The organism is Vibrio barjaei (assembly GCF_001639065.2).
Classification (GTDB): Bacteria; Pseudomonadota; Gammaproteobacteria; order Enterobacterales; family Vibrionaceae; genus Vibrio; species Vibrio barjaei.
The window spans coordinates 173,014-214,711 of record NZ_LQXO02000003.1; the positions used below are offsets into that span (position 1 = coordinate 173,014).

At 44.7% G+C, this 41,698-nt stretch carries 35 protein-coding genes and 2 other annotated features (1 of these 37 cut by a window edge); of the genes, 20 read left to right on the forward strand and 15 right to left on the reverse strand.

Annotation, left to right across the window (positions count from 1 at the left end; genetic code table 11):
* A protein-coding gene (gene gltB, locus AWH66_RS00760; RefSeq protein ID WP_063606575.1) for a glutamate synthase large subunit crosses the window boundary here: on the reverse strand, nucleotides 1-1,111 show its 5' portion. The gene continues 3,437 nt to the left of window position 1, outside the view; the window shows 1,111 of its 4,548 coding nt (coding positions 1-1,111); it begins with the start codon at nucleotides 1,109-1,111; its stop codon lies off the left edge, out of view.
* Between the two features lie 526 nt (nucleotides 1,112-1,637).
* On the opposite strand from gltB, the gene mnmL reads away from it, so the two are divergent.
* The 3 genes from mnmL to AWH66_RS00775 all read left to right on the forward strand — a co-directional run bounded on the left by mnmL (nucleotide 1,638) and on the right by AWH66_RS00775 (nucleotide 5,463).
* A complete protein-coding gene (gene mnmL / locus AWH66_RS00765; protein ID WP_006072898.1) occupies nucleotides 1,638-2,576 on the forward strand; it encodes a tRNA modification radical SAM protein MnmL/YtqA in 939 nt (312 codons plus the stop codon).
* 68 nt (nucleotides 2,577-2,644) lie between these two features.
* Nucleotides 2,645-4,996, forward strand: a complete 2,352-nt coding sequence (gene arcB, locus AWH66_RS00770) for an aerobic respiration two-component sensor histidine kinase ArcB (protein WP_063606574.1) — start codon at nucleotides 2,645-2,647, stop codon at nucleotides 4,994-4,996.
* The gene (locus AWH66_RS00775) at nucleotides 4,993-5,463 is read left to right on the forward strand and encodes a hypothetical protein (protein ID WP_006072900.1); all 471 of its coding nucleotides are present in this window, start codon (nucleotides 4,993-4,995) and stop codon (nucleotides 5,461-5,463) included. The genes arcB and AWH66_RS00775 overlap by 4 nt, the downstream gene beginning before the upstream one ends.
* Nucleotides 5,464-5,534: 71 nt before the next feature.
* On the opposite strand, the gene arcA is transcribed toward AWH66_RS00775, so the two are convergent.
* A complete protein-coding gene (gene arcA / locus AWH66_RS00780) occupies nucleotides 5,535-6,251 on the reverse strand; it encodes a two-component system response regulator ArcA (protein WP_006072901.1) in 717 nt (238 codons plus the stop codon).
* A gap of 329 nt (nucleotides 6,252-6,580) precedes the next feature.
* Between arcA and AWH66_RS00785 the strand changes: the two genes are divergently transcribed.
* Both AWH66_RS00785 and AWH66_RS00790 read left to right on the forward strand, forming a co-directional pair.
* Nucleotides 6,581-6,970, forward strand: a complete 390-nt coding sequence (locus tag AWH66_RS00785; RefSeq protein ID WP_063606573.1) for a DUF3293 domain-containing protein — start codon at nucleotides 6,581-6,583, stop codon at nucleotides 6,968-6,970.
* Nucleotides 6,971-7,069: 99 nt separating this feature from the next.
* Complete coding sequence (locus AWH66_RS00790; protein WP_063606572.1) at nucleotides 7,070-7,552, forward strand: putative 4-hydroxy-4-methyl-2-oxoglutarate aldolase; 483 nt, start codon at nucleotides 7,070-7,072, stop codon at nucleotides 7,550-7,552.
* A gap of 29 nt (nucleotides 7,553-7,581) precedes the next feature.
* On the opposite strand, the gene AWH66_RS00795 is transcribed toward AWH66_RS00790, so the two are convergent.
* Nucleotides 7,582-8,055 carry a hypothetical protein gene (locus tag AWH66_RS00795; RefSeq protein WP_063606571.1) on the reverse strand — a complete coding sequence of 158 codons (474 nt, stop codon included), beginning with the start codon at nucleotides 8,053-8,055 and terminating at the stop codon, nucleotides 7,582-7,584.
* A 277-nt stretch (nucleotides 8,056-8,332) separates the two neighbouring features.
* Nucleotides 8,333-8,448: a sequence feature (Thr leader region), on the forward strand.
* 29 nt (nucleotides 8,449-8,477) lie between these two features.
* Between AWH66_RS00795 and thrA the strand changes: the two genes are divergently transcribed.
* The 5 genes from thrA (at nucleotide 8,478) to AWH66_RS00820 (ending at nucleotide 15,194) form a co-directional block, all read left to right on the forward strand.
* A complete protein-coding gene (gene thrA / locus AWH66_RS00800; RefSeq protein WP_063606570.1) occupies nucleotides 8,478-10,937 on the forward strand; it encodes a bifunctional aspartate kinase/homoserine dehydrogenase I in 2,460 nt (819 codons plus the stop codon).
* Nucleotide 10,938: 1 nt separating this feature from the next.
* Nucleotides 10,939-11,901, forward strand: coding sequence for a homoserine kinase (gene thrB, locus AWH66_RS00805; protein WP_062459838.1), 963 nt, complete (start codon nucleotides 10,939-10,941; stop codon nucleotides 11,899-11,901).
* On the forward strand, nucleotides 11,898-13,178 hold the full coding sequence (gene thrC, locus AWH66_RS00810) for a threonine synthase (protein WP_063606569.1): 1,281 nt from the start codon (nucleotides 11,898-11,900) through the stop codon (nucleotides 13,176-13,178). Before thrB ends, thrC begins: the two co-directional genes overlap by 4 nt.
* 139 nt (nucleotides 13,179-13,317) lie before the next feature.
* Nucleotides 13,318-14,118 (forward strand): arylamine N-acetyltransferase family protein, encoded by an 801-nt coding sequence (locus AWH66_RS00815; RefSeq protein WP_063606568.1) that lies wholly within the window; start codon nucleotides 13,318-13,320, stop codon nucleotides 14,116-14,118.
* 83 nt (nucleotides 14,119-14,201) lie between these two features.
* On the forward strand, nucleotides 14,202-15,194 hold the full coding sequence (locus AWH66_RS00820) for a Gfo/Idh/MocA family protein (protein WP_063606567.1): 993 nt from the start codon (nucleotides 14,202-14,204) through the stop codon (nucleotides 15,192-15,194).
* 75 nt (nucleotides 15,195-15,269) lie between these two features.
* Here AWH66_RS00820 and AWH66_RS00825 read toward each other — a convergent pair whose 3' ends face one another.
* Entirely contained in the window at nucleotides 15,270-16,754 is a 1,485-nt protein-coding gene (locus AWH66_RS00825) for a carbon starvation CstA family protein (protein ID WP_063606566.1), read from the reverse strand.
* Between the two features lie 276 nt (nucleotides 16,755-17,030).
* On the opposite strand from AWH66_RS00825, the gene AWH66_RS00830 reads away from it, so the two are divergent.
* Entirely contained in the window at nucleotides 17,031-17,372 is a 342-nt protein-coding gene (locus AWH66_RS00830) for a DUF2799 domain-containing protein (protein WP_031493145.1), read from the forward strand.
* 41 nt (nucleotides 17,373-17,413) lie between these two features.
* On the opposite strand, the gene murQ is transcribed toward AWH66_RS00830, so the two are convergent.
* Both murQ and AWH66_RS00840 read right to left on the reverse strand, forming a co-directional pair.
* Entirely contained in the window at nucleotides 17,414-18,346 is a 933-nt protein-coding gene (murQ, locus tag AWH66_RS00835) for an N-acetylmuramic acid 6-phosphate etherase (protein ID WP_063606565.1), read from the reverse strand.
* A complete protein-coding gene (locus AWH66_RS00840; protein ID WP_063606660.1) occupies nucleotides 18,343-19,473 on the reverse strand; it encodes an anhydro-N-acetylmuramic acid kinase in 1,131 nt (376 codons plus the stop codon). The genes murQ and AWH66_RS00840 overlap by 4 nt, the downstream gene beginning before the upstream one ends.
* A gap of 102 nt (nucleotides 19,474-19,575) precedes the next feature.
* On the opposite strand from AWH66_RS00840, the gene nagZ reads away from it, so the two are divergent.
* Nucleotides 19,576-20,559 carry a beta-N-acetylhexosaminidase gene (gene nagZ / locus AWH66_RS00845; RefSeq protein WP_063606564.1) on the forward strand — a complete coding sequence of 328 codons (984 nt, stop codon included), beginning with the start codon at nucleotides 19,576-19,578 and terminating at the stop codon, nucleotides 20,557-20,559.
* Between the two features lie 91 nt (nucleotides 20,560-20,650).
* On the opposite strand, the gene btsR is transcribed toward nagZ, so the two are convergent.
* Nucleotides 20,651-21,376, reverse strand: coding sequence for a two-component system response regulator BtsR (gene btsR, locus AWH66_RS00850; RefSeq protein ID WP_063606563.1), 726 nt, complete (start codon nucleotides 21,374-21,376; stop codon nucleotides 20,651-20,653).
* A complete protein-coding gene (locus tag AWH66_RS00855) occupies nucleotides 21,373-23,076 on the reverse strand; it encodes a sensor histidine kinase (RefSeq protein WP_063606562.1) in 1,704 nt (567 codons plus the stop codon). Before AWH66_RS00855 ends, btsR begins: the two co-directional genes overlap by 4 nt.
* Before the next feature lie 250 nt (nucleotides 23,077-23,326).
* On the opposite strand from AWH66_RS00855, the gene AWH66_RS00860 reads away from it, so the two are divergent.
* Both AWH66_RS00860 and tyrA read left to right on the forward strand, forming a co-directional pair.
* Nucleotides 23,327-24,400: a 3-deoxy-7-phosphoheptulonate synthase gene (locus AWH66_RS00860; RefSeq protein WP_063606561.1), complete on the forward strand. Its 1,074-nt coding sequence runs from the start codon at nucleotides 23,327-23,329 to the stop codon at nucleotides 24,398-24,400.
* Between the two features lie 8 nt (nucleotides 24,401-24,408).
* Entirely contained in the window at nucleotides 24,409-25,536 is a 1,128-nt protein-coding gene (gene tyrA, locus AWH66_RS00865; protein ID WP_063606560.1) for a bifunctional chorismate mutase/prephenate dehydrogenase, read from the forward strand.
* A gap of 53 nt (nucleotides 25,537-25,589) precedes the next feature.
* Here the strand turns inward: tyrA and AWH66_RS00870 are convergent, their stop codons facing one another.
* Both AWH66_RS00870 and ettA read right to left on the reverse strand, forming a co-directional pair.
* Nucleotides 25,590-26,597 carry a M23 family metallopeptidase gene (locus tag AWH66_RS00870; RefSeq protein WP_063606559.1) on the reverse strand — a complete coding sequence of 336 codons (1,008 nt, stop codon included), beginning with the start codon at nucleotides 26,595-26,597 and terminating at the stop codon, nucleotides 25,590-25,592.
* Nucleotides 26,598-26,743: 146 nt separating this feature from the next.
* Nucleotides 26,744-28,411, reverse strand: a complete 1,668-nt coding sequence (ettA, locus tag AWH66_RS00875; RefSeq protein ID WP_063606558.1) for an energy-dependent translational throttle protein EttA — start codon at nucleotides 28,409-28,411, stop codon at nucleotides 26,744-26,746.
* A gap of 303 nt (nucleotides 28,412-28,714) precedes the next feature.
* Between ettA and sltY the strand changes: the two genes are divergently transcribed.
* Nucleotides 28,715-30,658, forward strand: a complete 1,944-nt coding sequence (gene sltY / locus AWH66_RS00880; protein ID WP_063606557.1) for a murein transglycosylase — start codon at nucleotides 28,715-28,717, stop codon at nucleotides 30,656-30,658.
* 72 nt (nucleotides 30,659-30,730) lie between these two features.
* Nucleotides 30,731-31,018, forward strand: coding sequence for a trp operon repressor (gene trpR, locus AWH66_RS00885; RefSeq protein ID WP_006072922.1), 288 nt, complete (start codon nucleotides 30,731-30,733; stop codon nucleotides 31,016-31,018).
* 43 nt (nucleotides 31,019-31,061) lie between these two features.
* On the opposite strand, the gene yjjX is transcribed toward trpR, so the two are convergent.
* Entirely contained in the window at nucleotides 31,062-31,577 is a 516-nt protein-coding gene (yjjX, locus tag AWH66_RS00890) for an inosine/xanthosine triphosphatase (protein ID WP_063606556.1), read from the reverse strand.
* A gap of 190 nt (nucleotides 31,578-31,767) precedes the next feature.
* Here yjjX and AWH66_RS00895 point away from each other — a divergent pair, with 190 nt between their 5' ends.
* Nucleotides 31,768-32,427 (forward strand): YiaD family glycine zipper/OmpA-like lipoprotein, encoded by a 660-nt coding sequence (locus AWH66_RS00895; protein WP_038223932.1) that lies wholly within the window; start codon nucleotides 31,768-31,770, stop codon nucleotides 32,425-32,427.
* 69 nt (nucleotides 32,428-32,496) lie between these two features.
* On the opposite strand, the gene pheA is transcribed toward AWH66_RS00895, so the two are convergent.
* The 4 genes from pheA to bamD form a co-directional block, all read right to left on the reverse strand.
* On the reverse strand, nucleotides 32,497-33,678 hold the full coding sequence (pheA, locus tag AWH66_RS00900; protein WP_006072925.1) for a prephenate dehydratase: 1,182 nt from the start codon (nucleotides 33,676-33,678) through the stop codon (nucleotides 32,497-32,499).
* Between the two features lie 12 nt (nucleotides 33,679-33,690).
* Nucleotides 33,691-33,810, reverse strand: a sequence feature (Phe leader region).
* Nucleotides 33,811-33,932: 122 nt separating this feature from the next.
* Nucleotides 33,933-34,259, reverse strand: a complete 327-nt coding sequence (hpf, locus tag AWH66_RS00905) for a ribosome hibernation-promoting factor, HPF/YfiA family (RefSeq protein WP_006072926.1) — start codon at nucleotides 34,257-34,259, stop codon at nucleotides 33,933-33,935.
* Nucleotides 34,260-34,545: 286 nt separating this feature from the next.
* Nucleotides 34,546-35,967: an MltF family protein gene (locus AWH66_RS00910; protein WP_063606555.1), complete on the reverse strand. Its 1,422-nt coding sequence runs from the start codon at nucleotides 35,965-35,967 to the stop codon at nucleotides 34,546-34,548.
* Nucleotides 35,968-36,127: 160 nt separating this feature from the next.
* Nucleotides 36,128-36,853: an outer membrane protein assembly factor BamD gene (gene bamD / locus AWH66_RS00915; protein WP_006072929.1), complete on the reverse strand. Its 726-nt coding sequence runs from the start codon at nucleotides 36,851-36,853 to the stop codon at nucleotides 36,128-36,130.
* A gap of 130 nt (nucleotides 36,854-36,983) precedes the next feature.
* Between bamD and rluD the strand changes: the two genes are divergently transcribed.
* From rluD to clpB, 3 genes are all read left to right on the forward strand, one after another.
* Complete coding sequence (gene rluD / locus AWH66_RS00920; protein ID WP_006072930.1) at nucleotides 36,984-37,958, forward strand: 23S rRNA pseudouridine(1911/1915/1917) synthase RluD; 975 nt, start codon at nucleotides 36,984-36,986, stop codon at nucleotides 37,956-37,958.
* On the forward strand, nucleotides 37,958-38,686 hold the full coding sequence (pgeF, locus tag AWH66_RS00925; protein WP_063606554.1) for a peptidoglycan editing factor PgeF: 729 nt from the start codon (nucleotides 37,958-37,960) through the stop codon (nucleotides 38,684-38,686). The genes rluD and pgeF overlap by 1 nt, the downstream gene beginning before the upstream one ends.
* An 86-nt stretch (nucleotides 38,687-38,772) precedes the next feature.
* Complete coding sequence (clpB, locus tag AWH66_RS00930) at nucleotides 38,773-41,346, forward strand: ATP-dependent chaperone ClpB (protein WP_063606553.1); 2,574 nt, start codon at nucleotides 38,773-38,775, stop codon at nucleotides 41,344-41,346.
* The last annotated feature ends 352 nt before the right edge of the window (nucleotides 41,347-41,698 follow it).

The window sequence follows — 41,698 nt, forward strand, 5'->3', positions numbered from 1 at the left end:
GGTCAAGCGTTGCACCTACCTGAACACCGTCAGTAAAGCATACCGATGCGGGGCCATCCCATGGTTCCATTACGTTCGCGTGATACTGGTAGAATGCACGACGTGTTGGGTCCATGTTTTTGTTTTCTTGCCATGCTTCAGGGATCATCATCATCAACGCATGTGGCAGGCTACGACCAGACAGAACTAGGAGCTCAAGTGCCATATCGAAGTTTGATGAATCCGAACTGCCTTCTTGACAGATAGGGAGCAGCATGTCGATTTCTGCTTGTGTGAACAAGTCAGATTCGATGATCGCTTCACGCGCCTTCATCCAGTTCAAGTTACCGCGAACTGTGTTGATTTCACCGTTGTGGGCAATGTAACGGAAAGGCTGCGCTAGGCGCCATTTCGGGAAAGTATTGGTAGAAAAACGAGAGTGAACAAGTGCAAGTGCTGTCACCATCGTCGGATTTTGTAGATCTAGGAAGTACTGAGGAACTTGCTCAGTAGTGAGCTGACCCTTATAGACTAGTGTTTTGTACGACATTGAGTTGATGTAGAAGTCATCACCAATGTTAGACACACTTTCTAAGCAAACGCGTACTGTGTAGTTACGTAGTACGTAAAGTTTACGTTCTAGCTCTTCAGGTGTGCAGCCCGGACCACCAGAAACGAATACGTGTTCGAATTGTGGCTCAGTGCTCAACGGATCAGCACCAATCATTGAGTTGTCAGTTGGTAAGACACGATATCCAATCACTTCCAACTCTAAACGTTGTGCATTACGTTCAAGAATGTCACGACATTGTGCGCGTTTGTGCTCGTCTTTTGGGAAAAGAACAACGCCGACACCGTATTTTTCAAAAGAAGGCAGCTTAATACCAAGCTTAACGGCTTCTTCCAAAAGAAATTCATGGGGCTTCTGAAGTAGGATACCTGCGCCATCGCCACTGCAGGGATCGCAGCCTTGACCGCCACGGTGCTCCATGCGCGCTAGCATATCCAGGGCTTGGGTCACTACTTCGTGTGATTTACGGTTTTTTAGGTGAGCAACAAAACCGATACCACAAGCGTCATGCTCCAACTCTGGAGTATACAGACCTTGTGTATTCTGCTCTCTATCTACCATAGATACTTCCTTCCAGTTTAATCTAGGCACAACTTGAGTGTGTGATTGTGCCTTGTCCTTTGTAATTTTGATTCTTGACTGCCAGAGGGGGCAGTTTTCGAGTCCATTCTGCATCTCGCAGGAAAAGTGTTGCGAGAAAAACATTCCGTGGTGATATTCAATGTCATCTTTCCACAATCCAGTGGAATATGTTGGTGGGAGTAGAATATCAACCTTCAATCTACTAATTCATACTGTAATAAAAACGGCAAAAACAGCAGAATTGTGTAAGTATCCTACAATTTTGCGCTGTGTAATTCCAACGAAAGTTACGTCTGTTCCACATTTTTTTTATCTACTTTTGAATATATCTAATAACATACATGCAACATTTGCCGTTTTTCTGTTGTTTTTATGAATATTTATTGATTTTGGTTAAGCATGCTTTTCCCGCTCGTTGATACGATGCATGGTTTTCTTTTGCAGGGATGTAATTTAGTTTCACTAATTAGAGTGAGATTCATTCTTATTAATAGGTTTTTCGAACATGCAATTACATGAGTTGGTGAATACCATCGGCCAAGATCTCCAGCGTCGATACGGTGAAAAAGTTCACAAACTAACCCTGCACGGTGGTTTTAGCTGCCCTAACCGAGACGGTACGATAGGTCGTGGTGGTTGTACATTTTGTAATGTTGCCTCCTTTGCAAGTGAAGAGACACAGATTCAATCCATTCATGAACAGCTCACGGATCGTGCTGGTGAAGTGAAGCGTGCAAAGAAGTATCTCGCTTATTTTCAGGCTTATACCAGCACTTATGCAGAAGTACAGGTGTTGAAAAACATGTACGAAGAAGCACTTAAGTATGCTGACATCGTTGGATTATGTGTCGGAACGCGTCCTGATTGTGTTCCTGAATCCGTACTTGAACTTTTGGCTGGGTACGTTGAACAAGGATATGAAATTTGGTTGGAGTTAGGGCTGCAAACGGCTCACGATCACACACTTAAACGCATAAATCGAGGCCATGATTTTGCTGTGTACGATGAGATCACCCGACGCGCTCGTGCACTTGGAATCAAGGTATGTACACATCTTATCGTCGGTCTGCCAAATGAATCAAAGCAAGATAATCTTGTTACTCTGGACAAGGTGCTAGCCACTGGAACAGATGGCATTAAATTGCACGGTTTACATATTGTTGAAGGCAGTACGATGGCTAAGGCTTGGCGTGCTGGGAGATTAGAAGCGCCAACGCTAGAGTTTTACTTAGATGTGGCCAGTGAAATGATTCGTCGTACGCCAGCAGAGATCATTTTTCACCGCGTCTCCTCTTCCGCGAGAAGGCCGACCTTGTTGTCGCCACTTTGGTGTGAGAACCGTTGGTTAGCGATGACAGAACTGGGCCGAGTGTTAACCAAAGAAGGTCAACAGGGCTCATTGACTCTGAATCCGTTTATTTATCACAAACCTGTTCTCAAATAATTCTACTACCGTGTGAAGCTTCTGGCTTAATGATAGACTTAGGCCAGTTGTAACGCACGGAGTGCTGAATGAAACCTATCAAAAACCTCGCTCAATATTATGTCGACTTGTTAGTAAAGCTCGGCATTGTTCGTTTTTCTATTCTTCTTGCATTGGCTTTGGTGGCATTAGCCGTTGTGGTTCAGGTGGGTATAACCCTTGTTTTAAATGGGCGTGTAGATGACATCGATATTGTCCGTTCGGTATTTTTCGGTCTGCTTATTACTCCGTGGGCTGTGTATTTTCTCTCTGTTGTTGTCGACCAGTTGGAAGAATCACGTCAGCGTCTCTCTAAGATGGTTTCCAAGCTAAAAGACATGCGTTCGCGTGACCAAGATTTGAACCACAAGCTGCAACAAAATATCCGCAAACTCAATCAAGAGATTGAAGAGAGACAAAAAGCGGAGGAAGCGCGTGAAGAGGCGATGAAGGATCTAGAAAACGAGGTGTTTCAGCGTGAACGTACTCAACTAGAACTGGCTGAGCGAACCGCTTTACTGCGTTCATTTATTGATGCATCTCCAGACTTGATCTATTACCGCAATGCGGAAGGTGTCTTCTCTGGTTGTAACCGGGCGATGGAAGAGTTGACTGGCCGAAAAGAAAAAGAACTGGTGGGCTTGACACCATGGGACGTTTACTCTGAAGAGATCGCTAAACAAGTTGTTGAAACCGACCATAAAGTGATGGGTGATAACCAAGCACTGACGTATGAGCAGTGGCTAGAGTACCCAGATGGCAAGAAATGTTTCTATGAACTGCGTAAAGTGCCGTTCTATAGCAAAGATGGTAAGCACCTTGGGCTGGTTGGCTTTGGTCGTGATATCACCGAGCGTAAGCGTCATCAAGAGTCATTAGAGAAAGCGAGTCGAGACAAAACAACGTTTATTTCGACCATTAGTCATGAGCTGCGTACGCCGTTAAATGGCATCGTCGGTTTGAGCAGAATGTTGCTTGATAGCCATCTAAATACTGAACAGCGTAAGCACATGCAAACTATTAACGTTAGTGCCATCACGCTGGGCCATATTTTTAATGACATAATTGATATGGATAAGTTCGATAGACGTAAGCTCGAACTTTTTCCTGAACCACTGAACTTTGAAGACTTTGTCACTGAACTTGAGAGCATTTCGGCTCTTATGGCTGAGCAGAAAGGGTTACGATTTGATCTTGAGCGTTTAACGGATCTCCCAGAAGGTGTGGTAGTAGATGCGACGCGACTGCGTCAGGTGATTTGGAATCTGGTTAGCAACGCCATGAAATTCACCAAGCAGGGTGGCGTTGTGATGACCATCAGTGCTGATATTGAAGATAATTATGCTCATATCATTATTGAAGTTGAAGATACTGGGATAGGTATTCCTCAGCATGAACTTGATAAGATCTTCGCTATGTATTATCAGGTGAAGTCAGGGAAAGACAATTTACATGCTGTGGGCACCGGAATTGGCCTCGCGGTTTCTAAGCAGCTGATCAAGATGATGGATGGCGACATCACGGTAGATAGTGAAGAAGGGTTTGGAAGTACATTTACGGTATCTATCAATGTCCCTTGTGCTGATAAACAACAATTGGCTCCAGTAGAAGTGAAGCAACAAGGTAGCCTCAATATTTTCTTACTTGAAGATATTGAGTTGAACATTACGGTTGCACGTTCGCTGTTGGAAAGCTTGGGGCATACAGTCAGTGTTGCAATGACGGGCGAAGAAGCCATCGCGATGTTTAAGCCAGAAGAGTATGACCTTGCGTTGCTCGATATTCAGTTACCTGATATGACGGGCTTTGATGTTGCACAGAATTTTAGAGAGCACTACACGCAATTGCCTCCTTTGGTCGCTTTAACGGCGAATGTGCTAAAGGATAAGCAAGAGTACCTAACAAAAGGTATGGATGACGCTATCAGTAAGCCACTGAGTGTTAAAGCACTCACGGAAGTCATTAACAAGTTTGCTAGCGATGAAGAGTCTACTGACGTTGAAGAAGCAACCGTAGTTGAGAAAACAGATATCAATGACGAACTGTTTAATCGACTATTAGATTTCGATATGTTGGACTCTTATGTTGATATTGTCGGCACCAAACCTGTGTACGATAGCATCACTATGTTCGAGCAAATGATGCCAGACTATCTCGAGATACTGGATTCGAACATGACTGCGAAAGATCAATCCGGCATTGCCTCTGAAGCACATAAGATTAAAGGTGCTGCGGGGTCTATTGGCTTAAAACGCATTCAATCAGTTGCCCAGAAGGCTCAGTCTCCGGATATGCCAGCATGGTGGGAGAACATTGAAGATTGGGTTGAAGAGATTAAAAACGAATATCACAATGATATTCAAGTACTTAAAATGTGGTTGGAAAGTAAGGAATCAAAATGAAGAAAATACTCACAGCACTAGCACTTTCTGCAGCTTTAGCCGGTTGTGCAACCTCTCCAGCGACAGACTCAAAAGTATGGATGACGGGAAATACTGCTATGGTTGAGCAGCAGACTGTTCGTCTAGAGTCGAACCTTTGGATCGATATGATGCCAAAAATTGGTGAAACAACGGCACTGGTAAAAGAACAAACCCTTCACGGCGCATTAAATCTAGTGACAGACACGCAGCTACCGGCGGATATGGACGTAGCTATGGTGGTATTGAAACAAGGCGATGTGTCTTGGGAGTTTGAAGGTGACGACTTTGAACTGAGAAATCACTCAGAGAATCAGTGGGAAGTGGCGTTTAACTGGCAGTTAGAAGTCAACATTACTAAGCCAGTAGATGTTGCTGTGCAGCTGGTTGGTGGTGACAAACAAACTTGGGTCGTCAACAAACAAGTGAATGTGGATACGGTGTATTGATTGACGCCGAATCGATTACATTAAAAAAAGGGACGCATAGTGCGTCCCTTTTGCTATTCATTAGAAGATGGTTACTCTTCTAGATCGCCACAGAAGCGATAGCCTTCACCGTGGATAGTTGCGATGATTTCTGGAGTACCAGAAACCGACTCAAAGTGCTTACGGATACGACGAATCGTTACATCTACAGTGCGGTCGTGTGGCTTAAGCTCACGACCAGTCATCTTCTTAAGAAGATCGGCGCGAGTTTGAATCTTACCTGGGTTCTCACAGAAGTGCAGCAGAGCACGGAACTCTGAACGAGGTAGCTTGTAGCCATCGCCACTTGGGCTAACTAGTGAACGACTATTGATATCAAGAACCCAACCGTTGAACTCATATTTCTCAACGCTGCGTTTTTCTTCAGTAGCGGCACTTGTGCTCATTGAACGAGTTAACAGGTTACGTGCACGGATAGTCAATTCACGAGGGTTGAATGGCTTAGTGATGTAATCATCAGCGCCAATCTCTAAACCTAGAATTTTATCAACTTCGTTGTCACGACCAGTCAAGAACATTAATGCTACATTTGCTTGCTCACGAAGTTCACGAGCTAGTAGTAAACCGTTTTTACCAGGAAGATTGATATCCATGATAACAAGGTTTACAGAGTTCTCAGACATGACTTGGTGCATTTCCTGACCGTCGCTGGCCTCGAATACAGCATATCCTTCTGCTTCAAAAATGCTTTTAAGGGTGTTACGGGTTACTTGCTCATCTTCAACAATAAGAATCTGCGGGCTTTGCATCGGCGGTACCTAATTTAAACTTGTGATAATTCTGTCGCTAGTAGAATAAATTCTAGGCAAAAAGTTAACATATAGGTAATGTTTCTTAGATGTTTACTCAAAATCGTAGAAACAGTTACAGGTTAAGTCGCCTTCCGTGATGTTGCCAAAAAAACGAGAAATCCCTTAAATCTCTTATTATTCTGCTATGTCATTGAGGCGAATTCTATAATGTTAACAGCATGCTAACAATGGTCAAATGTTAATTCCATGCACTTTGTTGATTTAAATCAATAGCGCCTTTGTAACAAATATTAATAGTATTGGGCAAATACAACAATTTAGATAATATGAGTATTGATGCACACTTGTGGCGTGCCTATTCAGAAATTTGCATAGAATTTATCACTGAATGGGACAGCGAAAATTACGTGATCATAACGGCTTGGAACCCACAGAGCCGGAAACTGTCTAACGAACTAAATTGCATAAAAAACCTCAACTTAGAGCAAAGGCTCAAAACCTATAGCTACCAAAATGTTAAGGTGGGGAACCCGAGTTTCAGCTGGGTTGAAGACAGCTTTGCGGTAGAAATGACTTTAGCGCAAGGCTGTGAGTTAGCGCAAAAATACCAGCAAAATGCCATTTATTGGGTAGAAAATGGTGTACTGTTTTTGGTCTCCTGTGATGAGAGTCAAACGCAAAAAAAATTAGGCCGATTGGGTGATTTCTTACGTTAACAGAAAAAATTACCGGGTAGGCGATAAAGGGTTTTAATTTAATGCTCCCTAAAGACTTGCTGCTAGCATGGCTATTGAGCAAAAAATCACGGAGGAAAAATGAGAGATATCACACCTGATATTTGTGACCAACACGAAGATAAAGTTATGTTGCTGAATTTGCCACTGCAAAATTTCGGGCAACGTGCTGCGTTCTGGGGAGAGATTGTAACGGTACGCTGTTACCACGATAACTCAATGGTGCGCGAAGTGTTAGGGCAAAATGGTACAGGCAAAGTACTCTTTGTTGACGGTAATGGTTCCTGTGCCAAAGCACTGCTTGGAGACCAGCTCGCGATTATGGCAATAGAAAACGGATGGGAAGGCGTGATTGTGAATGGCGCAGTCCGTGACGTGGCGACTATGGCGGAAATGGATCTGGGAGTGAAAGCGCTAGCGGCATGTCCTTTCAAAACAGAAAAACGCGGAGCAGGTCAAATCAACGTCACATTGACGATGAACAACCAAATCGTTCAACCCGGGCATTACGTTTATTCTGATTGGAATGGGGTGTTGATCGCTAAAGAAGCATTAGAGTTTTAAAGCGTAATCATGCTTGAACTGATGCACAGTTAAAAACGGAAGCCTAGACCCACTTCAACGCCTTGTTGTATCTTCTCAAAATCGAAGGTGGCGTGAACGTCTAGGTTTTCGGTTAATCTCATCCTACTTGATATTTCCGCAGCCATTGCGCCTTGTCTTTCGTTATTCTCCTCATATTGGTAGCCACGAAGTGTACTTTTTACCGAGATACGGTCAGAAACATTGTAGCTAACACCACTCAAAAATCCTTGGTCTATCGACTCGTGCGAATTATTCAATCGAGCTCCGATGTAAACATCTAACGAGTCAAAGATGGAATAGGAATAGCCGCTATCAATATTCCAAGTATCGAAAGAGTCACTGCTACCCAGCTTAGTGCCTGAAGAAAGAAAGAAGTTATGAGGGGAGGCGTCATGCTGCGAAGGCAGCGCAGGTAAGTCTACCGCGAGGGACATTCCCGAGAACAATAGCAAGGGTAAAGCGTAAAAAGACACTGCTTTCATAGCACCACTCCTTGGTTATTGTTTTTATAGTTTATTGACTTCTAATTAAAGCACATAAACTAAGCAAAAAGTTGTAAATCTATATAGCAATTGGTTATTAATAAAGATCCTAACTGAATAAGTTATCTGCAATTATCAATTTCTATGCGTCTGAGAAAAAAACGCTGCTAAAGCAACAAAAGTACATTTTTTGATTGACTCAGCTACAACAAATGGGTTAAACGTATGGGTAAGCACATAAGAGATTTTTAAGAAGACCCTATGTTTAGTTGCCAGCACGTAGTAATGACCACCACGATTATTATTACCGACATTACCAATGTTGGGGCGGGCTGGTAGACGGAAGAAATTCAAAAACAAGGCCTGTATCCCCAAGATACGGGCCTTTTTTTTACCTGTTTTGAGTATTTCGGGAGGAAAGGATGCGAGTACTAAAATTTGGAGGTTCATCATTAGCTGATGCAGACCGCTTTTTAAGAGCAGCGGACATCATCGCTAATAATGCCCAGCAAGAAGATTTGGCAGTGGTGCTATCGGCACCGGGTAAAACGACAAACAAACTTGTCGCCGTTATTGAAACTGCTCTAAAAAACAATGAAGTTGAGTTGCAGATTTCAGAGCTTGAAACATCATTCAACGAACTATTTTCTAATATCGCTGCTGTACTCCCGAATATTGAGCGCACAGATTTTGACAACCAAGTCAAAACATCGTTATTCCAATTACATCAATTTGTCCACGGTATCCGATTACTCGGAACTTGCCCAGACCACGTGAATGCTCGCATTATCTCAAAAGGTGAGCGAATCTCGATTCAACTTATGAAAGCTGTACTGCAAGCTAAGGGTCAAGCTGCGGATCTTATTGATCCAGTTAAGTACCTTTTTGCTCAAGGTGATCATTTAGAAGCGATGGTGGATGTGGAAGTATCAACACAAAACTTCCAAGCTAACCCATTGGCTGAAGGTGTCGTGCATATTATGCCAGGCTTTACTGCTGGCAACGCTAAGGGTGAATTGGTTACGCTTGGTCGTAACGGTTCTGACTATTCTGCGGCGGTATTAGCGGCGTGCTTGCGTGCTGATTGTTGTGAAATTTGGACGGATGTTGATGGGGTTTACAACTGTGACCCTCGCCTGGTTGATGATGCTCGCCTTCTCAAGTCACTGAGCTATCAAGAAGCGATGGAGCTTTCTTATTTTGGTGCTTCGGTTCTACACCCAAAAACAATTGCCCCTATCGCTCAGTTCCATATTCCATGCCTCATCAAAAACTCATTTAACCCACAAGGGGCTGGTACCTTGATTGGTCAAGATACTGGTGAAGACAATTTACCAATCAAAGGTATCACGACACTGTCTAACCTTATCATGGTGAACGTATCTGGCCCTGGCATGAAAGGCATGGTGGGGATGGCGAGTCGTGTTTTTGGCGCTATGTCATCAGCGGGTGTGTCCATCGTTCTTATTACTCAGTCATCTTCAGAATACAGCATCAGTTTCTGTATTGAAGAAGAAGACAAGCTCGATGCGGAGCGAGCATTGCGCGAAGCCTTTGAGCTGGAACTTAAAAACGGCTTGCTAGAGCCTGTTGAGTTTATGGATGATGTCGCGATCGTGACACTAGTGGGCGATGGTATGCGCACGTCCCGCGGTGTCGCTTCTCAGTTCTTCTCATCACTGGCAGAAGTTAACGTCAATATTGTCGCTATCGCACAGGGTTCCTCTGAGCGCGCGATCTCAGCGGTAATCCCAGAAGACAAAATATCTGAAGCCATCAAAGCGTGTCATGAAAATCTTTTCAATTCTAAGCACTTCCTAGATGTGTTTGTCGTTGGGGTTGGCGGTGTTGGTGGTGAACTGGTGGACCAGATTCAGCGTCAGCAAGTCAAACTGGCAGAGAAAGGCATCATTATCCGCGTATGCGGTCTGGCAAACAGTAAGGGTGTCTTGCTAGATGGCAAAGGACTTCCTCTCGACCAATGGCGCGATCGTATGGGCGATGTAAGTGAGAAGTTCTCGGTGGCAGGCTTAGCCGCACTGGTTCAGCGTAATCACATTATTAACCCAGTGTTAGTTGATTGTACTTCTAGTGAAGACATTGCCAATCAATATACCGAGTTTTTGGCTGCTGGTTTCCATGTCGTTACGCCAAACAAAAAGGCCAACACTGCGAGCATGTCTTACTACCACCAACTACGTGATGTCGCTCGTAACTCTCGTCGTAAGCTAATGTATGAGACAACTGTAGGGGCAGGTCTGCCAGTTATTGAGAACTTACAGAACCTGATAGCAGCGGGTGATGAGCTAGAAAAATTCAACGGTATTCTATCGGGTTCGTTATCTTTTATTTTCGGTAAGTTAGACGAAGGGTTAACGCTGAGCCAAGCAACTAACGTCGCTAAAGATAAAGGTTTCACTGAGCCAGATCCACGTGATGATCTATCGGGTATGGACGTAGCGCGTAAACTGCTCATCTTAGCTCGTGAAGCGGGTATGGCACTTGAGCTTGAAGATGTCGAAGTTGACCAAGCGTTGCCACCAGGTTTTGATGATTCAGGTTCAGTAGATGAGTTTATGGCTCGTCTGCCTGAAGCGGATGCTTACTTCAGCCAACTGTCAGCGGACGCTGCCAAAGAAGGCAAAGTGCTGCGCTACGTGGGCGAAATCGCAGATGGTAAGTGTCGTGTACGCATTGCTGCTGTGGATGAAAACGACCCTATGTTCAAGATTAAAGATGGTGAGAACGCACTGGCATTTTACAGTCGTTATTATCAGCCAATTCCACTGGTATTACGTGGTTATGGCGCGGGTACAGAAGTGACCGCAGCAGGCGTGTTCTCTGACGTGATGCGTACATTAGGCTGGAAACTAGGAGTGTAAGATGAGTGATAGCGTTGTCGTTTATGCTCCGGCCTCTATTGGTAACGTGAGTGTTGGCTTTGATGTATTGGGTGCGGCAGTCTCTCCGATAGATGGCACTCTACTTGGCGATTGCGTTGAGGTTAAGCTAGGTGATAAACCTTTTGACCTAGCAACGAAAGGCAGCTTTGTTGATAAGCTGCCCGCTAACCCACAAGAGAATATTGTTTACGATTGCTGGAAAGTGTACGCCCGTGAATTAGATAAGAAAGGGCTAGCCCTTAAACCTGTGTTTATGACACTTGAGAAGAACATGCCGATCGGTTCTGGCTTAGGTTCAAGTGCTTGTTCTATCGTTGCGGCGCTAGACGCTTTGAACCAATTTCATGGTAATCCATTAAATGAGACCGAGTTACTGGCTCTAATGGGAGAAATGGAAGGGCAAATTTCTGGTGGCATCCATTACGACAATGTGGCACCTTGCTATTTAGGCGGTGTGCAACTGATGCTGGAAGAACTTGGTATTATTAGCCAAGAAGTGCCTTGTTTTGATGATTGGTATTGGGTGATGGCGTATCCGGGCATTAAAGTGTCGACGGCAGAAGCGCGTGAAATTTTACCTTCTCAATATCGTCGTCAAGACATCATTGCTCATGGTCGTCATCTAGCAGGGTTTATCCATGCATGTCATTCTAATCAGCCTGAATTGGCAGCAAAGATGATCAAAGATGTCATTGCGGAACCATACCGTGCTAAGTTGCTACCTGGCTTTAGTCAAGCGCGTGAATACGCGGCAACAGCGGGGGCTTTGGCAACTGGAATTTCAGGTAGTGGCCCAACGCTGTTCAGCATCTGTAAAGAAAAAGATGTGGCAGAGCGAGTGGCTCGCTGGCTAGAAGAAAATTATGTACAAAATAACGAAGGATTCGTGCACGTTTGTCGTTTAGACAAGCAAGGTTCGAAAGTAACAGGAAGTGAGCTATGAAGCTTTACAACATCAAAGAAAATGACGAGCAAGTCTCGTTTGGCCAAGCTGTCCGTCAAGGCTTAGGTCGCAACCAAGGTCTATTTTTCCCATCTGAACTGCCTAAGTTCGATGACGTAGATGCTTTATTGGCTGAAGATTTTGTGTCACGCAGTGCAAAGATACTCTCTGCGCTAATTGGCGATGAGTTGCCTGCAGAGAAGGTTAGCGAATTAGTGGACAATGCGTTCCAGTTTCCGGCCCCAATCAAGCAAGTAAAAGATGGTGTGTACGCCCTAGAGCTTTTCCACGGTCCAACGCTGGCATTTAAAGATTTTGGAGGCCGTTTTATGGCTCAGTCTTTAGCCGCGATTTCTGATGGTGGCAAAATCACTATTTTGACAGCAACGTCAGGTGATACTGGTGCGGCAGTCGCTCACGCTTTCTATGGTATGGAAGACATCAATGTCGTGATTCTTTACCCGAAAGGTAAAATCAGTCCACTTCAGGAAAAGCTGTTCTGTACGTTAGGCAAAAACATTCACACAGTTGCCATTGATGGTGACTTTGATGCCTGTCAAGCGCTTGTGAAACAGGCATTTGATGATGCGGCATTGCGTGAAGAAATTGGATTAAACTCAGCAAACTCAATCAACATCAGTCGTTTGATGGCGCAAATTTGCTACTACTTCGAAGCGGCGGCTCAACTAAGCAAAGAGCAGCGCGAAAACCTCGTAGTATCGGTACCAAGCGGTAACTTCGGTAACTTAACGGCTGGCCTGCTTGCGAAAGCGCTTGGATTGCCTATTAAGCGCTTTATCGCGGCAACCAATGCGAATGATACTGTCCCACGTTACTTAGAAACAGGCGAGTGGGCTCCAAAACCGACGGTGGCAACAACATCAAATGCGATGGATGTCAGTCAGCCAAACAATTGGCCGCGTATCGAAGAACTCTGCCGCCTTAAAGGTTGGGGGTTGGACACGCTAGGCAAAGGGGCGGTTTCTGATGAGCAAAGTGCGGGGTCGGTTCGTGATCTCAATGCTCTAGGCTACTTATGTGAACCTCATGGTGCGATTGCTTACCGAGTACTTGAAGAGCAGTTGCAACCGGGTGAAACGGGCTTGTTCTTGTGTACAGCACATCCTGCTAAGTTTAAGGAAGTGGTTGATGATATCTTAGGCTCTGACATTGAGCTGCCTGGACCGTTGGCTAAACACGCGGCAATGGATCTGTTATCTGAAGACTTAGCTAATGACTTTGAGGCACTAAAAGCGGTGTTACGTCGAGTCCAATAGCTCTAAATGACACTAATCGCAACGCCTTGAAATTTAAATGTGGCTGAGTAAGCACATTTAGGTTTCGGGCGTTTTTTTGTATCTGTTGTTTGTGGATTACCTAAAACAATAAACACTGCCACCATTAAAGGAGCACAGGATGACCCCTGTTCAAATGCGTGATTATTTCGATAAGCTTGGCATTAAGGATGAGCTCAAGCCTACGGTGGCTGATATGAGATCGCTTCATCGTGCTCAGCATCGGACGTTGCCATTTGAAAACTTTGACGTCTACGTTGGCCAAGGGATTAAACTTGATATTGATGCGATCTTTGAAAAACTGATACGTCATCAGCGTGGCGGCTATTGCTTTGAAGTCAACGGGTTACTGCTTCATGTAATGGCGAGCTTAGGCTTTATCGTTAGGCCACTATTAGCACGAGTACATCTTAGCGGCGAGCCTTCGGGGCGTAGCCATCAGGTGACATTGACTACGATTGATGACCAGCAGTGGATTGTTGATGCAGGGTTTGGTGCGAATACGCCAAGAGCACCTCTGGAGCTGACTTTGCATCGTGAGCAATATATTGACCACCAGTGTTTTCGTTTTATCGAAGATGACCGCTGTGGTTACCTACTTCAAGTAAAGCTGCAAGATTGGGTGAGTCTATACAGCTTGGATATGACCTATGTCTGTCATGGTGATATTGCCTATGGCAATCATTTTACCTCGACCAGCCCTGACACCCACTTTACTAGCAGTTTGATTGCGGCGAGGCCGATTGACGGTGGCATCATTACACTACTCGACAGCACGCTAAAAATCCGAATGGGTAATGAAGAGGCACAAGAAATAGAACTAACTAAAGCAGACTTAGCAGAGAACTTTGAACGCCATTTTGGTATTCAGCTAGAGGCATCACAACTTGGTAGCATCATCGCAAAACTTGGATGGGAATAGCTGACAATGTCACACCGTATGATACTTGAGTAATCGTATGACTTCGGTATGGTTGGCAAAAAACACAACGTAAAAGGTAGAGAATGTTGGAGAAAGCTCGTTGGGGTATCGCAGGTTCAGGGAAAATAGCACGTCGGTTTGCCATCGATTTAACCCAACATTCGCAATGTGGCGAATTGGTTGCGGTGGCAGCACGTGATGAAGAGAGGGCGTCGCATTTTGCCGGCGAGTTTGAGTGCAGTCGCTCTTACGGTTCATACCAAGCATTAGCAGGTGATGACAACGTAGATGTGGTCTATGTTGCGACATTGCATCCCTATCACCGAGACTTGGTCGAGCTATTTCTAAGCGCTGGAAAACATGTACTGGTAGAGAAACCTGCATTTACCAATGTAAAAGATTGGGATGAAATGGCTGCGCTAGCGAAACGACATGGTGTCATTTTAGCGGAAGCCATGAAGTCTGTTGTGTTTCCTGCCTACCGAGAGTTAAAACAGTTTATTGCCAACAACAATATCAAACTATCCTCAGTACAGGCAGCATTTGGTAATTGGCATGAGTACGATGAAAACTACCAGATCTTCAATGCTCAACAAGCCGGTGGCGCGACACTGGATGTGGGAGTGTATGCGCTGTGGTTGTACGCGGATTTATGTACATTGTGTGGCGTAACTATTGGTAAGCCCGACGTAGTTTTTTCTCAAGATAACCCTCAAGCAAAGGTGGATGAAACCGCAGAGTTTCATTTTAAGTCTGGACTTCAAGGTCAGTTGGCGGCCTCAATAACACGCAATTTAGCGCGCAGCGCTGTCATTCAGGGTGAGGACTTTGAAGCGATCATTGCCGAAAAGTGGTGGAACCCTAAATCGATTCAAGTGGTGTATCGAGGTGAGACCACATTGATAGCACCGCAAACTATTGGGACTGGCTTTGAACATGAAATTGAGCATCTGAGTGGGCTGATTTTGCAAGGCGCTAAGACCTCATCAATCCTAAATCATGAAACCAGCCGAGCCGTCATTGAGGTGATGGAGCAAAGTCTGATTGCTGGTGGTTTGGGTTATCTTAGCGAATAATCAGATAACAAATAAAAAGCGCCTTCAATGTGAAGGCGCTTTTTTAGCTCTAAGAGCGGGTAATGGGATAATCAGTTAAGCAGTTTCTACTTTGCCTTGTGGCTTATCTTCATCTGCAAGGTCTGTCTCACCTTTACCTTTCGACTTCTTAATCACGTAGCCAGTGATGGATAGTGAAGCAACAATACCTAGAATTGTTGACAGCTGCATTGGCAGAGCGAAGCCTAGGGTTGCGTTATTCAAGATGAAGGTAATTACAACCGTTGTCATAAAGATGGCTGGAACAGTCGTTACCCAGTGCATCTTATTGTGACGTAGTAGGTAAGCAGAGGCTGTCCATAACATCATTACTGCAGTTGTTTGGTTAGCGAAGCCGAAGTAGCGCCAGATAACACCAAAGTCTACTTGAGTTAAGATGCCACCGATAACGAATAGTGGTAGAGCCATCAGTAGGCGGTTACGTAGTGTTTTCTGTTCCATGTTGAAGTATTCAGCAAGGATTAGACGGCTAGAGCGGAACGCAGTATCACCTGAAGTGATTGGTAGAATAACAACACCTAGGAAAGCAAGCACACCACCAAATACGCCCAATAGGCCAAATGAAGCGCTGTACACTACGTTACCTGGACCACCATTTTTAACTGCTTCAGCTAGCGAGTCGATAGAGCCGAAGAAAGACAGAGCAAGAGCACACCAGATAAGGGCGATAACACCTTCGCCGATCATTGCACCGTAGAAGACGAAACGACCATTCTTTTCGTTTTCCATACAGCGCGCCATCAGTGGAGACTGTGTTGCGTGGAAGCCTGAGATTGCGCCGCAAGCAATAGTGATGAATAGAGCTGGCCATAACGGTAGGTCATTCGGGTTCATGTTGGTGAACATATCGCTGACTTCAAAGCCACCCATAACTTGGTGCTCGCTTGATAGTGCTACTGCTGTGATAAGACCAACAGACATGAAGATGAGCAGTGCGCCAAATAGTGGGTAGAAGCGACCAATAATTTTGTCGACAGGTACGATCGTCGCGATGATGTAATAAGCGAAGATAACCACAACCATGGTTGTCATGCTCATTGACATACCCATTTGGTCATTCACTAGGTTAGTGATCATGCCAGCAGGTGCAGAAACGAATACCACACCAACAAGTAGCAACAAGACGATGGCAAAAATGTTCATAAAGTGTTTGGCGCCATTGCCTAGGTAACGACCGGTAATAGTAGGAACAGAAGCACCACCGTTACGTACGGAAAGCATACCTGAGAAGTAATCATGTACTGCACCAGCAAAGATACAACCAATGACAATCCAAAGCATAGCGGCAGGACCGTATAGCGCACCCATGATTGGGCCGAAGATTGGACCAACACCAGCGATATTTAACAATTGAACCAAGTACACTTTCTTGGTCGACATTGGCACGTAGTCAACACCATCAGCTTTAGTGTGAGCTGGTGTCTGACGTTTTGTATTAATACCAAAGACCTTCTCAATGAAAGCCCCGTAGATAAAGTAGCCGCCGATCAAGGCTGCAACACAAGTTAAAAACCACAACATAACTGTTATCCCTAGTTTGTGATGACATTAAATTCTGGTAACCATTATAAAAATGATGAATTGGCTACACATCGGCTTATTCGGTTAGTGGTGGAATAGATGATTAAGTGGTCAATAACCAACTTAAGTGGTTTTATCGAAGAGTAAGTGGTCGTTTTTCCGAGTTAAGTGGCGGTAGAAAAGCGTGAAGCTCATCACTTAGTCAAGGATTGTGTGGTAAAAAACACTTAAAACTGGCATTGTGACGACAGAGAGAGTTGGATGAAAAGGAATCTCATGAAAGCGTTTTTAGTGGCAGCATCCGCCTTGTTAATATTTGGATGCGCCAAAGGAGTGGATGACCTCGCTAAAGAGGGAAGTTGGGAACAGATTGGCTATCAAGATGGTGTGCGTGGGCAATTGTCTCGCAGTTACTCTGACCTGAATAAACTCGGCGCTGCCGTTCATTCAGAGTACGACTCGGGCTATCAAAGAGGCATTCTAGAGTTCTGTGATGCTGATTTTGCTTATCAAATCGGGCTGTCTGGGCAGTATTACACTGGGGCGTGTGAAGGGTTACCCGATGGACAGCGTTTTAGAATGGAATGGCAACGCGGTTGGAATGACTATTCCCATTAAAAGATGATTTAGGGAGCTAGGGCATGACACCCTAGCTTTTTTTATTCACTTTCTTGGCTCTTGTTTATTACCGCTTTTCTTAGGAAACCGTCTTGTTGATGTAACTGCTGGTGTGCTTGCTGCTTATCTAATCCAGTTAGAATCATGAGAATCGAAAGCTTCACGTCATATTGAGTTTCTTTTAACGTGACCTCTGCCTGTTGCTTGGTGCAATCCGTGGCCTGCATAACAATGCGCGTCGCTCTGGCGACTAACTTTGCATTGGTCGCTTTTACATCCACCATCAGGTTCTCATAGCTTTTACCTAAACGGATCATACTTGCTGTCGTGAGCATGTTGAGAACTAACTTCTGCGCGGTCCCTGATTTCAGTCGAGTGGAACCTGTCAGAGCTTCCGGACCTACCACGGGACTAATGGCTATCTGAGCGATGTTAGCGATATCGGAAGCAGGATTGCATGACAGTGCGACTGTCGTGGTACCTAATTGGTTGGCGTATTCTAATGCGCCAATGACGTAAGGCGTGCGCCCACTAGCGGCGATGCCAACAACCACATCTTGTGAGGTCAGCTTATGGTCAATAAGGTCTTGCTCACCAAGAGCAGGGTTATCTTCAGCGCCTTCTTTGGCTCGGAACATTGCGTCGTTACCGCCAGCGATGATACCGACGACCATATCAGGGTCAGTGCCAAAGGTTGGTGGGCATTCTGATGCATCGAGTACGCCTAACCGACCGCTGGTACCAGCACCCAAATACAATAATCGACCGCCTTGTTTAAAGGCGTTGGTGATGGCGTCTACCGCCAGCGCAATGTCTGGAATGACTTTTTCTACCGCAAGAGGCACTAGGGCATCTTGTTGATTCATTCGGGCTAGAATCTGTTGCGATGACAGTAAATCGATATCCATGGTCTCAGGGTTTCTTCCCTCGGAGACAAGTTGAGAAAGCGCATTGAGAAGTGCGTCGTTAGTCATAGTGGTTCCTGGTCAGCTGAATAGAGTACGCCTAAAGGGACGGCTTTACTGGCGCCAGTTACTGAGGGCAAATTGCTCGGTATCTTGTTGAGGTAGCAATGTGCAAGCCAAGCGAAGGCCATGGATTCCATATAATCTCCACTAATGGCTTCGCTATCGGTTGGTGCCACATTCCAGCCTTTAAGCAGTTCACTCAGGCGTTTCATTATTATTGGGTTATTTGCGCCACCGCCACACACTAAAAGTTTTGGCGCAGTGCCAATGGGATATTTCTCAATGGCATTAGTGATAGTCAGTGCGGTAAATTCGGTCAGTGTTCTGAGCACATCATGCTTGTTCATCGGCGTTGAGATGGCCGCAAGGCATTGTTTCAACCACTGTTCATGATAATGCTCGCGTCCGGTACTTTTCGGTGCTGGACGTTTTAGGTAGTCATCTTTGAGCATTTCGTCTAACAAATGGGTAATCACATTGCCTTGCGCAGCAAGCTGCGCGTCTTTGTCGAAAGGTAGGGAAAAAGCGTGAGAGCACCAATGATCCAAAAGCACATTTCCAGGTCCAGTATCAAAACCAATCACCTCACCGTTGGGCTGCAATATGGAAACATTGGAAATGCCACCAATGTTTAAAATCACCTGTGTTGAGTCACTATCGGCAAACAAGTAACGATGGAATGCGGGCACTAAGGGCGCACCCTGTCCGCCGAGAGCCATATCTTTACGCCGAAAGTCTCCGATCGTATCAATGCTAGTTAGTGTTGCTAGGAGGTTATTGTCACCCAACTGTGTCGTAAAGCGTATTGCGCCATCTGGTTGGTGAAAGACGGTTTGGCCGTGATTGCCGATGGCTGCGATGTCGTGAGCTGTATAGGTGGTTTTGCTAAGCAAGGAGTTGACGGCCTCAGCATAAAGTACCCCTAGCTGGTGGTCGAGCTCACCGATATGTTTGAGGTTGGTTTCTTGACCATGACAGATAGCAAGCACTTGAGTTTTCAGTGATTCAGGGTAGCTAAGGAAATCGCTGGCGAGTAAGTTAATGTCACGGTCTTTTATCGATACCAGTGCAGTATCGACACCATCCAAACTGGTACCTGACATTATGCCTATGTATAGCGCTTCCTTAGTCATCATAAACTTACTCCGTTTTTACCTAGCAATATTGTAAATCAAAAATAATCAGAATAACCTCTGGATACGCCCATTTGATAATAAATTTGCAGAGGAGCAATTATGGGACCGCTATGGCTTGATGTGGAAGGTTATGAATTGAGTGCTGAAGATAAAGAGATTCTTGAGCATCCTACTGTTGGTGGCTTGATTTTGTTTGCTCGCAACTATCATGACTCCGAGCAGCTTATTGAACTGAACCGCCAAATCCGTCAAGCGGCGAAAAAGCCCATTGTTATCGGCGTGGACCAAGAAGGGGGACGTGTACAACGTTTTCGAGATGGATTTACGTTATTGCCGCCAGCTGCTCGATATGCGCAATTGCGTGATGAAGCGCTCGCGCATCAAGCTGGCTGGCTTATGGCAGCAGAATTGATCGCTCACGACATCGATTTGAGCTTCGCGCCTGTTCTTGACCAAGGACACCAATCTAAAGCCATCGGCAATCGTGCTTTTGGTGACAACTTCCCAACTATCGTACAATACAGCACTGCGTTTATGGCAGGCATGAAAGCTGCGGGTATGGCGACCACTGGTAAACACTTCCCTGGCCACGGTGGAGTGACGGCTGACTCTCACTTCGAAACGCCAACTGACAGTCGAGATACCATCTTTGAAGATGATATGCGAATCTTCAAGGCTCATATCAAAGCTGGTGTGTTGGATGCAATGATGCCAGCCCACGTCGTGTTCTCGCATTATGACGACAAGCCTGCCAGTGGTTCGAGCTATTGGTTAAAAGATGTCCTTCGTAATCAGCTAGGCTTTCGAGGCATCGTGTTCTCTGATGATCTTTCTATGGAAGGTGCAGCGATTATGGGAGGCCCCGCTGAGCGTGCTCAACAAGCGTTAGATGCAGGCTGTGATACGCTTCTTATGTGCAATAATCGTAATTCTTCTATTGAAGTACTAGACAGCCTGCCAATTATAAAGGTGAAGCAGGCGAGTCGAATGCTGAGAAAGAAAGAGTTCAATTTAGATGAGCTTAAGAAGAGTGCTCAATGGAAAGCGGCGAATCACAAAATTTTGTCGTCGTTGGAAGGCTAGAAGTCGCTATTAGGATCCCCTTGCCGGTGCAGGGGGATGGCAATGAGGAATGCCTAGCTTCAGCTAATCGAGATAAGCTGTAATGTTTCTGTTAGTGGAAGCCTAACGTCTCTTTTAATGATTTCAAGTAGCGGCGACTCACAGGTATTGGGTGGTCACTCTGAGTAATGATCTCCGCTAACCCATTGTCTAACAGCTTAATCTCTTTAATAGCCTTGACGTTCACCAAAAACTGGCGGTGGCAACGAATCAACGGCGTTTTATCTTCCAGTACTTTCAGCGTTAGTTGCGATGTGGCTTTTTGTTCGGCTGTTTGAACATGTACACCGGAAAGGTCGCTGTAGGCAAACTCAACATCGGTAGTTGGAATGATTACGATACGGTTGTGGCCGACACAAGGGATTTGGTCGAGTGTTTGCGGTGCGAGAGTATCGAACGCTTCCAGCGTTTGTTGCTCACGTTTTTTTAGTCGCTTTACGGTTTTCTCAAGACGGCACGGGTCAACCGGTTTTAGTAAGTAATCGAACGCATTATCTTCAAACGCTTGGATGGCATATTGATCGTAAGCGGTGACGAAGACGACTTTCGGCATAGTATCAGGGTCGAGCATGCCAAGTAGTTCAATACCGGTGACTTGTGGCATCTGAATATCAAGAAAGACCACATCCGGTTTGAGTTGGTTGATTTTCTTGAGACCTTCAATGGCATTGCTTGCCTCACCAATGATGTCAATTTGCTCGGTTTCCTCCAAGAGCTCTATTAGCTCTTCGCGAGCAAATAACTCATCATCAATTACTAAAGCTGTTAACTGTGTCATGACGCAATAGCCGTCCTTTTATCTTTGCGTGTAGAAGGCGAGGGGATGATAAAGCTCATTCGCGTAAAGTGGTCCTTTTCCACTTCAATTTTTAGCGCTCCGTCACGACCAAATTGATTTGTTAGGCGTTTACCGACAATTTGCATACCTAGCCCTTCATGTCCCTCCTTGGGCGCAATAAAGGTGCCGGCATTATCCTCGACGACTATTTCGCTCCCTAATTGAGTGGTGTGACTATAGATTCGAATAACCCCACCTTCAATTAAATTGGAAATACCATGCTTAATCGCGTTTTCAACTAGCGGTTGTAAAGTGAAACTCGGTACTTCTTGTTCTAACAGCTCTGGAGCAATATCAATATCAACTTCCAAACGGTCGGTAAAACGTGCTTTTTCGATAGTGAGGTAAGCGTTAACGTGGGCCAATTCCTCTTTCAAGGTGACTGTTTCGATATTCTGTTTCAGGTTGCTACGGAAAAACTGCGAAAGATGCTGTATAAGACTGCGCGCTTTATCTGGATCTCGTCTAGTTATAGCGCTAATGGTGTTCAACGCATTAAACAGAAAATGTGGGTTAACTTGTGCGTGAAGAAGTTTGATTTCCGCCTGTTTGAGTAAGGTCTGTTTGTTTATGTAGTCACCGTGAAGGATCTGGCTAGAGAGCAGCTGAGCAATCCCTTCAGCCATGGACATATTAATGGTTGAGAACAGCTTACGCTTGGGCTCGTATAGCTTGATGGTACCAATTACTTCATCACCAGTACGCAGCGGAATAATAAGCGCGGAGCCCAATTTGCAGTCTTCAGAGATTGAGCACTGGTAAGGATTCTCTTTGCCATCAAGGTAAATGATCTCGTTGTTGTTCATCGAATCGAGCGTACTTTGAGAGGAGATAGGTCGATTAAGGTGATGGTGGTCAGCGCCTATGCCAACAAAAGCCAGTATCTTGTCGTGATCGGTAATGGCGACCGCACCAACATTGGTTTCTTCGTAGATAATTCGTGCAATCTTGCTGGCGTTATTAGAGTTAAAACCATGGACTAAAATGCCCACGGAGCGTTCGGCAATGTTTAATGCGCGACGAGAGAAAGTCGCCGAGTATTCTTCGAAAATGGTCTTACGGTCTTGAAGAATACTCATAAATAGCGCGGCACCGACAGAGTTGGCGATGATCATCGGAGCGGCAATGTCAGAAACCAGTGAATAAGCTTGATCAAAAGGTTTAGCTACAATGAGGATGATCAGCATCTGAACCAGTTCCGCCACAAAGGTGATGTAGAACACCACAAGAGGATTAAATAGCTCTTCTTTTTTGTCCTTTCGGAGAAAATACAGATGCATTAAGCCACCGATAACGCCTTCTGCCGTAGTGGAAATCGCACAGGCCAAATCGGTAAATCCTCCCAAGGTGTAGCGGTGTAAACCACCGGTTAATCCAACGGCAAACCCTACGATGGGACCGCCGAACAGCCCTCCCATCACCGCACCAATCGCTCGAGTATTGGCGATAGCATCGTTGATTTGTAATCCGAAGTAGGTGCCCAAAATACAAAACGATGAAAACAGAACATAAATACTGAGTTTATGACTTAAACGATTGGAGACACTAAACAGTGGAATAAAAAGAGGAGTTTTGCTTAGCATATAAGCGAGCATTAGATACACGCACATCTGCTGCAAAAGGGAGATGATTAAGTCCATATATTACAACCAACAACGAAGTTGTATTTTATTGTATACGCAACTGACCAATCGTGGCAGTTTGTTATCACCGAACTGTTATCAAGAACTGAAGCACTAGTGATATTTAATGTAAACTATATTTTACGGTTAATGTTTTTTAAAGTTTACGCTTGCATGTGTTTTTTATCTAGGTATATTACCAATTAAAGCTTAGCCGGACGGTTTTAATTATAAAGTTCGGTGTAAAATAATATTTACGGGTGAGGCCATGAAGAAGAGTGAACTAAGTAATATTAATATCAGTGACGAACAGGTACTGATTACACCAGAACAACTAAAAGAAAAATTACCGCTGAGTGAAAAAGCAAGAAAGTTCATTCAAGATTCCCGTGAGACTATCGCCAACATTATTCATAAGAAAGATCATCGTCTACTCGTCGTATGTGGGCCTTGCTCTATTCATGATGTCGAAGCGGCGAAAGAGTACGCAAAGCGTTTGAAAGCGTTGTCGGAGCAACTTAGCGACCAGCTATACATTGTTATGCGTGTCTACTTTGAAAAGCCGCGTACAACGGTAGGCTGGAAAGGCTTGATCAATGACCCTCAACTGGATGGCACCTTCGATATTGAGCACGGACTGCATGTAGGGCGTGAGCTCCTGGTGGAGCTTGCAGAAATGGATATTCCATTAGCGACAGAAGCACTTGATCCGATCAGTCCACAATACTTGGCGGACACCTTCTCATGGGCGGCAATTGGTGCACGAACGACTGAGTCACAAACTCACCGCGAAATGGCCAGCGGTCTTTCGATGCCAATAGGCTTTAAAAATGGTACCGATGGCAGTTTGGCAACAGCAATTAATGCGATGCAAGCAGCTTCTTCAAGTCACCGCTTTATGGGGATAAACCGTGAAGGTCAAGTTGCCTTATTAACGACTCAAGGTAACGAAAACGGCCATGTTATCTTACGTGGTGGTAAGCAAACCAATTATGACTCAGTATCGGTCACCGAATGTGAGCAAGAGCTAGCGAAGTCTAATCTTGATGCGTCATTGATGGTGGATTGTAGTCATGCTAACTCTCGTAAGGATTACCGTCGTCAACCACTAGTGGCTGAAGATGTCATTCACCAAATCCGTGAAGGAAACAAATCTATTATTGGTCTAATGATTGAGAGTCATATCAACGAAGGAAACCAAAGTTCGGATATTCCTCTCGAGCAAATGAAATATGGGGTGTCGATCACCGACGCGTGTATCAATTGGGATACAACTGAGGCACTATTACGTCATGCTCATAAAGAGCTTGTCCCATTCTTGGAAAATCGTATTAAGGAATAATCACGTCCATGGCTGCTGAATTGAACGCACTGCGCGACCAAATTGATGAAGTCGATAAGCAAATGCTCGAGCTTCTTGCGAAGCGTCTATCCCTAGTAGAACAAGTTGGTGAAGTGAAAAGCCGTCATGGTTTGCCTATCTATGCTCCTGATAGAGAAGCCGCTATGCTAGCATCTCGTCGTGAAGAGGCGAAGAAGAAGGGCATACCACCACAACTGATTGAAGACATCCTGCGCCGTACGATGCGCGAGTCTTACGCGAGTGAAAAAGACTCAGGATTCAAATGTTTAAATCCAGAGTTACGTTCAGTGGTGATCGTTGGTGGTAACGGTCAACTCGGTGGCCTATTTGGTAGAATGTTCAAACTGTCTGGCTACGAAGTTAAAGTACTAGGCAGCCAAGATTGGGATCGTGCAAATGAGATTCTCGATAACGCCGGTCTGGTTGTTGTCACTGTACCGATTCACCTCACCGAGGGTGTGATTGAGAAGCTAAATGCGTTACCGCAAGATTGTATTCTTTGTGATTTAACATCGATCAAATCTAAACCTTTGAACTCAATGCTTGATGTTCACAATGGACCCGTTGTTGGTCTTCACCCGATGTTTGGTCCTGATGTACCAAGCCTTGCGAAACAGGTGATTGTTTACTGTGATGGCCGAGGTGAGAGCGAATACCAGTGGCTGCTGGAGCAGTTCAAGATTTGGGGCGCAAGTTTGTGTCAGATTTCTTCAGAGCAGCACGATAAAGGCATGACGCTTATCCAAGCGCTTCGTCACTTTACCTCGTTTGCTTACGGTCGCCACTTAAGTCAGCAGAACCCTGATTTAGATACGTTAGTTAAACTCAGTTCACCTATCTACCGACTCGAGTTGGCGATGGTGGGTCGATTGTTTGCTCAAGACCCAAGCTTATACGGCGACATTATTATGTCTTCAGAAGAGAACATTGAGATGATCAAGTGCTTCCATAGACAGTTTGGAGAAGCATTAACACTGCTTGATAGCAAAGATAAAGATAAGTTCATCTCTGAGTTTAATGAAGTTAGCGAGTGGTTTGGTGATTATTCGCAGCAGTTTATGTCTGAGAGTCAGAACCTACTTAAGCAGGCTAATGATGCCATTCATCGCGGTTAAACGCGGGCGATGAAAGAACCAATTAAAAAACGCAGCGAAGTCGCTGCGTTTTTTTAGTTTGTCTGTTCACTGGTTTCGCTGGTGGTGTCTTCGGTAACGGCAGTTTTAATCGAAGAATCCACATAAGGTGCATTGGTTAGGTTTATTTGTAGCTTAACCACGCTACCGACAAGATCAATCAGCGGTGCCCATTGCACTTTCTTTTCTTTCTCGAACACGTAATCGAAATTCTCAGGGCTCCAATCGATGAAGTACTGAGGGTTAAGAGTGCGTCCTAAAAAGCGTACTTCATAGTGCAGGTGTGGTCCGGTTGAATTACCGCTATTACCACACGTAGCGATGACGTCCCCTTTACTGACGAACTGTCCACTCTTAGCTTTAAACTTATGCAAGTGAGCGTAAGAGCTCATAAAACCAAATGAATGGCGCACCGTCATATAGTTACCATAACCTTGACGGCTTGGTCTTACTGTCTCAATAACACCATCGGCTGGCGCTAAGATCTGTTCACCTGTTTTGCAGGTTAGGTCGATACCAGTGTGCAACTGACGTTTACCAGAGATAGGGTTAGTACGTCGTCCGTAAGACGAGGAAACGCGCTGATAAGTAACCGGGCTGTCATTGGGAATTAAGCGCAGCATAGTGGCACGCACTGCAGAGTCAATGGCGGCTGCATCAATACGCTCCGCTAATGGCATTTCCGTATCGTAGAGCTCTTCATCGGTAAGACCAAGAACCGTTTCCACGTCATTAACTCGTTTGCTCAGGAGTTGGAGCTCATCACGTTTCTCTTCAAGTTCTTGAGAAAGATCGTGAGTGACATTAACTTGTTCTTCCAGTTTAGCTTCAAGTAGCGCTTTTTCTTGCTGTAGATCCGTCAGAGACACTTCAGTGGATGACAGCTGTGTTTGAGATTGGTTATAGGAATAACCGACTAAGCCCAAGGCAACAGGAAAGGCTGCAGCGAAGAGGATAGCAGTGTAAGTACGCTTTCTTCCTAAGCGCAGAGTTCGCTTCTTTCCTTGTTCATTCGGTATTACTACCTTGATTCTATTCGGCATAGTGATTATCGCTACACCACATTTGTCTATGAAATGTGGTAATTTTTCAGTTAATTTCGTTATTTTGTGGGTGAAAATCACAAAAAAGAGGGCGCTATTATTAGCGCCCTCTTGAAAAAAAACAAGTTTATCTCAAATTCAAACGGTTATTTTGAGATGCGTTTGTATTTGATACGATGTGGTTCAGCCGCTTCTGGGCCTAAGGTCTTCTTCAGCCAATCCATGTACTCAGTGTAGTTGCCTTCGTAGAAGTTAACTTGACCTTCATCGCGATAGTCGATGATGTGAGTAGCGATACGGTCTAGGAACCAACGGTCGTGCGAGATCACCATGGCACAGCCTGGGAACTCTAATAGTGCTTCTTCAAGTGCACGTAGAGTTTCAACGTCTAGGTCGTTGGTAGGTTCATCGAGTAGCAACATGTTGCCGCCCGCTTTAAGAAGCTTAGCTAGGTGAACACGGTTGCGCTCACCACCGGAAAGTTCACCGATGATCTTCTGTTGGTCGCTACCTTTGAAGTTAAAGCGTGAGCAGTACGCGCGCGCAGGAATTTCAAAGCTGTTGATCTTAATGATGTCAGCGCCTTCAGAGATCTCTTGGAAAACCGTATTGCTGTCGTTCATTGAATCACGGAACTGTTCTACAGAAGCCAGTTTAACGGTGTCACCAAGTTCAATCGTACCGGCATCTGGTTGCTCTGTGCCACTTAGCATTTTGAATAACGTCGATTTACCCGCACCGTTAGCACCGATGATACCTACGATAGCGCCTTTTGGAATGCTGAAAGAAAGGTCATCAATCAGTACACGGCCATCGAATGACTTAGTCAGGTTGTTTACTTCTAGAACTTTATCACCTAGACGCTCGCCTGGTGGAATGAATAGCTCGTTGGTTTCGTTACGTTTTTGATGATCGCCACTTTGTAGCTCTTCAAAACGTGCCATACGTGCTTTTGACTTCGCCTGACGACCTTTAGGGTTTTGACGAACCCACTCCAGTTCTTTCTCAATAGTTTTCTGACGAGCTTTCTCTTGCGACGCTTCTTGTTGTAGACGTGCGTCTTTTTGCTCTAGCCATGAAGTGTAGTTACCTTCCCATGGAATACCTTCACCACGGTCAAGTTCAAGAATCCAACCTGCTGCGTTATCAAGGAAGTAACGGTCGTGGGTAATAGCAACAACAGTGCCATTGTAGTCCACTAGGAAACGTTCAAGCCAAGCAACAGATTCGGCATCTAGGTGGTTGGTTGGTTCGTCAAGAAGCAGCATGTCTGGCTTCTCAAGCAGTAAACGACAGATAGCGACACGGCGACGTTCACCACCGGATAGGTGTTGAATCTTTGCATCCCACTCAGGTAGACGAAGAGCGTCAGCAGCACGTTCTAGGGCGTTCTCTAGGTTATGACCATCTTTCGCTTGGATAAGAGCTTCTAACTCGCCTTGCTCTTTAGCCAGTACGTCGAAGTCTGCATCTGGTTCTGCGTAAGCCGCATACACTTCGTCTAGGCGCTTCATCGCACCAGCAACATCGGAGACTGCTTCTTCAACGATTTCACGAACCGTTTTTGATTCATCAAGAACAGGTTCTTGCGGCAAGTAACCTACATTTAGACCAGGTTGCGGACGCGCTTCACCATCGATATCAGTATCAATACCCGCCATGATACGTAGAAGGGTAGATTTACCAGCACCATTTAGGCCTAGAACACCGATTTTTGCACCTGGGAAGAAGCTAAGAGAGATATCTTTAAGGATTTGTCGCTTTGGTGGCACTACTTTGCTCACGCGCGACATGGTATAGACGTATTCAGCCATTGCCGATCGTTCCTATTTTTGAAGTCAATAAAGTTGTTATTTTACACTACGCAGTCAGAACGTTTCAATTTTCGTTGTGCGATCTTAAGCCTCAATATCATTCTAAATGCACGGTTTCACCAAGAGTCAGGGAATTCTCAACAATGGAAACAAATTCTTAATGATAAACCCATTGGCAAGATGGAGTAATTGGTCTTAAATTGAAGATTGACCATGTATTCAAATGAAGCTGACAAGGCTCAATAAAAAACGACAACAATAAGTTCACTGGTCATTCTTCACAGCATCTAAGGAAATCGGTACATGCTTTTATACGGATGGTATAAGCAACGACTGCTAGCAGTTACTTCGGTCATCATAGCCTCTCTGGTATGGCCTGCATTCGCAGCAGAAACACAACTAGAACAACAACGCTCAGATTATGATAGGGCGCAAAAGCTCATTGATAAAAAAGACATCAGCGGTTATCAAAAACTTCGGCCTAAAATTGAAGACTACGCATTGACTCCTTATGTCGATTATCGAGTGTTTTCTTTGCAGCTTGCAGATAAGTCGATTGAGGACGTCAAGGCGTTTATTGAGCAGCATAAGGGTTTCCCTTTCTCCTCTCGTATTCGCGCACCGTACTTGGACCAATTGGCCCGTCAAAACAAATGGCAAGACATTCTGACGTTTCAAACCACTTACCCAAATGGAGAACGATATCAATGCCACTATCACTATGCTCAGCTTAAAACCGGGAATAAACAGGGGGCTTACAAAGGCGCTGAAAACTTATGGTTGAGTGGAAATAGTGTTGATAGTGCTTGTGATAAGTTATTTAAGGAGTGGGATAAGTCAGGAGCGCTGACTGACCAACTGATTGTCGAGAGAATGCTCCTTGCTTTTGAGAAGCGTAATGGATCATTGATTAACTATCTAAATAAGAAGTTGGCAACGTCGCCAGGGAAACAGCAGGGCAAGCAAATTAAAGACCTGTTCAAATCACCTAATAAGGTGGCGTCTTTTGCTGATAGTAATTTCCCACAACCGTATAAAAATCAGCTAACTGAGCTGTCACTGAGAAAGTTAGCTCGTAGTGATAAAGACAAAGCAAGAACAGCGCTAACTAAACTAAGTAAAAATGCCTCGTTAGATGATGAGTTGCAACAGTCGATGCAAGACTATGTTGCGATGCGTTATATCACGACGGATTCCGAAACTGAAGCTAACTGGCGCGATAAAGTGCTTAGTCAATCAAGCAATGATGGTTACTTGGAACGTAGAGCGCGTCTTGCGGTGCAACAAGCCGATTGGAAAGGCTTGAACCGTTGGATCAATAAAATGTCGCCAGAGAAACAAGAAACCAGTCGTTGGCAATATTGGTTGGCACGTTCTGAGTTGGCAACAGGTAACAAAGAACAAGGAAAACAACGCCTAGAGGGGATTGTAGGCCAACGTAACTTTTACAGCGCCGCAGCCGCGACATACCTAGAGCACTCTATTGTTTATCCTATTTCCACGACAGTTTTAGATCCCAAAGTCGTAGCGCCGTATCAAGCTAGCTTAGACCGAATCGAAGAGTTGATTGAGCGAGACAAAATAGCCGCAGCTAAATCAGAGTGGCGTTTCTTATTGTCGAGCATAACTGTAGATGAGAAGCAGATGTTAGCGGCTTATGCTGGTAAGAAACGTTGGCATCACTTCACCGTAGTGGCGACAATTTCTGCCAAAATGTGGGACAACATGTCATTGCGCTTCCCAACGGCTCATCGCTGGTGGTTTGATTTCTACAGTGACAAGCTCGACCTTGATAGCGTGTTGCTTATGTCGCTCGCACGTCAAGAAAGTGCGATGGATGTGGAAGCACGCTCCCCTGTCGGTGCTCGCGGCGTGATGCAGATTATGCCAGCTACAGCAAAGTACACTGCGAAAAAGCATAAGATACGTTACGGCAACACTAGCGACTTGTATCAGGTAGGTAAGAATATTGAGATAGGCTCGCACTACCTTAACGAGTTGCTTGGTAACTACGACGATAACCGTATTTATGCATTAGCCGCCTACAATGCGGGGCCTAACCGCGTAAAACGCTGGCGTGAAGCTTCTGATGGCAAGTTAGATGCCATCGCCTTTATTGAAGCGATACCTTTTAGAGAGACACGTGGTTACGTTCAAAATATTCTAATGTTCCAAGTCTACTATCGAGATTTACTCGGTGTTCAGGGAAGTTTCCTTACTGAAGCGGAAGCGAAAAAGCGTTACTAGTGGAGATGGGCTACCAATTCATGTGGGCTTGGAGGTAGAATGGGTAACTGGATGTTTCTGATGGAATATTAAATGGAACCACACTATCAAGACTGGCAACAGGTACTCGACCTTATTCAGCGTTCGCAAAGCAGTGAGCAGCAAGCAATGCTGATGACGATGTTGCTAACACCAGATGAACGTGAAGCAGTGACGGCGCGGGTGAACATTCTCTGTGAATTGTTAAAGGGAGACATGTCACAACGCCAAATTAGTCAGATGTTAGGCGTAGGTGTGGCGACCATTACTCGTGGCTCTGCGGAAGTAAAGCGCTTGGCCGACAAAGATAAGAACGCGCTCAGTGATTTATTGCTTAAGTAAGCGAAACCTACAGGGTTCGCTTACCTTGTCAGAGAAGACGTCTTTAGAAGTGTTCAGGATTGGTAAATGGGATCAACGCCAGTATTAATGCTTGGTGATACACAGAACTGCGTGTGAGCTGATGCTGGGTTAGTAAACCAATTGCCCCGCCTTTTTGTTTGATATTATCGGTACCAAAGGTCTTATCCATCACATCGCCTAGTTCAACGCTTGGCGATAGCTGGTCTACGACAGCGGGTGGAAGCATTAGACTCGCGCTTCTTGATTCGCCGGTCTGTGTCTCTGTTTCAATAATCATCCATGCAAACGTGGAATGCCCATCTAAACCAGCTTCAATCCCAACATAGAAATCACCGTCTTTGACGGTTTTCTTGGCATTGTGAACACGCGTTTTAGCACCAAGATGAGTTTCATCATTGCTCATAGGTTGCTCGGCCACGCCACTTGGCACGTTTACCCCTTCAAAAGTGAACGTTTGGTTAGGAAAAGCGGATTCAAAGGCGCTTTTTACGGCATTGATTTTGGCTGGATTAAGTGACGCGATAACCACTTTGTTCATTCTTACTTATCCATGTCTATACGTTTGGGCTTAATTCTAACGTAAATTTGCCTTAGATTTGTCATTTAATAACGGTGTGCTTTTTATCATTAGTGTGAGTGCTAAATGCCTCCATTAGGAATAATTAGAATTTATATGGTACGATATTCTGTATTTGATGGTGATGTTGTACGCATAAGAGATAATAGAAATGAGATTAAAAAAAGTAGTGGTTGCCTTAGGGCTTATTTCTCTTGTTGGCTGCCAAGCGACGCAGCGACAAAACGCGACAACAGGAGAGTATGAGACAAACTCAGCAACCAAAGGCGCTGTGATTGGCGCAATTGCTGGCACAGCTGTTGGTATTGCTTCAGGTGGTGATAGTCGTGGGATTCTTATTGGTGCGGCGAGTGGCGCAGCGTTGGGTGGTGGTGTCGGATATTATTTCGACCAACAAGAAAAAGCGCTCAGACAAGAGTTGTTAAATTCAGGTGTGCAAGTTGAGCGTGTTGGTGACAATCAACTTTTATTACGTTTAGAAAACGGTATTGGTTTTGACAGTAGCTCTCACGCTCTTAACAGCAGTATTCACAACACACTGAGAGGTGTAGCGCGTATTTTGGTTGAGTATCCTGATACCAGTTTAGTTATCGAAGGCTATACCGATAGCACGGGTAGTGCGCAATACAACCAAGAGCTATCAGAAAAGCGCGCTGAGCAAGTACGTTCGTTCTTGATTAGCCAGAATGTAGCGGCAGGTCGTGCGGTAGCCCGTGGTAATGGTGAGCGATTCCCAATTTGCAGTAACTCTACACCAGAGGGGCGTCAATGTAATCGTCGAGTGGAGATTAAGATTCTGCCGCTCAAGTAGCTTTGAAGACAGGCTACGGCTCATTAAATAGAAATAGCCCCAGCTCATGATGACTGGGGCTATTTGTTTTTACTCGCCTAAATCGGGCATCACTGGTTTTACGTTATCAATAGGGTAGCAGCCAAGTACTTTAAGGTACTTAGTGATCTTTATAAGCTCATGAATGGCTTGCTGCATTGATTCTGAGTCTTTGTGGGCTTCCACATCCACATAAAACATCTCTTCCCAAGGATTACCCATAATAGGACGTGACTCGAGCTTGGTCATATTGATTCCATAGCGCTGGAGTACTAATAAGGTTTCAACCAACGAACCTGCTTGTTGAGACGTCGCCATGATAAAGGTAGTTTTTGCTGGAATTTGCGCTGACACTTCAACAGGCTTTCTTGCAACGACGATGAATCGAGTATGGTTTTCTGTCTGATTAGCAATGTTGCTTTGAATCGATTGCAAGCCATAGAGTTTGCCGCTGGCTGCGTGGCCGATTGCAGCAACATCGTCTCTATTAAGCTGCTGAACTTTCTGCATTGCATCCGCTGTGCTTGCACAAGACTCCAGTTGAACGCCAGATAGTCTGCCCAAGAACTCACTGCATTGCTGATGAGGTTGTGGGTGAGAGTACAGCGTTTTGATGTTTTCCAGACGAATTTCTTTGGTCGCAACCAAGCAGTGCTCAATAGGTTGGGTGATTTCACCAACGATATGTAAAGTCGTATGTTGCAGTAAGTCGAATACTTCATTAATTGAGCCAGAGCTGGTGTTTTCAATAGGCAATACACCGAAATCAGCATGACCTGACTCGACCGTTTTTGTGACTTCTTTGAACTGGTCACAATTGAGTTCAATGAGCTCCGTGTTCTTTCGAGAGAAATAATCTCGGCTTGCTAGGTGTGAGTAAGAGCCCTTAGCGCCTAGAAAGGCCACTCTAGCAACAGGTTTTCTGCTTTGTTGCGGGTTGGCTAAGTTTTGTAGGTAAACCTGTTGCAGCAGAACAGAATCTTCAATGATAGTGTGGAAGATCTTTGTGATGTAAGACGCATCCAGCTCGTACTTGTCTTTACCGTTATTAATGAGCTTAACCAAAAGTTGTTGCTCACGAGCGGCATCACGAACCGGTTTTGAGGTTTCTACTTTGCTTTTTGCTACTTCAATGCTGAGCTTGCGACGTTCAGAAAGAAGCTGCAACAAGTTGTCATCTAGCTCGTTCAGACGTAAGCGAATTTCTTCAAGTGAGTAGTTTGTGTCTGTCATCAAATAATCCTTATAAAAAAACCTCCCATTGGGAGGCTTTCCGTTCGTTTTTGACTTTTCTTTCGAAAACGAAGAAGCCTCCAAGCCTAGTGGAGAAAAAAGAAGTCAAAAAAGAACAGATTAATCGGGTACATAGAAAATGTAGTCTTAAGTTTTTTTGGGCTAAGCCACACAATAAGCAAGGGAGTGGGGAGCGTCAAGCAAAAAAATAGCGCCTTACGGCGCTATTCTACAATCGTTTTATTTACGAGCCTTTATTCGGTTTCTTCTACTAACTCAGGCTTATCCGTGCGTCTCGCTTCTGGCTTATGTCTGAGTTTGTTTAGCTGACGTTCTAACTTCTGTTCTACCTCGTTAACGGCAGCGTATAAATCTTCATGAGTAGCGGAAGCGACAAGTTTGCCTTTGGGTACCGTAATGGACGCTTCGAATTTCATTTGTTTGTTTGGCTCTTCGCTGAAAGCAGTCTGGCAACTAATGATATCCACTTGCCATTTTTCTAACTTCTTAAACTTGCTTTCGATATGCTCACGGATTGCAGAGGTGATCTCAATGTTTTTACCAGTGATGTTTACTCTCATATGTTTTTTCCTCTGTTGCATCCCTCATGGGTTAACTCCAGATTACTTATCCATGGAGAAAAGAATGTGATCTATATCACTAAAACGATAGGGTTTTTCGCATCAAAATTTAAATGTGATCTATCGCAAAACTTTTTACTGTTAACACATGAAAAGACTTTCTTTTCCGTCAAAAGTCATTAATTTGGAAAGAGTAGCGCACTGAAAATCCTCCATTTTTGGCGCGTTTTTACGACCTAAGAAATCTCCTGCTTAAAATTCACTCGACTTTAAAGTGTGATCACTATCACTCAGTGATGGTCTCCTCTTTTGACCCCAAAACTCGATAAAATTCAATGTCACTGTTTAGTGCTTGTTGTTCCTGCCTGATCTGCTGTAGAGACTCTAGCTGTTTGTAGATAACATAGTATCGGTTGATATTTGCCACGTAAGTAACGGGCTCAGAGCTAATATTCCTTCGTGCCATCAGCTCCACATTGCCAAACCATTTATTAGGGTCGTAACCGTGTTTGGTGGCTAAGCGCCGCATTTTAGCGATGTTTCCCGGACCTGCATTGTAGGCCGCCAGCGATAAATAAACTTTGTCATCATTACTTATCGCGTCATCGCTAAAGTATCTATCTCTGATAAAGCGCATATATTTCACGCCAGCATGGACGTTATTCTCAATTTTATTGATATTTTTGATGTTTACATTGCGATCACGGGCGGTACTTGGAAGGACCTGCATGATGCCAACAGCGCCTTTGGGTGAGACTTTGTTTTGGTTTAGCTTAGATTCTTGAAACGCCTGTGCGGCAATCATAAGGAAGTCAAAGTCGTATTTGTCGCCATACTTCTTGAACAATGAAATCAGCTTATCCAATTGTTGGACATTCTTAGGATCAAGGGCCTTTGAAAACCAACCTGTGTTATCCAAATATTTGTTATAAATAACATTTCCTAGCAATGTGCCTTGCTTGGCAGTTTTAATATAAGCGTTTACTTGTTTCTCTAATTTTGGCGAATCTTTGCGCATGGCCCACGCGATTTGACCATCTTTACTCAATGGTATTGAGTCATGGATATTCAAATCATCAAACGTCTTGTTCCAAAAGAATGCTTTATGACTATCGAGAACGGTCGCTCCAATATAGCCTTGCTTAACCATTTCGACCAATTCGTAGTCTTGAAGCGTTTCTTCTAAATACTGAACGTAGACAGGAGGCTTATCATTGCTGGTTAGTTTTTGATTTAGTGCCTGTAAGTTCTCGAAATAACTAGAGCTGCCACGAACCCAAACTTCTTGACCACTCAGGTCTTCGACACTTTCTAAAGACGGATAATCGCTAGTTGTCACAATCAGCTCGCTGATGTCAGAGAGAATCGGGGTACTGAACTGAACGATTTCTTGTCGTTTGGGTGTAATTGTGAGGTTTGCGACAACGAGATCACCATAGCCATTAACTAAAGCTGGAATGAGGTCGTCTCGTGGCACAGGAATTACCTGTACTTTTATCTTTGAGTATTTCTTTTTGAGATTTTTCTCGAAGTGATAGAGCTGTTCCGCTCCAATCCCTTTGGGCTGTCCCTTTTCTATGTAATAGAAACCAAGATCAGCAGAGACCAAAACGCGAATAACACGCTTCTCTACTAAACTATCCAAATCGCCAGTATATGGCTCATTACTTAGAGGAGTTAACTCTAGAGCCCTTACTGGAAGTGTCATGAACCCTATGACAAAACATAATAAAATCGCCTTCACAACTATCCCTTTTTGCTACTGCGCTAAAGATAAATATATAAATAAAAAAGGAATTTTGCCAACTTATGGGCACAAAAAAGCGCTGCATCGGCAGCGCTTTTGGAAGGTGAATTTGTCTATAACCCTAAAGTGGGTTTAGCTCCATTAATTTCTCAGTGCGCTCGACTTGCTCTTGCATTCCTAGTTCTTCGTATGCTTTCTTTTGCAGTACTAAAGATTGGCGAGCGGCTTCTGTATCAGGGTAGGTTTTTTGAATTTCCTGAGCTCTATTGATAGCGGCAATCCAAGCTTCACGTCGGATATAGAAGTCAGCGGTAGCAAGGTCATATTTAGCCAAACGGTTTTTCAACGCAACCATACGTTTCTGCGCGTCTTCGGCGTAAGCACTATTCGGGTATCGTTTTAATAGGCGATCGAAATCAGCAAATGCAGCTTTTACTGGCTCAGGGTCGCGGTCTGAACGATCGATCCTGAGAATGTCATGCATGAAGTTTCTGTCTTGTGCCATATGCGTTAAGCCTCGCATGTACAACACCCAGTCAGAACGTTCGTGAGTTGGATTTAATCGAGAGAAACGCTCTATCGTAGCCAGACCAAGCGCTAAGTCATCGTTCTTGTAGTAAGCGTAAATCAAATCAAGTTGTACTTGTTCAGTGTAAGCACCAAATGGGTAGCGAGAATCCAGCGCTTCAAGGCGCTCAATGGCTGATGTCCAGTTACCACCTTGTAACGATTCTTGAGCTTCAGCGTAGAGCTGGGAAGGCGGAACATCTGGGACGGTGACTTCTTTGTCAGCACAACCAAACAACAAAGCTAGAGAAAGCAAGCTTGTTAGTTTAAGTAGTTTCATACGAGAACGAGTTTCCTTGACGTAAATATTTTTCCGTGTCCATTACTTTTCTTCTCAGTAACAGATACAATGATGGGCTATATTATCCACACTCGTGGTATTAGTCCCAAGGTTTTTTAAAAAGTTCGATATGGCTCAGCAGATTGAATTAACAAATACAGTAAAAGACAGCCAGTTAGGTCAACGTTTAGACCAAGCTGTGGCTGAATTGTTCGCAGATTTTTCTCGTTCGCGCCTGAAAGAGTGGCTTTTGGACGGAAAAATTGCCGTTAACGGTGAGGTAATCACTAAACCGCGTACCAAAGTTATGGGCGGTGAGTTGATAACCGTTCAAGCTGAACTAGAAGATGAAGAGCGCTTTGAAGCTCAAGACATTCCTCTTAATATCGTCTACGAAGATGATGACATTATTGTGATCAATAAGCCAAGAGATTTCGTTGTTCATCCTGGAGCAGGGACGCCAGATGGCACGGTTCTTAATGCATTGTTACATCATTTTCCAGCGATTGCGGAAGTACCGCGAGCAGGCATTGTTCACCGCCTCGATAAAGACACGACAGGTTTGATGGTTGTTGCTAAGACGGTTCCTGCTCAAACTCGGTTGGTACGTGCTCTACAAAAACGTAACATCACCCGTGAATACGAAGCTATTGCTATCGGTAAAATGACGGCTGGTGGCATGGTAGACAAAGCGATCGGTCGTCACTCGACTAAACGTACACTGATGGCTGTGAACGAACTTGGTAAACCTGCGGTAACCCATTACCGAGTTGCAGAACATTTCCGAGAGCACACTCGTATTCGTTTACGTCTAGAAACGGGTCGAACTCACCAAATCCGTGTTCATATGTCCTACCTTCAGCATCCACTGTTAGGTGATAGCGCTTATGGTGGTCGCGCTCGTATTCCACGCGGAGCGAGCGAAGAGCTGACTCACATGATTCGTAGCTTTGATCGTCAAGCTCTGCACGCGGTAATGCTCAAGTTTGCGCATCCTGTTACTGGAGAAGAGATGACTTTCCATGCTCCAATTCCAGATGATATGGTCGTCATGACGGAAGCGTTGCGTGAAGATGCTAAGTTAAATAAAGAAGAAGATTATTAATGTCGCTTCTGACACCAAACTGGAGCAAACCTAATAATGTTGGAGCGGTAAGCTCAACACGTGAAGATGGAGCCTCTAAGGCTCCGTTTTCTGGTCTTAATCTAGGGATGCATGTAGGTGATGAGCCTTCTGATGTGTTGGCGAACCGTCATGCATTAGAAGTGAAGGCGAATATGCCTTCTTCGCCTATTTGGCTCAATCAAACTCATTCTACTAAAGTTGTCACCGTTCAAGTTCCAACAGAGCAGGTGTTGGATGCGGATGCGAGTTTTACACGAACACCTGGTGTCGTCCTTAGTGCTATGACGGCAGATTGTTTGCCAATTCTAATATGTGCCAAGGATGGAACCGCGGTTGCTGCAATACATGCAGGATGGCGTGGTTTGGCAGACGGGATTGTCGAAGAGGCTGCTAACCTGTTCGATAGTGAGGCACAAGCTTGGATTGGTCCTGCGATTGGCTTCGAGTCTTTTGAAGTCGGGCTGGATGTGAAACACGCATTTTGTCAGATGAATCCTGAATATGGTATTGCATTTAAAGAAAGCGTGAATCCAGAGAAGTGGCTTGCTAATTTAGCACTTATTGCGCAGATGAAATTGCAAGCTTCAGCTATCAGTGATGTAACGCAGAGCAACTTGTGCACGTTTAGCGATGAAAAGCGCTTCTTTTCTTATCGACGTGATGGGCAGACAGGCCGAATGGCAAGCTTTATCTGGATCAATCACTGATTTTCACTCCTTTGTCTTGAAATCCGTTTTGCTAGCAACCATCTTAATTGCATAACAAGCTGTATGTAATTTAAACGGGGGTTGCTATGCGCCTAGATCGATTTACTAGCAAATTCCAAATTGCTATTTCTGATGCTCAATCATTGGCATTGGGTCGAGATCATCAATACATTGAACCTGTCCACCTTATGGTTGCTTTGCTTAACCAAGAGGGCAGCTCTATTCGTCCACTATTAACCATGCTGAACGTTGACGTGGTTCAATTACGTTCCAAGCTGTCTGAATTAATGGACAAACTTCCTAAAGTAACAGGCGTCGGTGGCGATGTTCAGCTGTCTAGTGCTATGGGGCAAATATTTAATCTCTGTGACAAAATTGCTCAAAAACGTCAAGACGCCTATATCTCTTCTGAGATCTTTTTGCTTGCTGCAATAGAAGATAAAGGTCCTTTAGGTGCGCTTTTAAAACAGCAAGGATTAACAGAAGCAAAAGTAAACCAAGCAATCGAGCAAATTCGTGGTGGTCAGAAAGTGGATGACCCCAATGCGGAAGAAAAGCGCCAAGCTTTGGAGAAATTTACTATCGACCTGACTGAGCGAGCGGAACAAGGCAAGCTTGATCCGGTGATTGGTCGTGACGATGAGATTCGCCGCACCATACAAGTACTTCAACGTCGTACCAAAAATAACCCCGTCATTATAGGTGAACCCGGTGTAGGTAAGACAGCTATCGTAGAGGGGCTAGCACAACGCATTATTAATAATGAAGTCCCTGAAGGTTTGCGTGGGCGTCGCGTTCTTTCTTTAGATATGGGCTCATTGGTGGCTGGTGCCAAATATCGTGGTGAGTTTGAAGAGCGCTTGAAATCGGTCTTAAATGAATTAGCTAAAGAAGAAGGTAACATAATTCTCTTCATCGATGAGCTGCACACTATGGTTGGTGCTGGGAAAGGTGAAGGTTCGATGGATGCAGGTAATATGTTAAAGCCTGCATTGGCGCGTGGTGAGCTGCACTGTGTCGGTGCGACTACGTTGGATGAATATCGCCAGTATATTGAAAAAGATGCGGCATTAGAACGACGCTTCCAAAAAGTATTGGTTGATGAACCGAGCGTCGAAGACACCGTAGCAATATTACGTGGTTTGAAAGAGCGTTATGAGCTCCATCACCATGTTGAAATTACTGACCCTGCTATTGTTGCAGCGGCGAGTTTATCGCATCGATATATTACTGATAGACAACTACCTGATAAGGCGATCGACCTTATTGATGAAGCCGCCTCGAGCATTCGACTTCAGATAGATTCGAAGCCGGAATCTTTGGATAAGTTGGAACGTAAAATCATCCAACTAAAAATCGAGCAGCAAGCTCTCAAAAATGAGTCGGATAATGCCAGTGAGAAGCGTCTGCTCGCACTCAATGAAGAGTTAGAGTCAAAAGAGCGTGATTACGCGGAGCTGGAAGAAGTCTGGAATGCCGAAAAAGCAGCATTATCAGGTACTCAACATATTAAGTCTGAACTCGAACAGGCAAGACTCGATATGGATGTGGCCAGACGTGCGGGCGATTTGAACCGAATGTCTGAGCTACAATATGGCCGTATTCCAGAGCTAGAGAAACAACTCGACTTAGCGACTCAAGCAGAAATGCAAGAAATGAGCTTGCTTCGCAACAAAGTGACCGATGCTGAAATCGCGGAAGTACTATCAAAGCAAACTGGGATTCCAGTGTCTAAAATGCTTGAGGCAGAAAAAGATAAGCTTCTAAAAATGGAAGATGTACTGCACAAACGCGTCATAGGGCAAGCGGAAGCTGTCGAAGTAGTATCTGATGCCATTCGCCGTAGTCGAGCTGGCCTGGCGGATCCTAATCGTCCAATAGGCTCTTTCTTATTCCTTGGCCCAACTGGTGTGGGTAAAACGGAACTGTGTAAAACGCTTGCAAGCTTTATGTTTGATAGTGAAGACGCCATGGTGCGTATCGACATGTCTGAGTTCATGGAGAAACACTCAGTTGCTCGTTTAGTAGGTGCCCCTCCGGGTTATGTAGGTTATGAAGAAGGTGGGTACCTAACGGAAGCCGTTAGACGTAAACCATATTCGGTGATTTTGCTTGATGAAGTTGAGAAGGCGCATCCAGATGTCTTCAATATTCTATTGCAAGTTCTAGACGATGGTCGCTTGACCGATGGCCAAGGTAGAACGGTCGATTTTAGAAATACGGTAGTCATTATGACGTCGAATCTTGGTTCATCTCGTATCCAAGAGAATTTCCAGGTGCTTGATTATGAGGGTATTAAGCGAGAAGTAATGGATGTTGTGACCTCTCACTTTAAGCCTGAATTCCTAAATCGCGTAGATGAAAGTGTGGTCTTCCATCCATTGGGTGCGGAGCACATTAAGTCTATTGCGGGTATTCAATTGCAACGCTTGGGCAAACGAATGGAAGACAATGGCTATCATCTAATAGTTGCCGATGCGGCTTTAGATTACATCGCCAAAGTAGGTTATGACCCAGTATATGGAGCTAGACCGCTTAAAAGAGCGATTCAACAAAGTATCGAAAATCCGTTGGCTAAAGAAATACTAGCCGGCAAAGTTGACCCAACTAAGCCAGTACGTCTTATAGTGAACAACGATAAAATTGCTGTTGGGCAGTAAATAGCAAGGAAAATGAAAATAGCGTAGTAAAAGGGGGGCTTAGCCCCCCTTTTTTGTGTCTTTTTTCGGCGCTTTGTTTCTTTTGTGTTCGAACGGCGATAAAAAGCGATTTTATTTCAAATTAGCGCTTGCCAAGAATTGGTTCGTCTCTATAATGCCACCTCGCTGACACGGGATGAGGTAACGAAAAGCCCTAACGAGTTAGCAGGTCAAATCGCTTCTACGAAGCAAAGTAAAATTAGTTAGAAAAGTGGTTGACACGATAACTAAAATCGCTAAAATGACCGTCCGTTTTGAGTGAAGCTCGAAACAAGCTCTTTAACAATATAAACCTATCAATCTGTGTGGGCAC

Excerpts from the sequence above, each read along its gene's own strand:
- mnmL (WP_006072898.1), top strand. The coding sequence starts at position 1,638 with ATGCAATTACATGAGTTGGTGAATACCATCGGCCAAGATCTCCAGCGT.
- arcB (WP_063606574.1), top strand. The coding sequence starts at position 2,645 with ATGAAACCTATCAAAAACCTCGCTCAATATTATGTCGACTTGTTAGTA.
- AWH66_RS00775 (WP_006072900.1), top strand. The coding sequence starts at position 4,993 with ATGAAGAAAATACTCACAGCACTAGCACTTTCTGCAGCTTTAGCCGGT.
- arcA (WP_006072901.1), bottom strand. The coding sequence starts at position 6,251 with ATGCAAAGCCCGCAGATTCTTATTGTTGAAGATGAGCAAGTAACCCGT.
- AWH66_RS00785 (WP_063606573.1), top strand. The coding sequence starts at position 6,581 with ATGAGTATTGATGCACACTTGTGGCGTGCCTATTCAGAAATTTGCATA.
- AWH66_RS00790 (WP_063606572.1), top strand. The coding sequence starts at position 7,070 with ATGAGAGATATCACACCTGATATTTGTGACCAACACGAAGATAAAGTT.
- AWH66_RS00795 (WP_063606571.1), bottom strand. The coding sequence starts at position 8,055 with ATGAAAGCAGTGTCTTTTTACGCTTTACCCTTGCTATTGTTCTCGGGA.
- thrA (WP_063606570.1), top strand. The coding sequence starts at position 8,478 with ATGCGAGTACTAAAATTTGGAGGTTCATCATTAGCTGATGCAGACCGC.
- thrB (WP_062459838.1), top strand. The coding sequence starts at position 10,939 with ATGAGTGATAGCGTTGTCGTTTATGCTCCGGCCTCTATTGGTAACGTG.
- thrC (WP_063606569.1), top strand. The coding sequence starts at position 11,898 with ATGAAGCTTTACAACATCAAAGAAAATGACGAGCAAGTCTCGTTTGGC.
- AWH66_RS00815 (WP_063606568.1), top strand. The coding sequence starts at position 13,318 with ATGACCCCTGTTCAAATGCGTGATTATTTCGATAAGCTTGGCATTAAG.
- AWH66_RS00820 (WP_063606567.1), top strand. The coding sequence starts at position 14,202 with ATGTTGGAGAAAGCTCGTTGGGGTATCGCAGGTTCAGGGAAAATAGCA.
- AWH66_RS00825 (WP_063606566.1), bottom strand. The coding sequence starts at position 16,754 with ATGTTGTGGTTTTTAACTTGTGTTGCAGCCTTGATCGGCGGCTACTTT.
- AWH66_RS00830 (WP_031493145.1), top strand. The coding sequence starts at position 17,031 with ATGAAAGCGTTTTTAGTGGCAGCATCCGCCTTGTTAATATTTGGATGC.
- murQ (WP_063606565.1), bottom strand. The coding sequence starts at position 18,346 with ATGACTAACGACGCACTTCTCAATGCGCTTTCTCAACTTGTCTCCGAG.
- AWH66_RS00840 (WP_063606660.1), bottom strand. The coding sequence starts at position 19,473 with ATGACTAAGGAAGCGCTATACATAGGCATAATGTCAGGTACCAGTTTG.
- nagZ (WP_063606564.1), top strand. The coding sequence starts at position 19,576 with ATGGGACCGCTATGGCTTGATGTGGAAGGTTATGAATTGAGTGCTGAA.
- btsR (WP_063606563.1), bottom strand. The coding sequence starts at position 21,376 with ATGACACAGTTAACAGCTTTAGTAATTGATGATGAGTTATTTGCTCGC.
- AWH66_RS00855 (WP_063606562.1), bottom strand. The coding sequence starts at position 23,076 with ATGGACTTAATCATCTCCCTTTTGCAGCAGATGTGCGTGTATCTAATG.
- AWH66_RS00860 (WP_063606561.1), top strand. The coding sequence starts at position 23,327 with ATGAAGAAGAGTGAACTAAGTAATATTAATATCAGTGACGAACAGGTA.
- tyrA (WP_063606560.1), top strand. The coding sequence starts at position 24,409 with ATGGCTGCTGAATTGAACGCACTGCGCGACCAAATTGATGAAGTCGAT.
- AWH66_RS00870 (WP_063606559.1), bottom strand. The coding sequence starts at position 26,597 with ATGCCGAATAGAATCAAGGTAGTAATACCGAATGAACAAGGAAAGAAG.
- ettA (WP_063606558.1), bottom strand. The coding sequence starts at position 28,411 with ATGGCTGAATACGTCTATACCATGTCGCGCGTGAGCAAAGTAGTGCCA.
- sltY (WP_063606557.1), top strand. The coding sequence starts at position 28,715 with ATGCTTTTATACGGATGGTATAAGCAACGACTGCTAGCAGTTACTTCG.
- trpR (WP_006072922.1), top strand. The coding sequence starts at position 30,731 with ATGGAACCACACTATCAAGACTGGCAACAGGTACTCGACCTTATTCAG.
- yjjX (WP_063606556.1), bottom strand. The coding sequence starts at position 31,577 with ATGAACAAAGTGGTTATCGCGTCACTTAATCCAGCCAAAATCAATGCC.
- AWH66_RS00895 (WP_038223932.1), top strand. The coding sequence starts at position 31,768 with ATGAGATTAAAAAAAGTAGTGGTTGCCTTAGGGCTTATTTCTCTTGTT.
- pheA (WP_006072925.1), bottom strand. The coding sequence starts at position 33,678 with ATGACAGACACAAACTACTCACTTGAAGAAATTCGCTTACGTCTGAAC.
- hpf (WP_006072926.1), bottom strand. The coding sequence starts at position 34,259 with ATGAGAGTAAACATCACTGGTAAAAACATTGAGATCACCTCTGCAATC.
- AWH66_RS00910 (WP_063606555.1), bottom strand. The coding sequence starts at position 35,967 with ATGACACTTCCAGTAAGGGCTCTAGAGTTAACTCCTCTAAGTAATGAG.
- bamD (WP_006072929.1), bottom strand. The coding sequence starts at position 36,853 with ATGAAACTACTTAAACTAACAAGCTTGCTTTCTCTAGCTTTGTTGTTT.
- rluD (WP_006072930.1), top strand. The coding sequence starts at position 36,984 with ATGGCTCAGCAGATTGAATTAACAAATACAGTAAAAGACAGCCAGTTA.
- pgeF (WP_063606554.1), top strand. The coding sequence starts at position 37,958 with ATGTCGCTTCTGACACCAAACTGGAGCAAACCTAATAATGTTGGAGCG.
- clpB (WP_063606553.1), top strand. The coding sequence starts at position 38,773 with ATGCGCCTAGATCGATTTACTAGCAAATTCCAAATTGCTATTTCTGAT.